37 protein-coding genes and 7 pseudogenes are annotated in these 40,461 nt (G+C 53.2%); 23 read left to right on the top strand and 21 right to left on the bottom strand.

Annotation, left to right across the window (positions count from 1 at the left end; translation table 11 throughout):
• Nucleotides 1-162: 162 nt before the first annotated feature.
• Both BM70_RS0126565 and BM70_RS33210 read left to right on the top strand, forming a co-directional pair.
• Nucleotides 163-1,005, top strand: a complete 843-nt coding sequence (locus BM70_RS0126565) for a hypothetical protein (RefSeq protein ID WP_155952202.1) — start codon at nt 163-165, stop codon at nt 1,003-1,005.
• Nucleotides 1,006-1,739: 734 nt separating this feature from the next.
• Complete coding sequence (locus BM70_RS33210) at nt 1,740-1,946, top strand: hypothetical protein (protein ID WP_155952203.1); 207 nt, start codon at nt 1,740-1,742, stop codon at nt 1,944-1,946.
• Between the two features lie 144 nt (nt 1,947-2,090).
• Here BM70_RS33210 and BM70_RS0126575 read toward each other — a convergent pair whose 3' ends face one another.
• Nucleotides 2,091-6,422: a hypothetical protein gene (locus BM70_RS0126575; protein WP_155952204.1), complete on the bottom strand. Its 4,332-nt coding sequence runs from the start codon at nt 6,420-6,422 to the stop codon at nt 2,091-2,093.
• Between the two features lie 360 nt (nt 6,423-6,782).
• Nucleotides 6,783-7,895 carry a hypothetical protein gene (locus BM70_RS0126580; RefSeq protein WP_155952205.1) on the bottom strand — a complete coding sequence of 371 codons (1,113 nt, stop codon included), beginning with the start codon at nt 7,893-7,895 and terminating at the stop codon, nt 6,783-6,785.
• Nucleotides 7,896-9,532: 1,637 nt separating this feature from the next.
• Here BM70_RS0126580 and BM70_RS0126595 point away from each other — a divergent pair.
• From BM70_RS0126595 to BM70_RS33415, 6 genes and pseudogenes are all read left to right on the top strand, one after another.
• Nucleotides 9,533-11,350 carry a Mu transposase C-terminal domain-containing protein gene (locus BM70_RS0126595; RefSeq protein ID WP_025858841.1) on the top strand — a complete coding sequence of 606 codons (1,818 nt, stop codon included), beginning with the start codon at nt 9,533-9,535 and terminating at the stop codon, nt 11,348-11,350.
• A gap of 336 nt (nt 11,351-11,686) precedes the next feature.
• Nucleotides 11,687-12,559, top strand: a complete 873-nt coding sequence (locus BM70_RS0126600) for a TniB family NTP-binding protein (protein WP_025858842.1) — start codon at nt 11,687-11,689, stop codon at nt 12,557-12,559.
• Nucleotides 12,556-14,556: a TniQ family protein gene (locus BM70_RS0126605; protein WP_025858843.1), complete on the top strand. Its 2,001-nt coding sequence runs from the start codon at nt 12,556-12,558 to the stop codon at nt 14,554-14,556. Before BM70_RS0126600 ends, BM70_RS0126605 begins: the two co-directional genes overlap by 4 nt.
• 934 nt (nt 14,557-15,490) lie before the next feature.
• Nucleotides 15,491-15,811: a hypothetical protein gene (locus BM70_RS0126610; RefSeq protein ID WP_025858844.1), complete on the top strand. Its 321-nt coding sequence runs from the start codon at nt 15,491-15,493 to the stop codon at nt 15,809-15,811.
• A gap of 101 nt (nt 15,812-15,912) precedes the next feature.
• Nucleotides 15,913-16,395, top strand: a complete 483-nt coding sequence (locus BM70_RS33710; RefSeq protein ID WP_025858845.1) for a DNA binding protein — start codon at nt 15,913-15,915, stop codon at nt 16,393-16,395.
• A gap of 29 nt (nt 16,396-16,424) precedes the next feature.
• A pseudogene (locus BM70_RS33415) lies at nt 16,425-16,578 on the top strand (transposase); the annotation flags it as partial.
• 42 nt (nt 16,579-16,620) lie between these two features.
• Here BM70_RS33415 and BM70_RS0126620 read toward each other — a convergent pair.
• Nucleotides 16,621-17,088 (bottom strand): helix-turn-helix domain-containing protein, encoded by a 468-nt coding sequence (locus BM70_RS0126620; RefSeq protein WP_025858846.1) that lies wholly within the window; start codon nt 17,086-17,088, stop codon nt 16,621-16,623.
• A gap of 1,354 nt (nt 17,089-18,442) precedes the next feature.
• On the opposite strand from BM70_RS0126620, the gene BM70_RS0126625 reads away from it, so the two are divergent.
• The 7 genes and pseudogenes from BM70_RS0126625 (at nt 18,443) to BM70_RS32725 (ending at nt 23,425) form a co-directional block, all read left to right on the top strand.
• A complete protein-coding gene (locus tag BM70_RS0126625) occupies nt 18,443-19,177 on the top strand; it encodes a metallophosphoesterase (protein ID WP_025858847.1) in 735 nt (244 codons plus the stop codon).
• Nucleotides 19,177-19,518, top strand: a complete 342-nt coding sequence (locus BM70_RS0126630; protein WP_025858848.1) for a hypothetical protein — start codon at nt 19,177-19,179, stop codon at nt 19,516-19,518. Before BM70_RS0126625 ends, BM70_RS0126630 begins: the two co-directional genes overlap by 1 nt.
• Nucleotides 19,519-19,824: 306 nt before the next feature.
• Nucleotides 19,825-20,229: a hypothetical protein gene (locus tag BM70_RS0126640; RefSeq protein WP_051556792.1), complete on the top strand. Its 405-nt coding sequence runs from the start codon at nt 19,825-19,827 to the stop codon at nt 20,227-20,229.
• 420 nt (nt 20,230-20,649) lie between these two features.
• Nucleotides 20,650-20,838, top strand: a complete 189-nt coding sequence (locus tag BM70_RS0126645; protein WP_025858851.1) for an MbcA/ParS/Xre antitoxin family protein — start codon at nt 20,650-20,652, stop codon at nt 20,836-20,838.
• A 24-nt stretch (nt 20,839-20,862) separates the two neighbouring features.
• Nucleotides 20,863-21,240: pseudogene (locus tag BM70_RS34050) on the top strand (hypothetical protein).
• A gap of 133 nt (nt 21,241-21,373) precedes the next feature.
• Nucleotides 21,374-22,864 (top strand): annotated as a pseudogene (locus tag BM70_RS31575) (IS66 family transposase).
• A 54-nt stretch (nt 22,865-22,918) separates the two neighbouring features.
• Nucleotides 22,919-23,425: a GNAT family N-acetyltransferase gene (locus tag BM70_RS32725; protein WP_081782130.1), complete on the top strand. Its 507-nt coding sequence runs from the start codon at nt 22,919-22,921 to the stop codon at nt 23,423-23,425.
• A gap of 213 nt (nt 23,426-23,638) precedes the next feature.
• On the opposite strand, the gene BM70_RS0126660 is transcribed toward BM70_RS32725, so the two are convergent.
• The 3 genes from BM70_RS0126660 to BM70_RS0126670 all read right to left on the bottom strand — a co-directional run bounded on the left by BM70_RS0126660 (nt 23,639) and on the right by BM70_RS0126670 (nt 26,419).
• Nucleotides 23,639-24,235, bottom strand: a complete 597-nt coding sequence (locus tag BM70_RS0126660; RefSeq protein ID WP_025858853.1) for an RsbRD N-terminal domain-containing protein — start codon at nt 24,233-24,235, stop codon at nt 23,639-23,641.
• Between the two features lie 485 nt (nt 24,236-24,720).
• Nucleotides 24,721-26,001: a translesion error-prone DNA polymerase V subunit UmuC gene (gene umuC / locus BM70_RS0126665; protein WP_025858854.1), complete on the bottom strand. Its 1,281-nt coding sequence runs from the start codon at nt 25,999-26,001 to the stop codon at nt 24,721-24,723.
• The gene (locus BM70_RS0126670; RefSeq protein ID WP_025858855.1) at nt 25,988-26,419 is read right to left on the bottom strand and encodes a LexA family transcriptional regulator; all 432 of its coding nucleotides are present in this window, start codon (nt 26,417-26,419) and stop codon (nt 25,988-25,990) included. The genes umuC and BM70_RS0126670 overlap by 14 nt, the downstream gene beginning before the upstream one ends.
• Nucleotides 26,420-26,517: 98 nt before the next feature.
• Here BM70_RS0126670 and BM70_RS0126675 point away from each other — a divergent pair, with 98 nt between their 5' ends.
• Nucleotides 26,518-27,228 carry an SOS response-associated peptidase family protein gene (locus BM70_RS0126675; protein ID WP_025858856.1) on the top strand — a complete coding sequence of 237 codons (711 nt, stop codon included), beginning with the start codon at nt 26,518-26,520 and terminating at the stop codon, nt 27,226-27,228.
• A 119-nt stretch (nt 27,229-27,347) separates the two neighbouring features.
• Nucleotides 27,348-27,647: a hypothetical protein gene (locus BM70_RS0126680; RefSeq protein ID WP_025858857.1), complete on the top strand. Its 300-nt coding sequence runs from the start codon at nt 27,348-27,350 to the stop codon at nt 27,645-27,647.
• Between the two features lie 269 nt (nt 27,648-27,916).
• On the opposite strand, the pseudogene BM70_RS32735 reads toward BM70_RS0126680, so the two are convergent.
• Both BM70_RS32735 and BM70_RS33715 read right to left on the bottom strand, forming a co-directional pair.
• Nucleotides 27,917-28,231, bottom strand: a pseudogene (locus BM70_RS32735) (hypothetical protein).
• A gap of 54 nt (nt 28,232-28,285) precedes the next feature.
• A complete protein-coding gene (locus BM70_RS33715) occupies nt 28,286-28,477 on the bottom strand; it encodes a hypothetical protein (protein ID WP_081782132.1) in 192 nt (63 codons plus the stop codon).
• A 164-nt stretch (nt 28,478-28,641) separates the two neighbouring features.
• Here BM70_RS33715 and BM70_RS0126685 point away from each other — a divergent pair, with 164 nt between their 5' ends.
• The gene (locus BM70_RS0126685) at nt 28,642-29,007 is read left to right on the top strand and encodes a histone-like nucleoid-structuring protein, MvaT/MvaU family (RefSeq protein ID WP_025858858.1); all 366 of its coding nucleotides are present in this window, start codon (nt 28,642-28,644) and stop codon (nt 29,005-29,007) included.
• 39 nt (nt 29,008-29,046) lie between these two features.
• Here BM70_RS0126685 and BM70_RS32745 read toward each other — a convergent pair whose 3' ends face one another.
• The 7 genes from BM70_RS32745 to BM70_RS0126710 all read right to left on the bottom strand — a co-directional run bounded on the left by BM70_RS32745 (nt 29,047) and on the right by BM70_RS0126710 (nt 34,068).
• Nucleotides 29,047-29,178 (bottom strand): DUF2256 domain-containing protein, encoded by a 132-nt coding sequence (locus tag BM70_RS32745; protein WP_081782133.1) that lies wholly within the window; start codon nt 29,176-29,178, stop codon nt 29,047-29,049.
• A gap of 59 nt (nt 29,179-29,237) precedes the next feature.
• A complete protein-coding gene (xth, locus tag BM70_RS0126690) occupies nt 29,238-30,086 on the bottom strand; it encodes an exodeoxyribonuclease III (protein WP_025858859.1) in 849 nt (282 codons plus the stop codon).
• 93 nt (nt 30,087-30,179) lie between these two features.
• Nucleotides 30,180-31,286: a Gfo/Idh/MocA family protein gene (locus tag BM70_RS0126695; RefSeq protein WP_025858860.1), complete on the bottom strand. Its 1,107-nt coding sequence runs from the start codon at nt 31,284-31,286 to the stop codon at nt 30,180-30,182.
• 130 nt (nt 31,287-31,416) lie between these two features.
• On the bottom strand, nt 31,417-32,205 hold the full coding sequence (locus BM70_RS0126700) for a nucleotidyltransferase domain-containing protein (RefSeq protein WP_025858861.1): 789 nt from the start codon (nt 32,203-32,205) through the stop codon (nt 31,417-31,419).
• Between the two features lie 253 nt (nt 32,206-32,458).
• The gene (locus BM70_RS34055; protein ID WP_081782134.1) at nt 32,459-32,626 is read right to left on the bottom strand and encodes a transposase; all 168 of its coding nucleotides are present in this window, start codon (nt 32,624-32,626) and stop codon (nt 32,459-32,461) included.
• Nucleotides 32,627-32,886: 260 nt separating this feature from the next.
• Nucleotides 32,887-33,663 (bottom strand): OBAP family protein, encoded by a 777-nt coding sequence (locus BM70_RS0126705; protein ID WP_025858862.1) that lies wholly within the window; start codon nt 33,661-33,663, stop codon nt 32,887-32,889.
• Between the two features lie 150 nt (nt 33,664-33,813).
• The gene (locus tag BM70_RS0126710; RefSeq protein ID WP_025858863.1) at nt 33,814-34,068 is read right to left on the bottom strand and encodes a DUF6555 family protein; all 255 of its coding nucleotides are present in this window, start codon (nt 34,066-34,068) and stop codon (nt 33,814-33,816) included.
• Nucleotides 34,069-34,294: 226 nt separating this feature from the next.
• Between BM70_RS0126710 and BM70_RS0126715 the strand changes: the two genes are divergently transcribed.
• Nucleotides 34,295-34,579: a DUF1652 domain-containing protein gene (locus BM70_RS0126715; protein WP_025858864.1), complete on the top strand. Its 285-nt coding sequence runs from the start codon at nt 34,295-34,297 to the stop codon at nt 34,577-34,579.
• Between the two features lie 125 nt (nt 34,580-34,704).
• Here the strand turns inward: BM70_RS0126715 and BM70_RS0126720 are convergent, their stop codons facing one another.
• Together BM70_RS0126720 and BM70_RS32755 are read right to left on the bottom strand one after the other, a co-directional pair.
• The gene (locus BM70_RS0126720; protein ID WP_025858865.1) at nt 34,705-35,115 is read right to left on the bottom strand and encodes a response regulator; all 411 of its coding nucleotides are present in this window, start codon (nt 35,113-35,115) and stop codon (nt 34,705-34,707) included.
• A gap of 156 nt (nt 35,116-35,271) precedes the next feature.
• Nucleotides 35,272-35,808, bottom strand: coding sequence for a cupin domain-containing protein (locus tag BM70_RS32755; RefSeq protein ID WP_081782135.1), 537 nt, complete (start codon nt 35,806-35,808; stop codon nt 35,272-35,274).
• Nucleotides 35,809-36,012: 204 nt separating this feature from the next.
• Here BM70_RS32755 and BM70_RS0126725 point away from each other — a divergent pair, with 204 nt between their 5' ends.
• Complete coding sequence (locus BM70_RS0126725; protein WP_025858866.1) at nt 36,013-36,723, top strand: glycosyltransferase family 2 protein; 711 nt, start codon at nt 36,013-36,015, stop codon at nt 36,721-36,723.
• A gap of 259 nt (nt 36,724-36,982) precedes the next feature.
• On the opposite strand, the gene BM70_RS31580 is transcribed toward BM70_RS0126725, so the two are convergent.
• Nucleotides 36,983-37,219, bottom strand: a complete 237-nt coding sequence (locus BM70_RS31580; RefSeq protein WP_043274379.1) for a hypothetical protein — start codon at nt 37,217-37,219, stop codon at nt 36,983-36,985.
• 213 nt (nt 37,220-37,432) lie between these two features.
• Here BM70_RS31580 and BM70_RS0126735 point away from each other — a divergent pair, with 213 nt between their 5' ends.
• Together BM70_RS0126735 and BM70_RS0126740 are read left to right on the top strand one after the other, a co-directional pair.
• Nucleotides 37,433-38,278, top strand: a complete 846-nt coding sequence (locus BM70_RS0126735; protein ID WP_025858867.1) for an SDR family oxidoreductase — start codon at nt 37,433-37,435, stop codon at nt 38,276-38,278.
• A 196-nt stretch (nt 38,279-38,474) separates the two neighbouring features.
• Nucleotides 38,475-38,892 (top strand): annotated as a pseudogene (locus BM70_RS0126740) (alcohol dehydrogenase catalytic domain-containing protein); the annotation flags it as partial.
• Here the strand turns inward: BM70_RS0126740 and BM70_RS33420 are convergent.
• From BM70_RS33420 to BM70_RS34060, 3 genes and pseudogenes are all read right to left on the bottom strand, one after another.
• Nucleotides 38,874-39,047 carry a hypothetical protein gene (locus tag BM70_RS33420; protein ID WP_177326591.1) on the bottom strand — a complete coding sequence of 58 codons (174 nt, stop codon included), beginning with the start codon at nt 39,045-39,047 and terminating at the stop codon, nt 38,874-38,876. The pseudogene BM70_RS0126740 and the gene BM70_RS33420 overlap by 19 nt on opposite strands.
• A 34-nt stretch (nt 39,048-39,081) precedes the next feature.
• Entirely contained in the window at nt 39,082-39,324 is a 243-nt protein-coding gene (locus BM70_RS0126750) for a hypothetical protein (RefSeq protein WP_025858869.1), read from the bottom strand.
• 608 nt (nt 39,325-39,932) lie between these two features.
• Nucleotides 39,933-40,100: pseudogene (locus BM70_RS34060) on the bottom strand (alcohol dehydrogenase catalytic domain-containing protein); the annotation flags it as partial.
• Between BM70_RS34060 and BM70_RS32765 the strand changes: the two are divergent.
• Nucleotides 40,069-40,299: pseudogene (locus BM70_RS32765) on the top strand (helix-turn-helix domain-containing protein); the annotation flags it as partial. The pseudogenes BM70_RS34060 and BM70_RS32765 sit on opposite strands and share 32 nt — an antisense overlap.
• Between the last annotated feature and the right edge of the window lie 162 nt (nt 40,300-40,461).

A 40,461-nucleotide genomic window follows, 5' to 3' on the forward strand; every position in this document is an offset into this window, starting at 1 on the left:
CTTACTGTAAAACACGGTTTTTAGTTAATCCAAAATATAACCGGCCAGATCAATCCGACTCCATCCCGGAATTTGAGATGGTAAGGCTTGGTCTCTTCTGGGGGAGGTCACTCCTGCTGTCGCTACCATCATCATTCACGAGTCAAATAAGGTTAGAGAGCGTTGAGCATTTCCTACACCAACCCTTCAGATGAAACTAAAGCTAAAGAGTCCGCAGTCCGTGCCTTATTCGGTGTGAGCCTAGTGATCTGCGTTATGTTTGCCATCGCAATCGCATGTAATAACGGTACTGATCCAGAACCCGACAAATTCGCCATTTATATGTGCGGCGTCGTGCTGGGCTCGATTTATGTGTTTTTGGGCTTGGTTGAAGTAACCCTAATGAATCGCCTCATCAATCTGAAGTCTAGTTTGTTGTTATGGGCTTTCTTTGTTGCATGCCTAGGTTACGTCGCCAGGGCAAAGGCATCAGTGGATATCAACACTATATTCCACATGGAAGCCAGTGCTTTTCCGATGACCTTGATGGCGAGCACTCTGTTGCACATGATCAATTTCCTGTTTTTATTTTTCGTCGCCTCAGGCATAGCGTGCTTCGTCTTGGCAGGCCTTTCGGTGATGCAAGGACACCATCATGGTAAAGGGTTCATGCTTATATTCTGCCAAGTTGTAACAGGGCTCGCATTTATAATCATAACCCTATTTTCGCATTTCAGGATTGACAAAGATATTCAGAGGCTTCAAATGATCTACAGGATCGCTCAGTCTGTAGATTTTAATGCGCACTCTCCTTGCGCGAATATCGATAGCTCCACAACAACCATGGTATTTCTGGACGCCGATAAACGCTTGGCCCTTGTTGCTCCAACCCTAGATGAGTTTGCAGGGTTCGAGTGGAGAAAAGTGTCTTATCTGCGCTCGGTGGCTATCCCAGAAGGCTTCAAGACCGTTACGTGTGAATATTCGGCCTTAAGCGAAAACCCGACATCAGTTTGGGTTCAATGAATGGCATCAGTCGAGTACTTTTTTTGACTTAAGCCTGGCCGGTCACTGCATCCACGTCCGGCCAAGCCCTAGAGCTTCAGCTCGCTGCAAGCCGGCGGGGGGTAGCCTACCCCCACTTTTTCATCAGGGGCTCTTGTTGTACCCCTATCAAGGAAAGATTGGAGTAGGGCACATCTGCCTGGCAGACAACGTTGACCTACCTTCTAGACCGCTGAGCAAAGCACCTGCCTTGCCCAATCCATAGTTCTCCAGCCTGGTTTCAAAAGCAGGCAAAAAAATTGAGCCTCCATCAAAGAATCAACCCCAGGCGGCGCTGCAAGAAGCGCAGACCCTTGGCCGTGCTCATTGTTTTTTTCAATTTATGATTCAACCGTAAAATATTAGCGCTATCACACCATTCAGGCCCTTAGAGATACAACCGCTCAATAGGAATTAAGTACACTTAGTCGACTAATTCTTGTGATGCTTGCCGACTGCTCAGTAATGCATTGATTCCGCAGGAGGATTTAGGGCAATCTATCAAGTATACTTAGTATACCATTGAAGCAATTAACAATATATTGTCTAAGCCTTAGCTTTGAAAAGTTCCATGCTGCGTTTTTAATTGAGATCACTACCCACTGACGAACGATGAAGAACCACCTTGACAAGCTTAGCCGACGTCCTACTCTCAATCCCACGACGCCAATGAGCAGGTTTGCTACATGGCTTCAATAAAGCGGGGAGAAGATCAGATGAAAAATGACCCCAGAGTTGTGCAGGTGGACTACACGGTCATAGATTGTCTGTTCGCCGACGAAGCCCCCTCTGCAGTAGAGCAGAAATACAAACTGGTTACTTATCGAGACTCCAAAGCTGGCGTCCTCCTTAATTATAACCTGGAGCCTATTAGTCCAGACGACCTGAGCGAAACGGATGAGGATGGGCAGCTGCCCAAATAGCTGCTCAAGTATCCCGTTACTCACCATATGTGACCTTATCTAACCCTGGAGAGCCGTTCCCGGTTGAAACATCAATCTGGAACGGCTTTGGCTGGATGAAAATCGGCGACCAGTGAGATCTACGACCAGCGCACCGAGGGCAGATCATGCACCACGCCCTTCAGTTTGCTGCCCATCCGAACCAAGTGCAGGTACCTCACTTCCGGTCTTTACCTCGGTGGCAGTCAACATGGACGGAGCTACTTCTGACCAGAATGGGACTACGAAGGCGTAGGTGATCTCCGCATTCAGCTTCACCAGCTTGCATGGACGCTCCGCTCGCTGTTCAGCCGCTTGCAGGCTTTGCTCAATGGCTCGACGAGCCGCGGGACTGATTCTGTAGCTGCGGAATTTGAAGAAGACCTGCTCAATGGCCAGCTGGCGGAAGCCTTCTGGACAGTGAGGGTGTCTGAACAACGGCTCGAAGCAGAACTCAATCAATTGGAGCATCACACCTAGGTTGCAGCGGTGCTGCATGAACATTACGCACACAAAATCTACGAGCACGGGTACTGCAGTGGCGAATGCAAGGTGCTCTTCAGCCAGATAGCTACGCAGGCGATTGATGCCGAAATTTGCAAACGCTTCACCCTGATTCATCATGACGATGAGATCCACCGCCCGAACCGAAACAAAGCTACGCCTGGTCATGATGAGTCGCATTACGGCTCGGGAATACTCCTCCTGCGTTAGTCCGTCTGCCCGTAGAGACTCCCTCAGCAACATTTGAGTGGACGCTCCAACGATACCCAGCATGCTGGCAAGATCGCGTAACCGCGCATCTATCGACAACAGCCCTGCACCATACTCTTGGCAAGCGAGCAGAGCTGCATGGTCTTCATCGCCCAGGATGTCCTCAAGCATCTGCAACTGCTCGGACGCCTCTGCTGGCCCATATGCCGGCACCACCTGGCAGAACGCTTCGATAGCCGTCTCGATCGATTCGAGATACTCCCGATCCTTGCGCCAAGCGTCTTCAGTAAGCTCCTGCATGCCAAGTTGGCCATCGTGGGAAAAGAGCGTACCGCTCTTTCGATAGTGGGCCGATTTCTCTAACTTTACGTCCAACAGCTGCTTGGTGGCAGCTGTCACGTACAAACGAGGGAAAAGCTCCAGGACATCGAGTAAACCGAGGGCTGCAAGCTCCACCAGCATAGACAGGTCAATCAGCCATGCCTGATCGTGGGATGTGTAATTCGGAAAGACATCGTGGGTGCCTAACCCCGTCGATACTTGGAGAAGTGCCCCTTCATCAGGCCAACCCCTCACCAGTTCAATGACGTCCGTACCCAGCAGGCGTGCGAGCAGGCCTATGGTGGCGTGATGCTGACCGTACAGGCTGATGGTATTGAGGCTCTGAGATTTTTTTTGCTCTAGCTGATCGACGAAGAAAGTCGTATCGATCTCGCCGTTATCCCGGGTTGGAATACTCATCGCTACGACTGTCTTGCTCGGGACGACCGAATTGGACACGCGCTCGTAGGAAAGGTCGATCAGGCGTCGATGGAGGGTGATGATCCGTTTCACCGTGAGCGTCTGCTCACCGATCACACTGCTGACGGTTGTGGTATCACCAACTTTCAAACCGAGCAGTTGGGCGGCCCGTGACGAGTCTGCGGCAACGAATTCACCCGCAGGTGCCAGTGGCGGCTCAGAGGCGAAATCGATTGAGACATATCCAGTCCTGCCGGTGCTGTCTTCAAGCTCGACAGCGGTGCCTTCCTCAACCGCAGAGGGAAGGGCATGAACGACCTCAATCTCCTTCGATGCTAGGAACATGAGAGAGATGTGGCCAGCTGCTGCTTCAACATCCTCCCCATTCAACCGCATCGCACGGTAGATACGGTCAAGGCCACGTTCCTGCAGACCTCTACTGAGCTCCGCGTTGGCCAGCTTTAACTGTTCTTGAGCGGAGCCGCTCAGTTCTGCAGGTAACCGGGCAAGAGCCTCATCCATCCTACCTTGGCTTTCGTTCGCCAAAACTTGAATGAGCAGTAACCAGCCTGCGGCCACACCAGGACTTTCAGCGACGAGCAACTCAGCCATCTCGCGCATTTTTGGCCAGTCACAGGCCTCGCCGTAAACACTCAATGCCACCTGGCGGGCGTCTGCTGAGTGTCGCCATTCTCCCGGAAGTGATTCCAATAGGCCTCGAACTTTGGATCTTTGACCACTGAGCGCGTAGCAGTGCAGTAAATCAACATGCAGGGGACTGAATGAGTCTCTTGGTAGGAGGCGTTCAAGCATCGCAATGGCGTCACCGTAACGCCGCACATGAAGCATCCATTGCGATGCCATGGAAAGATCCAGTAGATCAGTGCTCTGCGGTGCGAGCTCAGCAACGCGATCTCCGAAGGCCTGACGCATCTCCTCGTTGCCCGCATACGCCCGGGCAGCAAACACACCATCACAGATACTGCTGTTTTGCGGCGTGATACCCAGATGGGCGAGCTCATTCCGCACGGCCTCGTGCTGATTTTCGCGTAACAGCAGCTCCCAGTGCATATGCCTCAGCATACGAGTCGCTCGCAGAGAGACATCCGTATCAGGCTGACTGAGCTGGGCGCTGTAAGCCGCGGCAAGCATTTCCGGATTGTTAGCAATCAGGCACGCCTGTCCAAAAACCACACGCGCTTCATCAGAGAGCTGTTCAACACGATCAGCGCAGCAAGCAACAGCATCGCTGTGACGCTGGAGATCGCAGAGCGCCTCCAACTCCACCCTAACCGTAAATTCGTCCTCGGGAACACCACGCTGCCTGCCAGCTTCGATCATGCCCAACGCTTCAGCTGGCTCACCCAGCAAAAGATGCGCATAAGCTAGGTGAAAGACAATTTCGGTTTTTGTCCTGGGGCTCTGCTCAGCCCATAACACACCCTCGCGGTCATCGAACTTCGACATGGCGTCGAGGATCAGCACACGCCGATCTTGGGGCTGCGATCGCGTGTTCACGTGGAAGGGGTTGGCAGTGGCCAATCGAAGGACAAACCGGAGATAATTTTCGAGTATGAAAATGGAGCTGTCAGACTGCTCCATTGCCGTCCGGATGGCACCCACCGCGCCTTCATCATCCCCGGCCCCAGCCATTGAGCTGGCCAGCATCTGCCAAGCTCCCGACTTGTCGCAGAACGCCCCAGGTATTTCTTCGGCCGTCAGCTGTTCTCTGTTTAAGAGCCTCGCATTGGTCAGTGCCACCCAGACTGAGTACGAATCCGGGAAGCGCGCGATGGCATCCTGTCCAACCTGGATCGCAGTCTGTACGTCATTCTTGAGCATCCACGCCCGGACAAAGCCTGCCGCAATACGCTCATCGTCCTGGTAAAGGCTGGCAGCCATTTCGAGGTCTGCCGCGGCTTTAACGTCATCAGCCAAATGCCAGAAACACATCCCACGGAGGAAATACCATCGGGCCTGTTGGTGCGCATCGAATGTGTCAAGACCGTCTTCGACCACCTCCAGCTGAGCAAGCGCATCGCGGTAACGGTGGTCGTTGTGCAGTTGACTGATGCGATCGAGCTGGCGAGAGGCGAGGGTGTTATCTGATGTCGGGTTCGCTGGCGGCAGCTCATCCGCGAGAAAGCTACTCGTGGCAGGACGGCTACCTGAAAGAAGAGGTGCTAGGTATTCCGCGAGAGGGGCAAGCTGAGTTTGCCGCTCTTGGCTAACAACTACAGTGCCCAAGCTCAGGTCTTTGATGGCTTCACGCATGAGCCGCGCCCTGTGAAAATCTTGAGCTAGTCCTTCCAAGTGCAAGTGCAAGTGGAGTGAGGTCAGGTCGACCTCTGCGCCACTGCCATTCAGCTCAGCACAAATACCGACCAGCTTCGCCCACACAGCGCCACTGTCCTTATGGGGCAACGTGTGCTGGATCAGTTGCTTCTGCAATCCAACGTCGTGGCTACGATCTGAATCCAGATCATGGGGGAAAAACTTGAGGTGGAGCGCAAACTGCCGCAAATCTTCGTCCGCGATAGGCGCTTCGTTGTAGTGCTCTGCAGCAGCTCTAATAGCCGCGTACGCAGCCCTGTTTCGTTCATTGCTCCCTTCAGCATGAACGCGGGCGTACCAGGTGTCGTGCGACAGTGAGCCGAGCGCAAGTCTCACAACCTCGACAGCGCTTTCCATGTGCGACGAGCTTGCTACGTGATAAACGATCAGGTTGTCGTCGACGCCTCGTTGGAATGCCGGCGATATGAAGTCGAGCCAGGCGAGACCCAAGGACTCTTTGAAAGCTTCGTTGCTAGCAATCGCCCGAGGCGACCGCTTCATCTGCATTCTGATACTAGCTTTCTGGCCGGAGCCAGGAGATACAGCATGGATCACAAGGTCGTCGGTGTTATGGCCGAACGTCCTGCCTTGGAACAGCAGGGTCTCGATGACAAAGCCCTCACGCAACCCTGCACAGTGGTCGCCAAGGCACATAGCGAGTAGGCGCACTGCCTGGACACGATGTTCGAATGCAACACCTCGTCCACCCGTAGAGATAGGGCTTGCGACCTGTTTCTGCCGGCTTTTCGATTTAGAAGCGGGAGCTTTTGCTGCCTTAGTCCGTGGAGGCCGTGCCATACCTGGTTCGCGCAAATGAGATGCTGGCCATCTTATCACCTGAGCCATGATGGTGTGGTAAGGCAGTCGATGATGCCGTATTTGACCGCCATTTCAGGGATGTCGAAGGGCCGATCGCCAAATTCTTGTGATGGGAGAGGGTAGTGGGATCAATGTCAGGCAATGGAGGTAACGATCAAAACCTGACCACCCGAGGGCAAGCGTACGGTTCAGACGACGATCAATATTCAGTTAAAGAGTCGAATTACGCCTGATCATAGTCAAATTTATCCTCCTGAATTTGAATTCGCTCCTCGAAATCAGAGGGTCGGGACTCTGGTTTGCCGCATCCCCGAGGAACGTCCTGAACCCAGCGAGATGCTTGGCCAAACTGAAGGCGGACAATCCTGCGGAGCGTCTTCTCCGCTGCGGAAATAAAGGATGCTGAGGTAGCGGTTCAGAAGCGTCAATGCCTAGATAAAGCAGATAATCCTCAAAACAATGGTCAAATTTCGGGCTGAGCTCCACGCTCGGGGATGAAGAGCCAGGCCTACGCCATTCCCAGCGGCCAAGCCCATTCTTGACGAAGTAAGCAAGACAACCAGGCGCTTGAGGAGTCTCTGTTACCTCATTAATTGAAATCTTCGTATACCTCGCGAAAGCCATGTGCATCAGGACTTCCCGTGGGTTTAGCCCCTTGAGCCCAGCTTCAGCCACACGGTTAAAAACCCACTGCATTTCATGATCGCTGAGGGCGTCTTTACCCAAGACCGAAGTCATCGAGGCGGCGACTTCCCCCACAGTGAAACTTTTGCCCTTTGGAGTGCACGTCCATAAATGAGCATTGCAAAAATGGAAGAAGCCAGCGGCCCAATTATAATTTCGCCGAATCATATGCAGGACACTGGCCTGAGTAACGCCCTCGATGCTTTTCAGCTTGAGCTGGTACGGCCTCCATCTCTGATTTGGCTCCCATTCGCTGAAGGGCAATAACGAACTTTCGACAAAGCGTGGACAGGCCTTTGCACCGATCCAGTTCGCCGGTGGATGGAGTCTGAAGCGGAGATAGTCGATAAATTGCTCGTCAGTCCAATCACGCAAAGATATGCCTTGGAGGAAGCTCCAGTTGAGCATAGACTCAAGATGATGAGTCGCAACATTAAAGTCCTTCTGGGGATTATTCCAGGAAGGCGCGATGGCGCGTATATACCAGGAGCCAAGGCGAATCATAGAGAAAGGCTCGCAGTCGGCACCGAAACCTTTCAGATAAGCCAAGGCGTAACGGTTTTCAGGGAAACACTCCGTATACGGATCCCAGAGATGGTATGGCGGAAAAATTGGGCATGGGATAGCCGGTTCAGCCATGCAACCCTCGATGAGCTAAAGTGAGTGGCTAGGCGTGTGAGGCCGTCATCAAGGTTTAGCCCATTCTGCGGATGATTCAAATGCTGGCTGCTGGGAGATGTGCGAGGAGGCTCGTTTACACGACGTGAACAAGCATGACGGTAGGGTAAGCTCGGGATTTACAAAACCAGGCTTGATATCTAGGACGAGGATTGGGAGCTAATGCATTGATAGGGTTGAAGCCCTGGGTTTCTGAAAACGAAGCTATAGGTTGGTGGAGGCGGCTACGTGTCGGTAGTAACTAAAAACCGTACACCCCCAAACCCAGGATTTCCGGGGTTCTTCTCTCCTGCAGGATTAAAAACAAGAAATAACATTCGTTTTTTCTTGTTTTTAATTAATGTGTCATAAGTCAGCTTTACGGAGTCATGTTACTGATAAATATGATAAAATCTCTAATTAGAGCTAAAAACAAGAATCCCTAAGCTTGACGAGAGTTTTCCCGGTGCTAAACCTACGTTTAGGCAACGAGAATCTAGCATTGCCCTGTGTTGCGTTGGCTCACCCGAAAGCGATGCTGGGAGTCCAATGCGGTGCACACCGGGCTTTCTTGCTGCTTCCTTTCAGACATGAATCGAGGCATAAGGGTATGAACCAGACGATCCAACCGAGCCCGGAGAGCAGTGCCGGGAGGCCAGAAACTGCTACCCCAAAGGACATATCTCCCAAGCCAACCAGCGACGATGTCCTGAGCGAGCCACTCCCGTATCCGCGCTACCTCAACAGCCACGTAGGCGGCACAAGTGCTGATCTCATCATTGAGGCTGCCCTTGCCCAACTCGCTGCGGTGCAACCTAGCCTGCTTACGGTGTTCATTGACGTCGCTGACACTTGTCGAGTTCTTCACCTCCCGCCACCCACCCGCAGCTCCATAAATACTCGGAATGCTCAGTTAAAACACACATACCTCCTAGGGCAATCTGAATCAACCCCAGAAATACCCCCTGAAGTACCCGCTGAAAGTTTCTCGAAATTATCCACGGAAGAATGTACGGGGCAACTCGCCACTCCTCATATCAACAGCGATCACAACGTTAAATAATTGGGGTTACTATGAGTCCGAATATATGTAGCTACCGAAACAAGTTCTGGGTAGTAGTCGGGGTGGACGCTAAAACTAATAAGCTAATAATCGCACTACCAGATAGCGGGGAGGTGTTATTGGCTGATGCGATGGATGTGCGTTTCATGGGCGTCGAAGAAACGGTCGATTTAATTAATAATAATCTCAAGCCTTCGATTCACGATGATAGCCCGCGGAGGCTGGCTCCCCAAGATCCCGCTAGTGCCATTAAAAAGGATATTAGCCATAAGCGAATAGTAGATGCTTCGATGCGCTACCTCGCTATAACAATGGACATCGAAGGCCGCATTAGTCCTCAGGGCGCCGCTGAGATGTGCGATCTATCGCTCAGTCTCTATCACCAAATGAAGCGTTTGTACGACCCTCAGGTCGGCCTTCGTGCGTTAGTAAGTGAGCGAAGAGGTCGCAAGCCACAAACACTAAAACCACAACCTACAACCCAGCCACCAACCAAATCAACACCACACACAGCAGAAACACCAACAACTCCAACACGCAAGGGTAGGTAGGCGCCATGAACGCTCAAGCCTGTTTGTTTCAAAACCAGCTGTGGGTCGTTGACAGCGTCGACCAGAAAACCGGCAACCTGATCATCACGCTCTTAGGTAGCAGTCGCAAGGTCACCGTTGATGCCGCGGACGTCGATTTTGTGAATGCTCAGGAAGCCAGTTCTGTTCTTAAGGAGCAGGTCGATAAATGCAAGGCACTTGGCGACATCGATACCGACAATGTCAGCCAGAAGCGGATTGATGATGCCAAGATACGCTATGAGACCATCACAAAAGAACTAGAAGGCCAATTCGATGCCAAGACTGCGGCTGAGAAATGCGGGTTGTCGTTAAGCCGTTATCACGAGATCAAACGCCTCTACAACCCTGAGGTGGGCGTTCGGTCGTTACTGGGCCAGGCCCGCGGCCGGAAGGTCGGAACCAAGAAGATTTCCTCAGAGGTAGAGCAGGTAATCGTCGAGCAGTTCACCTTGTGGTTCAGGGGCGAGAGTGCGTCGAGAAGGAACGTCTGGAAAGGTGTGCAAGCCGCTTGCCACGAGAAGAATCTCCCCAAGCCTGCGTACGAAACCGTCTGCGATCGCATCGATGAATATTCGAAGCGCGACCTGGCTCGGGCGCAGCACGACGAGGGGTATGCCTCAGACCATTTCGATCTGCGTCCTGGGACAAGGAAGTTTCTGAGACCGCTTGAGCAAGCCCAGATGGATCACACTCTTGCCGACTGCTTCCTGGTGTCGGAGAAAAATCCCGATAAACCTATCGGCCGACCGTGGATTACCACCGTTATCTGTTCGAGAACGAAGGTGATCCTGGGGTTCTACGTCAGTTTTCGCTATCCATCCCTCGGCAGTGTTGCCCTCGCTCTGAAACACGCGGTGACAAGCAAGGAAGCATTCATGAAGCGGCTTGGACTATCCGGCCACCCATATCCCTACCGTGGGGTCATGGTGGAGCTGTTGATGGACAACGCGCGCGAATTCAAGTCCATGAACCTCTACAACGCTTGCGTGCTTGAGAACATCACCCCTCGCTACCGCAAGGAAAAGCAGGAGGGTGGGATCGGTGAGCGGTTTTTCGGTACGCAGAATATCGGCATGATTCACATCCTTCCAGGTGGGACAGCGGCGCGACCGCGCAAGGATCGAGGCTATGATCCCGCCAAGCATGCCCTGTTGACGCTAGAAAGGTTCATTCGCGAACTGACGCTAGGCATCTGCGAGTACCACGACACGCCTGGTGGGGAGGACAACAAAAGCCCTCGCCAGCGCTGGGAGGAGGATCACATGGATGAAGATGGTTTCCCTACCGCCCCGGCACCCGTCCAGAACCTGATGAAGTTTGTCCTCGAGATTCTTCCAGAAGTCCGCCCTAAGGTTTCGACTTCGGGCGTGCAGGTCAACACTTTTTTCTACAACACCCCGTTGCTCAGGGACTACGTCGGGAAAAAGCTGCGGGTCAAATACGACAATGCCAACCTCTCAACCGTAGCCATCTTCATTGCCGGCGAATGGGTCGAGGCTGGAGCCACGGGTTCTCCGCCCGAAACGCTCACCGAGCTTCACCTCCAGAATGCTCACCGGGCCAAGAAAGGGGAGCTTGGCGATCGTGGGGTCGCGGCACGTTTGGAGCGCACGGAGTCCCTCAAGGAGTTCGACGCACAGGCAGCTGCAATCGCAAAGGCCAAAGAGCTTGTCGAGCACGAGCGCCAATCCGGTACCCAGTTACTGACCAGGCAACCGCCGGCGCCACCGCGGCAAGTCATCGCTGATCGTCGCGACTTCACGGTCGTGGTCGGGGCCTATCCGGGCGAGGACGACCTATGACTAAGCCAACCAAGTCTAGCCGAGCCTGTCTAGGGCGTCGTAGTCCCGAACGCGTTGCTCTTGGGCCTCTAAACGCATCGGCAGGCGCACTGGCATTCGCATCGCCGTGCGCACCGCTGTGCCCGCTGGGAATCACGCTGGCATCCGCCGTGCGAAAGCGTCTGAGCGCATATCTGTCCAATTCACCATCTCGGTGTGGGTCAGTCGACGTTCACCAGCCATTGGGCCCCTAGGAGCGCCAAACAGTCAGTCGACTAGGCAATCTACTGTCTCCGGCCGAGGCGCCGTCCCAGGCGCCACTTAGGCCATCAGCTTTCATACGTTTCGGAGTGCGTCATGTACGATCATTTGTCGCCCAGAACAGCCGTTATCGCGCAGCTTTCAGACGAGGAGCGCATTGATTATTGCCGCAGAAACTTCTTCATCATGACCGGGTTCTCGAAGCGTGTGATTGACGATGTTCGAGGGATCATAAGAATGGAGCGGGGCGGTACCACTGTGTGCCGGGCTCTGGTAGGTCGTACAGGGATAGGCAAGTCCACGCTGATCAAGGCCATTGCTACGGCTTGTAACACGCCTGACAGCCGTCCTGTAGAGGTCATTGACCTATCACCCTATGGTCGCCATACCGACCTGCACGAGATCTTTGTATCGCTCCTCGGCTTTACTGGCGCTGCGAAGAAGCTTGCAAACCCGAACGGCTTGAAGCTGATCAAGGGCCGTGTGGCAGAGCGTGGTTTGAAGATGCTGATTTTCGATGAGGCCAATGCCTTGGTGTCGGCTACGCGCACCACGGAAGGCAACACCACGTTCTTACGGGGTATGTCAAACGAAGACATCGGCCTGAATTTGATGGTGGCTGGCACCAAAGACATCTCGAGTTTCCTGCGCAAGAATGATCAACTGCCCTCGCGCTTCGGGCGGCTTGAGATGCAGGACTGGGATGGCGAGTCCAAGAGCTTTTCGTTGTTCCTCAACGGTTACATGAGATACCTGCCACTTCGCAAAGCGTCAATGATCGACACGGCCGAAATGATCGCGAAGATCACCAGCCTGGCAGGTCATCTCACGCGCGACATTGCTCGTGTGCTGTCTGACGCGGCCATTTATGCCATTGTGCATGGCGAGGAATGCATCACGCTCAAGGTGCTCCAGGATAGCTACAACGAAGCGTTGGCGTTTTATGCACCGGACGGGGTAATGCCATGAGGCGCCGCTGGCTGAGTTCGGCCGGTACCCGGGAAGTGCTTGATGAGTGCGAGCGGATTTTGGACGAGCATGTCATAGCGAGCAGCACCCAAGATCCGCAAAATTCCCAAAGTCCCAAACAGGCCCAAGAGTCCCGAAAATCCCATCAGCCCCAGACCCATCAAGAGCGCAAGGCCGGCAAAGGCCAGTTGGTATTCATCCTGGGCGCGCCTCGTGCGGGGGCGTCTGCTGTGGCGAAAGAATTGGCACGTGTTGCCAAAAGAAAAGGAGTGAACTGCCTGGCGGTGGGGGAAGCCCCATGGGGCGGCAATATCTACCTACGCACTCACATCCTGAGGTCTCTTGGAGTCCCGCTGCTGCATGGGGACTTCCAGAACGGTGATCTTGCCTCCAAGCCTTATGAAGCTCTCCTCGCACAGAGGTCGTACCAGGCAATCATCGTTGATGACGGCCATGATTATTTCATAAGCCAGCATCATACGCGCATGAGCAATCTGAGCACCTTCATTCAGCTCACTGAGTCGCCCAGCCGTCGAGCGGTTTTCGTGTTCGGTATCAGCAACCTTCTCGCTCCCATTGCGCTGGCGGCGGAGGAGAGAGGGGCGCAGACCGTGCAGCTTTATCTGCCTGCCATGGCCAACGACGAACGCTATCAACAGTTTGTGCAGCGGGTTTTAGCCAGCCAACTCCAAAGGTGTGTTTCAGATTGGTCTAGCGGTGCAGAACTGCCAGCCATTGACGTCGACGCAGTCCACACTGTTACAAAGGGGAGCGTGGGTCGGACGGTCGATGTTATCTCTGATATTGCTTATGGCTCCCCGTGGGTCGAAACTTTGTTAGCCCCAGGGGAGATGCATGTTGAACGCTCTGTTGAGCAGAAGCCGCACCTGGTGCCGGTGGCTGCGGCGCGAGGTCAGGTGCTAGCCCGGCCGAAGGTTTCGCCAGGGCCGGGGGCAGGTAGCGCATTTGCGGGCATGGTGAAGCCTGTTGACGGCGAATCCCTATCTTCCTGGCTGTCCCGAAACGCCGCCAGCCCCCACGTTCCCCATGTGCACAGCGAGTTTCTGAGTACCTGTGCCGGCATTGCCAAAGCTCATGCAAAAGGGGATCTGGATAGGCTCTATGAGCACGAAGCGTTCTTGCAGCTGTTCCCAGAGTCCGATCGACATCGGCTCGTCAAAACCTTCACACTCCCTCCAGATATCTGCAGCTTTGAAACGAGTCTCAAGTACTGCCCACAGTGCTTGCTGAAGGATGTCGACGCAATGCGTGCTCCTTCCTTGCGCATTGAGTGGCGCCTTAAAAACAAGTGCCTGTGCGAGCGTCACGGGCGGCTGATCCTGCTTCAGGAATTGACGACTCGCAGTAAGGAGCATTTCCACAGGGCCTGGCTCGGCTTCAGCCAGCATGCTAGTACTGGGAGTTACATTTTGGGTAATCACTTCGTTCAGCGGCTTTTTTCGCTGGACGATTCGAGTCCCATGGAGCAACGGCTGTGCAGAGTGGTGCGCAGGGTCGCTGGGTGGGTGGATGCGTCACCTGATTTCCCTACATACGGTCGTCCTAGCAAGCACTGCATACAGTTTTTGATGGGCTTCTTCTTATACCGGCCGTTCGACCGCTCCAAGGGTGGATTGGGCCGATGGTTTCTAGGGACACAACGCAATCGAGTCGTCTCTAAAGACTTCAGGCCACCTAGCTTGTCGGAGCTCAATATGGGTATCGAGTCGGCATCTCCTCGAGACCTTGCGCTTACATATCTACTGATTGGCAGTACTTTTGAGTTGCTGACTCGTGACGAGATCGATTTGGTGAGGAGGTCAATGTACTTCACCGATACCTTGTTCCCTGAAAGTCTGGCTGCTCTCCATGCATTGTCGAAATGTTTTCTTGAGTACAATATGGAGCAATTCAGACGCTCCGCTCGCAGGAATCTCGCAGCAGGGGATTTAGCTCATCTGGATTGGCTGTTCCCTAAGGGCTCACGCAAGAAATAGCGGTTGTCGATCTGTAAAAAATGCGTGCGCAAACATCGGGCACTATCAACGATAAAAAACAAGCCAGTCACTGTGCTATCGGAGGACTGGTCACTATGGAGGCGGCCGTGAAGATATGTTCGCTGAACTTAATGTTCCTCCTTAACAGGCGCCTGCCATTATCAGCCTGACGACCCCTGTGTTTCCAGTCGGGCTGATTCCATGACGCCGTCGCGTTTCCTTTTCGCTGCGGGTTCGCAGAGGTCTCACTGCGACGTGGTGGCGTCGCCGCGAGTATGAACGCCACCGATGAAAGGGGCAGGCTCATGTAAATCCGCTCGCTTGAGCTCACCAGAAGCTCAGGCGATAGGCCAGGTCTATCGGCTAGCGTAGGGGTTCAATGGAACATTCAAACATGGCGGCCCCTTGAAGTCAGCAAGTTCCAGTTCCACGGTGGAATTACTATCCGTCTGATTTTACTGGAAAAAAAAGCTCACCGAGGCAAGAGCGCTTCCCGCCGAACCCCTTCCGTTACGCGCCCTTATGGTCGATTATGCTATATATTGAAAGCAGCGCAGTGGGCCTGTGCCGGGACAGCTATCGCTGTCCAGAGGTGGGAGTTTTGGTCGTACCTGGCAAGCATCAATCAGATTGATACTTGAGGTAGAACGTGAGCTTCGAGACCCTTAGCCCATATCGGTTTTGGTGATAAGCGGTGCCACCATTGTTGGTCGCAAACAACTGGTGCTACAACAGAATCCCCGCTGGGGCTTGATGGAAGGAGGGTACAGGTGAATACGGATGACAACTGCATGAGCAGCCGAATGATCATTACGGTCTCCCGCCCTGGTGTTTTCAGGGGGGGCTGGTCGTGCAGTCACTCGATGAGTATCCGAGTCTGTTCAGTTGTGGTCGCCAAGTTTCTGAGTGTCAATCATCTTGTTGGGAATTTATGATGAGCAGACCGCACACTTTAATAAAATTCAAACAAGCTCAGCACATTTTAGCGAAGGTGTTGACTGAGCTCAGAGTGAGCGAGGGAACTGATCCCAACTACAAGCTCGACCTTGAATTTGATGAGCAGCTCAATAATCTCCTGGAGCGTTATGGATATGATGCGTCTCAAGCCATGGCGTTGATTGCTCGATATGAGGCAATAGAGGCCAGCGTGCAACGGTATCCCGAAGGTGAATTGGCCAAAGTGTATTCGAGCAAAACGAATCTGACCCTAAAGACTGGCAAGCTTCATCAAACAAGGCCTAAAGAACTGAGTTAGAATCTTGGTAGTGAGTTATATGAGTGTTGCTATTGAGAGAAGGGCGGTGTTGGAAAGTTTGATTCTGTCAGGGCCTATCGTTTCCAAGAAGGCGCATTTTTATGTCAGGTGATGATCCATTGGCTATTGATCGTCTGGTTCGACTTCAGAACGAGATAGATGCAAAGCTAGCAGAGCTAACGCAGATTCAAGGCAACGAGGATTTTGTCCGGGAGGCTGCGTTCATTGCTGAATTCAAAGCACTTAAGCAAAAATATCAATTTTCAACCGATGACGCCTTTACCCTGCTGGATCCATCGCGCCTCTTCGCGCCGGGTCTCAACGTTGCAGATTTCTTCCAGCGGCTGCAAGCCGGTACCCCGTCCAAGGATCTAGCGCCATCTCACCCATCGCCGAGCACTCCCCATCCATCGCTTCAGCCATGCAGTCAACGAGCGAAGGCGGGGAAAGGCAGGCCATTGATGCGCTACAGAAACCCTCTCACTGGCGAAGTGCTAGAAACCAAGGGTACTAACCATAAGACGCTAAGAGGGTGGAAGGCTGCCCATGGGCAAGACCTGGTAGAGTCTTGGCGTGAGACCTAGCATCTTGAAGGTGATTGGCTGCTTACCTGTACTACCCCGGTGCTAGCGCGCATATTGATACCGATGATGAGTCAGGTCTGGTGCACAGCGCGGTGGTCGCTGCGCCCAACGTAGCGGATGTCACCCAGGTCAACCAACACACTGCTACACAGCGAGGAAATCGCACTCTGCGCCGACGCTGGCTAAATCCAGTGATAGGCGCAGCGACCCACTGAAGCGAATGGCTCATTCAGACTCGCGCCAATATCGACTGACAGTCATCTTGTTCACACCTAGATTTTGAGACGTCTGCGCCTGGCTCAAGCCCTGAGCTTTGCACTCCTGAATCGAGGCCTTCAGATCTCGATCAATCACCCGGCCGGCCGGCCGGCCGCGTAGCCCTTTGTCATCCAATTCTGCCCGCGCTGCCGCGAGTGCGCCGGCGGCATCCAAGTCGCGGATCTGTTCTGCGAATCTCTGCACAAGCGCATCAACAGTTATGCCTTCTTGGATCAGGGTAGCTGCGCCTACCAGCAACAGGGGAGACGCCCCGTAGGCTTCCGACAAGTCCTGCAGCTTGTCCAAGGTGGGGCTCGACTTGCCGTGCTCAAGCTGACTCAGGTACTGACGATTGCTCCCTTCGGGAATTGACTCCTGGGTCAATCCTTTGTGAGCTCGCAGCGCGCGAAGGATCGCGGCTAAAGGTACCTTCATCGACACAGGCATTCCTCAAAACCGAGGATGTAGCCATGTTGTGCCGTAACACTCTACCGTATATAGTGGTCGTACTGTTACAGCGCAAGCGCGTGGTTCGACCTACCGCCGCGTGGGTTCAGGCAGGCGGGTGAGGGCAGCGGCTCAGGGCGACATCTCTCTACCAAATATCAATTTAGCCCTAAACCGTCGATTGTGATTTTTATCCTCTAGCCCTAGGCAAGATGTAGAGTCCAGGTCAGCCGAGGTTACGTCCGGATGTTGGCGATCAACTGCAGAGGTGGCCTCGGAACTGGATGAAGAGCTCAAAGCGCGAAGTCGATAGCGGCGGTCTCCAGACTCGGTGTACAGCGGACAAAGCAGCGTGGCGTGCCGAGAGGCCTGGATTTATGCGAGGCGCTACCAGTGAGCAACACAGCATTGCCAGACCCTTCGGCATCCATGGTCAAAACCTTCGGTTCGACGATTAGAGACCTGACCTTCAACAGGCTACCTACGGTGATTTAAAAGGCGAAGGTGGCCATACCAGAGGATGATGTGGTCGGGTTTGTTCTATGCGCGCTACATCGACCGCCGCGGATGACCGGGTTGATCTCCTGTAACCAGGTGAGCCTCTTACCTCCAGGCCTGCCAGCTCAGACGCCGCCAGTTGTAAGGCGGTTTCACCGCAATGGTTACCTGGTGGTGGAGGCGGACACGGGCGGATTGTTCGTAGTAGCCCACCATTACTTCGAAAACGGTGCTATCACGCCTTTTTTCGAAGTGCATTAGACATAGGTCATCAACACAGGACATCACGCTGGGACAGATCGAGTGAATTGCCATGCCTACAGACTATGAATCCCTGAACAGCTTGCAGACCGCTGCGGAGGTCAAGCCAACCTCAATCCCCGCAAGCGTCGAGCGTGCTATGGACGTGCAGTTTGAATTTCCGGCCACCGCTTACATGTGCTGCGCGAGCGTGGATCACGAAATCAACTGCTTGGTAGGTGTGGTTTACAAGGAACAACGAGGGCGTTTTCGAGATGGGGCGACCGTTCGGACGTCCTCGCTACGGCGAAGGTTCGAGAGCCACGGATACCACGTCTTCGAAACAAGGAATGGCAGCTCATACGTTATTTGCGAGTGGGCGCCGGACGGAATGAGCCCACGATTTTCTGGCGTACGCCACTAGGCATTTGGGACAGGAATCCCGCAAGACAAGCCGTTAAAGGTCACATGAACTATCAAACGTATTCGGAAACAGCAAAGCTCATAACGGTGCCGGCGAGGTGGGCAAACAGGTGAGCAAATACTCACACCGTGCAACCTTTAAACCACCTTGAAACACAGCAAATTCCAAAGTGACCGACCGATGAAGCTACGAATCTACTCAGACCTGCATAACGAATTTCACCGCTTTGATCCGCCGGCCCTCGATCCAGACGTAGACCTAGTGATCCTCGCCGGGGACATCGATAAGAAAGCTCGCGGCGTAAAATGGGCGAATGAAACGTTCAGTTGCCCGACCGTCTACATCAGCGGCAACCACGAATTCTATGACGGCCATATCGATCGAACTCTTCAAAAAATGCGAGATGCCGCTGAGCCCCATGTCCATCTGCTCGAGAACCAAAGCATCATCATCAACGGCACCCGAATCTTGGGCACTGCAGCGTGGACGGATTTCTCCTCAACGGGCGACCAGGTAGCTGCCGCCTCTATAGCCAGAGCATCCATGAATGACTTCAAGTACATCCGGGCTGACGTGGGATACCGACGCCTCAGACCCGATGACCTCGTCACTCGCAACCACGCCGCCAAGGCCTGGCTGACCCAGCAGCTTGCCCAGCCTTTTGAAGGCAAAACGATTGTCATCACTCACCACGCCCCATCACCTGTAGTTGTAGGAACGACGCCTGACGGGCATCTGAATGCGGCTTACACCAACGACTGGCCCAGCCTCATCGATAAAGCGGATCTGTGGGTCTTTGGCCATACCCACCAAGCTGTAGACGTCGCGCTTGGCAGCTGCAGAGTCGTCTCCAATCCCCGGGGTTATCCCAACGAGCAGACAGGCTTTGATCGATTCTTTGAGATTTTGATTTGATGACCAATTTTGCCCAAAAGCGTGTCGCGAAGAAGGAAGCCGTCGAGCATCAGAGCCAAGAGGTTCCTGGTGCGGTCATCCGAGCACAATCCATGGATTGGGATGTGACCATTGATGCATACCTATACGATGCGGCAAGGGTAGGTCAGCGCTACGCTGCGATAGTGTATGGCGACAAATCCGGGGCGAGCCTTGACGGCATGACAGTTGCCACCCCGCCTTTGGAGCTTGTGAAAGCCCAGTCAGGATTTCAGCTGATGCGTACTCCCAGCGGGGATCATCACTTTCTCATCGTGAGTGAGCTCGGCGCCGAAGGACACGCTGATGACATCCAGCATTGAGGTTCCTAGTGAACTTGCTCAAGCTGCATCGTTGATCTTTAAATTTAGGATCAGAGGATTTCTATGGGGGGCGTTCCCTCACGGAGCGTGCCTGGCTGGTGAGATCCATGGGGATTTGAGCGAGCGCTTCTTGGAGGGTGGTCTGATACAGACCTCAGCCATCATGCAACTGACCAGGGAGCATGGGTATTTGCTCGCCCATACGTTTACGGGCAGCTGTTATGTGCTCATCCAGCCGGCCGGTAACGTGGAACAGAATTTTGGACACCTCTATACGCACGAGGTACCACAGGGATTGGAGGATTGATGCATCGACTACATATTGCGGAAGCCATCGCGCTCGACGGCGAGCCTCTGTCTGGGGCGTCCGAAGCGGAAAGCGTGCTCATCCAATCACGTGTCGCAGAAACGGGTAAAGCCTACTGTGCTGCGGTTGCTTGGGTCATTATTGATGTACTTGATGTGGATGCCGATCCGTTGACTGCAATAGGGCAGTTACCCATCGTCTTGTTTAGCCATAGCGTGCTGCTTCACAGCACCGGAGATTATCAGAACAACGAGCGCATCAAGACCGGCTACGCGACCAGCTACGATGGCCGGGGCATCTTTGAAACCAGTGACACGATCTTTGTGCTCGTTGGCAAGGGCTTCAGGAAGTCTCTCTCGATCGATCTTCTGAATCAGGTTCCCTCTAGATCTTGGGCACCCTGAACCGTCGTTGGAGGTCATCTAGCTCATGGAAGCTGCCTATCCGGGGCGATTCAATCCAATACAGAGCACTGGCCCGCTCAGGCCCTAGATTTTTGGAAAGTCGTCAGATTTTTACTTACAGTGTTCTCACTTGGCCAGCGGGCGGCTCAGGAAACTGTAGTCGTGCCTGTGGGAGAAATGGTGCTGCAACTCACTCGAACCTGGCAAGGCACGGGGTAGGCACAGATCTTCATTAGTGGTCACCGTGATCTCGCGTCCGTAGTGCGGTTCGCCAACCCGTCAAAAGGTGAGATTCGCTCTCACAGGTACAATCTACTCATGATAGGGCGGTGTTGGTGATCCGCATTTGCGGGCGCCTGCCCACATCGCAGAGGGCCGAACGTAATCATGCGTCGTGAGACGACTAGCGCGGGGTGGCGAATGCAAGATGTTGACGTGGTGTGGCAGAAGGCGGAGCAGGTGTTTGGTGACAAGGCCAAGGCAGTTGTGTGGCTGTCGACGCCCAAGCATCAATTCGGTGGCGTGGCGGCCATAGACTTTGTGACCGACCAGGAGAGCTTGGAGCGGGTAATGGAGGTGCTGGCCCAGATTGAGCATGGATATGCTTGAATACGCGGCCTAAAAACTAACCTATTGGCTCTCGACGGCGAGCCGCTGTCTGGGGCGTCTGAAGCGGAAGCCAAGGTCATCAAGACACGTGTCGCAGACACGGGCAAAGCATACTGTGCTGCGGTTGCCTGGGTCATTATTGATGTACTCGATGTGGATGCCGACCCGTTGGCCGCCATAGGGCGGTTACCCATCGTCTTGTTCACCCATAACGTGCCGATTCACAGCACCGAAGAATATGAGAACAACGAGCGGGTCAAAACTAGCTAGGCGACTAGGTACGCTGGCCGGGAAATTTTTGAAACCAGTGACACAATTTTTTTGCTGGTGGGCCAGGGCTTCAGAAAGTCTGTCTCGATTAAAGTTATGAATCAGGTTTCCTCAATATCTTGGGCACAATAAGCCGCCGTTGAAGGTTATGTAGTTCTTGTAAGCTGCCTAACCGTGGATTGGAGTGTCTCTCGCATGATCGTCGCTGCAGCTTCACAACTACTCCGTCCGGCCCCTCCTTTCGATAAGCAACTTATTCGACCAAATGCCCCCCGACCAACTGCGCGCCCTCGCTGCGCAGTTGATGTCGAAGGTCAACATCATGGGCAGGAAGATCCATCGCGATCAAACCATCATCGAACAGCTGACTCACGAGATCGCGATCCTCAAGCGGCACAGGTTTGCCAAGCGCAGCGAGCAGATCAGCCCTGAGCAAGGCAGCTTGCTCGACGATCTACTTAACACTGATCTTGAGGCTATCGACGCTGAGCTGCCGGCACTCCAGCCGGCTCCGGCTCCAGAAGAGGTGCGCCAAAAACCAAAGCGTGCACCGCTGCCGCCGCAGTTTCCACGTACCGTCATTCATCACGAACCAGAAAACACTCAGTGCACTTGTGGTTGCAAGCTTCAGCGCATCGGCGAGGACGTCAGCGGTGCACGCCAGGCGTGTTCACCGTCGAGCAACATGTACGTGGAAAAGGGGCCTGCCGTCAGTGCGAAACACTTATCCAGGCGCCGGTACCGGCCCAAGTGATCGACAAGGGCATTCCTACTGCAGGTCTGCTGGCTCATGTGATGGTGGCGAAGTTCGCTGATCATTTGCCACTGTATAGGCAGGAGAAAATCTTTGGGCGCGCCGGTTTAGCGATACCGCGCTCCACACTGGCTCAATGGGTTGGGCAAACCGGTGTACAGCTTCAGCCGCTGGTTGATGCCTTGCGAGAAGCTGTTCTGGCGCAGCAAGTTGTCCACGCCGATGAGACGCCGGTGCAGATGCTTGCGCCCGGACAGAAGAAAACGCACCGCGCTTATGTCTGGGCTTACTGCACCACACCGTTTTCGGCGCTCAAGGCTGTGGTCTATGACTTCAGTCCGAGCCGCGCCGGTGAGCATGCGCGTAACTTCCTCGGCTCGTGGAACGGCAAGCTGGTGTGCGATGACTTTGCTGGCTACAAAGCTGGCTTCGAAAAAGGCATGACCGAAATCGGCTGCATGGCTCACGCCCGTCGCAAGTTTTTCGATCTGCACATGGCAAATAAAAGCCAGCTGGCTGAACAGGCGCTGCACTCGATTGGCGGCTTGTACGAAGTTGAACGCCAAGCGCGAGACATGAGTGACGAGGATCGCTGGCGAATACGACAAGAAAAAGCAGCACCATTGGCGAAAGCACTGCACGAGTGGATGTTGACCCAGCGCGATCTTGTGCCCAACGGATCAGCGACGGCCCAAACCTTGGATTACAGCATTAAACGCTGGGTAGCGCTGACGCGCTACCTTGATGACGGAGCTGTGCCAATCGACAATAATCCGGTCGAGAATCAGATCCGGCCGTGGGCACTTGGTCGTTCGAACTGGTTGTTTGCGGGATCGCTACGCAGCGGCAAACGGGCGGCGGCGATCATGAGCTTGATCCAATCATGCGCGCATGAATGGGCATGATCCGTATGCGTATCTCAAAGATGTGCTGACGTGCCTGCCGACGCAACAGGCGAGCGAGATTGAGCTACTGCTGCCGCATCAGTGGGTCTCTGGCTGAGTTATGTGACGTAAGCGGAATACTCGTCCAGCGATCTTAATGGGAGAAAAAAGCATGCATAGCTACCAACTCCGGCTTAGTGGCATAGATGATGTGGCAGATTTATGCCGTATCTCGGCTCAAGCACGTCTGCGTTACAAGGCCATTCCAAATCTCGCCCATATTGCTGAAACACCCGCGCTGCCCCCAGCGAGATTTGAAGCCTGTCGGGTCGTAGTGGCGCTCGATAGCGAAAGCCAGAAAATAATGGGCTTTGCGGCAATGCGACCACTGGACGGGCTTTTATATTTAGACAATATTTCCGTCGACCCGGATGCTTCAGGGAGTGGGATTGGAGCAAAGCTTCTCACGGCAGTTATAGAGCATGCTGAAAGCAGTGGGGTTCAAGCAGTGACCTTAACAACTTTTCATGAGCCGCCTTGGAATGGCCCTTGGTTCCGCAAACATGGCTTCCGTACGATGCCCAGTGAACACATAGCTGAGGGCTTGAGACAGGTTATGGATCGTCAATGGCTGACCTTGGACGCCACAACTCGTGAAACATTGTGGCGTGTCCTATGATTGCTGGATCAACAAGACAATTGGGTATTACCACCTAACCTAGGGTGTCTTTGCCATTCGCTTACGGAGCACTTTCAGCGCCAGCGTCTGCTTCTACGGGAGGGATCATTCCATGCGCCATGCTTGGATATAGGATCCCCATTGTTCGAAGAACCGATGGCACGGCTTAGACCTCCGTGCCTGGCGAGAATGTATTTGTTTGATCCCAGGTTTTTAACTAGGTCGCCAAGAGATCTGCTTTGACAGCTTCACTTCCCTATCGCGCAGGTAGTCAGCGTTTTGCAGGAGCCCCCCTGCCATCATTACTGCTCCGAGTGGCGAACGCAGATCATGTCCTAACACTGCTAGAGTCGTTTTCCGAGTGTTCTCGACAGCCTGTCCATAAGCAGCAATCGACTCCACGAGCGCTTGATCTATAGCTTCGTTGAATCGAATCATGTCATGAACTTGGTAAGCCTCTCCTGCGAATCCATCAGCCAGCCAAAGTCGGAGAACGCTGGATCTCAATGCCCGATATTCCGAAACCATCTGATCCATGGTGAATCCTGCAACTAAACGAGTCATGGCGTGAGTGTGGGCAGGATTGGTGTCATCTCTTAAGGGCTCGCGGCCCTCGGATTTGTCTATCTGCTGCTGCTCAGTTTGAGAAAGCCGCATGTCTGCAGCGACGATCTTTAAAATCAACTCAGCATGATTTCTGAGTCCTATGACGTCCAAGTCTGGCATGGGGGTATTAATCGTCCGAGCGAAATCCTCCCATGCCTGGAGAATTGACTCTGTCTCAGTCAGTATAAAATCGGACAATCTCATAGTGATCCTTACTGGAATACTTGCACCCCTGCATACGACCACCAGAGAGCTATTTCGTCACCATGTTGGCTACCAAGGCAAGACTCCTATACTGCGATTTTGGTGTGAACGTATTCGAATGCGTAATGAGAGTAGCCGTGTTTGACCGGAGTTAAACGGTTTGTCGACCTATGACACCTCGTAATGACCACAGATCCTATGGAACGTGGATTGGCAAATTGCATATCCAACCCTTCCACTCCGCAATCCCGCGCGTCTGGACAACCATAGTCCAAGCTTTAGAAATGGCCATACTAGGCGCTTTACCGGGCACCTTTCTGCTCGCATATTCGGTTTCCATACATGCTGAGAGGAATCCTCACCCATCGCCACTCCAACGCGTTGGGCATGCTTTTAGGCCAAGGCCGAACGCCCGGAGGATTTATGATAGAACCGAACAAATCCACCACGTTATTCATATGCATAGCGTTGGATTGCAGCAACGTCTAGTTAGCTTTGACCGACCACAATTGATCTAGCTTCGTCGTGTAGCTCTGGCTCATTAAATCTCGGCGCATCGCCCAGCCAGGTGCGACAGGCACACTAGCAACCCGCAGCATTCCCTTTCCCCAGCGACCATTGATCTCGTCCAAAACGCTCATCACTTTGTCTGCCATCGTAGGCTGAGACTGAGCGAACAGATCGTCGCTGAACTCGCCAGGCTGGCGGAGATCCATCAGCAGAACCTCTGCTTTGCTGTACTTGAAGCCCGGTCGAAAGAGACGATTTACCGCTTCGGTAGCAGCCTTGGTCATGAGTCGAACATCGTTTGTCGGGTAGGGTAGTTCGACGAGTGCGCCATTCGCATATTTCGCTTCCTCGGGATTGAACATGCCGGTGCGAATGCTCACGCGGATCTTCTTGCACAGCGAGTTTTGCGCTCGGAGCTTTTCCGCTGCGCGCTGAGTGTAAGTAGCTACCGCCTCCTTGATTGGTTCAATGTCGGTGAGGCGTGTTCCGAACATCCGACTGCAGCAGATTTCCTGTTTGGGTGGGTCAGCCTCACCTAGTTCGAGACAGGGTGTACCAGCGAGCTCTCTAGCGGTCTTCTCAATAACAACACTGAATTTCTGGCGAAGCATCCAGGCATCGGCTTTCGCTAAATCCATTGCCGTCCTGATCCCCATCCCCTCCAGATGCAACTTCATTCGTTTGCCAACACCCCAAATCTCTCCAACGTCGGTATTACGTAGCGTCCAATCGCGCTTGAACGGATCGCAGAGATCGACCACACCCCCCGTGATATCCAGCAGTCTTTTGGCGGTATGGTTGGCGAGCTTGGCCAGAGTCTTGGTGTGGGCAATGCCTACCCCAACTGGAATTCCCGTGCGCTTGAGGAGGGTGGATCGCATGTGCCGTCCAAAAGTAGACATATCTCCTGGGACGCCAGTGAGATCAGCGAACGCCTCATCAATGCTATAGACCTCAAGCGCAGGCACCAACGACTCGATGATCGTCATGACGCGCTCGCTCATGTCGCCATAGAGCGCGTAATTACTGCTGAAGGCCACAATGCCATGCCGGCGTAGATGGTCTTTGATCTGGAAGTACGGCTGGCCCATTTTCACAAAGGGCTTGGCTTCGTAGCTGCGCGCAATCACACAGCCATCGTTGTTGGACAGCACCACAATGGGCGTTTTTGCCAGGTCGGGTCTGAACACTCGCTCGCAGCTCGCATAAAACGAGTTGCAGTCAATCAGGGCAAAGACGGGCTCACGTGTTGTCATGATCGCGCACGCTGTATTTCACCACTCCCCAGATCACAAGCTCGTCGCCTTCCATTACATGCCTTGCTGGATATTTTGGATTTTCAGACAGGAGGATCACGGCGTTGTCACGCAGCTGCAGGCGCTTGCAGAATGGCTCAGAGTTGAGAGCTGCGATGACGATATCTCCGCTGACCGGATCTACGCTTCGATCAACAACCACCAGATCTCCGGAATAGATGCCTGCGCCCTGCATACTGTCTCCGTCGATCCTCACCAAGTACACGTGCGGGGCTCGAATATCGAACAGCTCATCAAGGGAGATGTGCTTTTCGATGTGATCAGCCGCAGGGGAGGGGAAGCCTGCCGGCACCCTGGATGAATAGAGAGGAAGCTTTCTACCGCCAGACGCGAGAGGGCCCAGGATGGTGATGCTCATGATGCAAGCCTTAGGAGGTTAACTGTACATGCATACAGTTAACGATTTGGTTCGCTTGCGGTCAATCTCTTAGGTACGACAATTCGACGGGTGACACCATGTGCGGACGCTACTCGATCTACGAATCGATGGATCACTACCTCAAGGAGCTTGCGCCAGAGCAGTTGGTGATCAACGGCTACGATCTTTGGCCACTGGAGCGATACAACGTCGCACCCTCTACTCGCGTGGAGATTATTAGGGCAGTGGACGAGCAGCTCTGCATTGATAAGGTGAAGTGGGGGTGGTCGCCATTTTGGGCGAAAGGAAAGCGTCCTGACCCGATAAATGCCAGGGTTGAAACGGCCATGACTGGAAAATTCTTCACTCAGCTCTGGCCAAACGGTCGCGTCCTCGCACCGGCAAACGGGTGGTTTGAGTGGGTCAAAGATCCGGCTGATTCAAAGAAAAAGCAGCCTTACTTCATTGCCCTGAGGGAGCAGGCTCCGATGTTCTTCGCTGGCTTAGCTGAGGTTCACCAGGGGTTGGAGCCAGACCCACGCGACGGCTTCGTCATCATCACCGCCGCCAGTGATCAAGGGATGGTAGATATCCATGATCGGAAACCGCTGGTTTTGGCTCCTGAGCACGCCCGCGAATGGATCGCCTCAGATACTTCACCTGAACGTGCGCGGGAAATCGCGATGGAGCACTGCCGGCCTGCTACCGATTTTCATTGGTACAAGGTAAGCAAAGCTGTTGGTAATGTTCGCAACCAAGGGGCGCATTTAATTCAGCCCAGCTCACTGACCGAAGAGGGCGATGACTGAGTTCAGTCACGATCTTAGAGCCTGAGTCACCCCGAAGTGGCGGACTGGCCGGGGGAGGGAGGAACAACCCGCTATGCCTGTAAGTCTACCTGTATCTACTCACTCGTAAGGTGCGTGTAATGGATAAGACAATCACTGTAGATCTACTGGATACAACCGACCTTAGATCAATCAACGAGATATGGCTCGGCGGGACGCATACCCAGCTATGCCTATGGCGTGGCGAACAGGTCTTCACTCACGAGATGATGAGTGAGGGTACTCACGATCAGAATGTTCGACGCTTGTGCTTGCAGTTGGTTAACCCTGACGATCAAGCTGCAGTGGCGAGCGTTGAGGTAATTGTGCGCGAACGGCTGAAGAAGATGGGGAAGGAGGGCGAGTTTTATCCGGCGGAGGAGGCGGACACCTATCAGTAAGTGAAGGTGTAGCCGCGCGCATGGCTATGAGTTTATGGGTGTGGGGGCGTCTTACCTCGGCTTCATTCGTGCTGAGCCTTCTGATACACCCCTAGCTGACAACGTAGCCAAAGACGTCTGTTCGCTCTACGACACTAGCGATGAAGCCCTACAAGCACGCATCTCCGCAGTTGCACAGGCGATCTCCCGTCGAACGCGTCTTTGGCTGCGCTATGTGGAATGAAATTCTAGGCTCGGCCAGGCGCGCCTATGCAGGATCCTTATCTTGGTTACGTAATTATTAAAGATTCATGCCACTCGAAATAGGGTGTGTTTTTTACCTGATATTGGTTGAAGTCGGGTGAGCCGTCATCCCACCACACCGGCCCGCGCTCACCCAACTCGACTTTGACCCGTTGAACCTTCGCCCTTGCGCTTTTCAGCCTCTCATCATCTCCTGCCGCTTTAGCAGTTTTGATTTCACGACGAGCATCCATTAGCTCGTTTACCAAGCCCTACCGGACGTCTGCGGATAGTGAAGGGTTACTGCAACGCCAAAGCTTGCCCTTTACTACGAAGTAGCGACCATCGACCCGTTGTTGGATACATCGAATCGGCTCCAGAAGGGCTCGTTATGCGGTCATAGCACGGCACTGGTATCAGCCTGCTCTGTGACAGAATGGTAAGGTCTGCTTGGTAACTGATAGGTATTTCCAGCGAGTGGCAACTGCGTCGGTTTCCTGGACGAGTGAATGGTGTCGACGTGCGATACGTAATACCCCCCAAGTCATAGAGATGGCTATCGATATCCATGCGGCGATGATGCTGAAGATTGTCATTGCAAGGCTCATAAACTTTTCACGTTGCTTTGTCGTCTTCTATTATCACTAATAAGTGACCTCGGTTCCCTCTGAGGGATTCAATTTATTATCTAGGGCAGGCTCTGACAGACCTGTCAGCTCATCCACATAGCTTTTTTGGTGTAACGTACCAATTCATTTAGTAGAGGTTTCCAATGTCTAAACTCGCAGAATTCCGCCAACTTGAAAAACACCTTGCCGAGCAGCTGCAAGCACTCGAGACCCTCAAGGGCGATGCTGGCCTGAAGAAAGAAATTGAATTTGAAACCAAGCTGCGTGATTTGCTTGCAAAATATGGTTACAGCTTGAAGGACGTGATCAACCTGCTTGATCCACAAGCGGGTCGACGCGCTCCTGTAGCCGCGCCAAAAGCGGGTACGCGTAAGGCCCGCCAAGTAAAAGTCTACAAGAACCCGCACACCGGGGAGATTATCGAAACGAAGGGCGGGAATCACAAAGGTTTGAAAGAGTGGAAAGCTGAACATGGCGCTGACGCCGTCGAGTCCTGGCTGTCCAAATAATCTTGGGTTAACGCAAAAGGGCTGTTGTTGGCCCTTTTTTCAACTCTTATTGCGTCGGCAGCGCTCCGAGCAATAACGAACCTCCTCCCACGAGCGCGCCCATTTCTTCCTCCAGATGAAGGGAAGGCCGCACGTAAGGCAGGTTTTTACGGGAAGCTCACTCTTTTTCACAACGCTCTGCTCTCAATAATTTTTCTGGGTAGCAGATGATCGTGCTGCCAATGCAGCCGCTATTTGACCCTATTGAAGGGTTCCGGATCTGTTGTCTTCAGGCATCTTTTATTTTTTTTTGATTTCCGTGGCGCGATCTCAATCCAAGTTGGCGCATGGTCACTCGGATGATCTTTGTCACGAACCCATGCATCCACGCCAGCGTTTTTCAGGTGGGGAGCAAGCACTGGGTTCAGCAGAAGATGGTCGATGCGCAAACCGGAATTCTTCTGCCAATGCTGACGGAAGTAATCCCAGAACGTGTACACGCGCTTATCCGGGTAAAGATGCCTCACCGAGTCGATCCAACCCTGGCTCAACAGCCTTTGAAAGCATTCGCGGCTTTCTGGCTGAAGGAGCGCGTCCTTGAGCCATGAGCGGGTGTTGTAGATGTCAAAGTCGGTGGGTACAACATTGTAGTCACCTGCGAGAACAACGGGGTGTTCGCTGGCTTGTAGTGTTTGTGCATGCCCAATCAGATGCTCAAACCAACTGAGTTTGTAATCAAATTTTGGCCCCGGTTGCGGGTTTCCATTTGGTAGATACAGGCACCCGACGATCACACCATGGACAGCAGCTTCTAGGTATCGAGACTGCGTGTCGTCTTCAGCCCCGGGCAGGCCTTTGCGAATCAGAAGGGGTTCGGAATCGCGCGCAAGAATGGCCACTCCGTTCCATGCGGCTTGGCCATGGTGCAGTGAACCATAACCTGCCGCCTCAAGATCGCCTGCTGGGAAAACTTTGTCCTGCGCCTTCAGTTCCTGCAGACATACAATGTCCGGTCGCTCCTTCACAAGCCATTGCAGAAGGTTAGGTAAGCGCGCCCCTATACCGTTGACGTTGAATGTGGCGATCTTGAGGTTTTGCATTGCCCGAACTCCTCAGCTTATCTAATGATTCTTAGGGGTTCACACGTGCGCTGCTTTTTTGGACTGCCCACCCTGTACGTCATGGGTGTCTCCTCATTCAGTGGGCGATTCTGTTTCAATGTAATCGGGGACTTTGGCGAGCTCAAAGTGGCGCTTTTGGTCGGAGTTCGGCACTGCCTTATTAGGTAGGGGATCAAGCTTCTGAGTTTGGCCAGTCGCCAATGCTCGCTCCACTGCTAGCAGAACCCGAACGTCCCTAAAGCCTTCTTCACCACTTGGCTCTGGTGCTAAATTATTCAGGATGCAGTCGGAGAAGTAAGCTGTTTCTCCCGCGAACTGGTCTACCACTGGCTGCGAGTGCTTTTGGGTTTGATCGCCGACAGTGGCGCGGTAGGTAATACCTACACCCTCGCCGTAACCGAAACAGGGAGATGCTTGGATTTCGCCTTCAGTACCAATGAGCTGGAAACGTTCGCTGCTTGGAAGGGTGTAGCTGATGGTGAATTGCGCCATGCGCTCTTCGGAAAATCTAAGGCACACACTCACAGTATCGGGGGTTCCCAGTTTACTGCCGGGTGCGGTCGTACCGACCGCGCTGACCTCAATGGGCTCATCACCAAATAGCTGTCGCACCATATTCAGCGGGTACGGCCCCATATCCAGTACGGGGCCTGCTGCAAAGCCGTTCTGCATCCGATGATTCGTTGGTTTCACCGTCTGTGTGAATGTCGACGTGAACAGGCGAGGTCGTCCGAAGTCGCCGGCATGCACGCGCTCGATCATTTCAAGAGTGCCTGGCTCAGAGTGTAGGCGGTAAGCAATCATAAACTTTGCATTCGAGCGTTGCGCCGCTGCGAGCATCGCTTCGCAATCATCCTCGTTCGCGGCCATCGGCTTTTCCAACAGCACATGTATGCCTGCTTCCAAGGCGGGTACTACAAATTCACGGTGCAGGAAGTTGGGCGTAGCGACGTAGACGGCATCAATTTCACCGGATGCCAACAACTCGGGGTATTGCGAATAGCTGTAGCTTTTCAGGTCGTAGCGTTTGGCGAGCTTGTCTGCCTTGATTGGGTCACCCGTTACAAGGGCAGTCATGACGGAATTTTCTGTCTGTCCGATCCCTGGCATAAAGGCACCTTGGGAAATCGATCCGCCGCCGACCACTGCGTAACGAATTTTGCCGTTCAAATCGGGCATGTGAGCCTCCTTGTGTTTAGGCAATCAACGTGTCGCCTGCTAAATGTCGGTAAGCGTCCGGTGAAGGCACTGTTCAAATTAATGCTGCGTGTAGTGCCGATGGTGTCGGCCCAAGGTTGGATCGTTTTAGCTAGTTGGGGATGCCTCGGAGGGCTTGCTGTTCCTGCATCCAATCGGTGAAAAAATTGAGTGCTGCCGAAAACGTATCTGCCTCTGAGCTTGGCATTCTTGCATGGTTCAAAAAATAATCGATCTCAGGCTTCATCTTCGGTGCTATCTGAAGGAAAAGTTCTACATGATCCTCAAGTGTCAGAGGCCATGATTCGTCCTGCTCCATACGTAGAATGTTCGTCGATCTGATTAGTTTTCGGGATGCCTCTCGTTGTAGGCGACGTAGCTCAATGGCATCAGTTGTATGTTCAATCTTCTCGGCGTAATTTCCTAGTATTGATGCGAAGTCTCCGTTGACCGCCAATGCAATAGCTCGCGAGGGCTTGAAACGTTGCAGACTGGTAGTGACGTCTCTCCCCCAAACACATTTGCAATGATGCTTTAGCCAATAGCCCCAGCTTAAAAGGTTTTCAGGAGCCAGGGCTTCGGTTATAGACCCAATGTCGAAGTCAATCTTGGCTATCTCTGGGTGTCTTGTCTGTAACTCATTCTTTATAAGGTTTATCTGGTCAGCATAAAACTCAGGTTGACCATTGATCAGCAGCGTTACGTCTAGATCTGACTCACCCAGTTTGGCGGTACCCCCAGCAACACTGCCATACAGGTAAATGCTATCTACCACCTCGCCCAATATCCCTACCAAGGAGGAGCACATATCTTCAACAGTGCTTTTGAACTCGGGTTGGAGGTGCTTGCTAGGGATTCGCCTAATGAATCCTTCGGCATCTGTGCCGTGCCTTTTATCCATGTCTACTGCCCGATTGATTAGCCACGCTGTCTGTCATCTTATCAGCGGATACCCAGTTGTGAGGGAGGAGTGGCGAGCCAGATGGCATCGATGCGGATCACCGCAACAAGTCTCTAAGGAAGGCGGCGCAGGCAGCAGCGCTATCGGTTGGCCAGTTCACTTTGACGGTGCCGCGCGGGTGCGGAATCTCAACGCTGATATTCGGTGCAGATACTGGCGCCGTTGTTTGTAAAGGCAACCGGACGAATGCGGGTTAAAGCGCCATACTTTTCTGCGCTTGTACCCGAATCCATTTGTGGACGAGGTTTGCGTTGAGGCTATGGCCAAGGGCGACGCTGGCGATTGAGGCGCCGGGTTGAGCACATTCTTGAATGACCTGGGCTTTGAAGGATTTGGAATACGAACGGCGTGTCGGCTGCATGAAATACCCGCTTAAAAGGCTAGAACTGGTGCCCACCTAAATTTAAGTGCACACCATGTCCTGGCTTGTCGAGCTTGGGTAGATGACTTGGCCGGACGCATACAAATGTCGGCCATCGTAGAAGCCTGGAGTTCCATCTACGTGCAGATGGAAACCAGGTACCGATTCAAAATTGTCATTGCAGGCGACGTTTTTCGGGAGCCTACGCGCGAGCGCCGTCGTCAATGGCTGGAGCCATTACGCCAATACCAGTGATGAAATCAGTGTTGATGCGGTGCGTTCGTCGGATCCACTATCTGAAAAACCTCACCCTGACTCCACGCATCCGCGCCTGGCGCAACGACGGGCGTCGGTATGTCCGCTCGAGCTTTCTTCTTCTGCGCGCTATCCAACCTGAATCGACGATCCCGATCTGCAACCATCTGTGGATCCGCTTGCCCGTCTGCTGTAAAGCCCATCATGAGCTGAGGAACGCCAAGGGGCAGGTCTTTATTGAGGTCGGTATGCCAGGTATGCCACGTCTTGCCGTAGGTATGGACGAGTTTTTCCATCAATGCATGCTCGGCTACCTCAGGGATCCCAGGCGCTAAGAGCTGACCTGATTTCACTTCGTGAACATGACTGTGCCAAAGCGCTTGTTCGGCTTTGGGAAGACCTGCGAACAATTGTTCGCTGATGATGTACTCGACCCCCATCAGCTTGGCGTCCTTACGATTGCCATCGTAGATCACGCACTGGATAACTTCCTCATTGAGAATCGCGCAGTAATGGTGTGCTTCCATCTGGGCATCCATGTGCCCGTTATAAAAATGAAAGCCGTCCAGGTACGCATTCAATGCGTCTATTGGAGGGCGTGATTGAAGCAAGGCAGCGCCGGCATCAAGGGACTGAGTGGCGGGCGATTTAATATCGCCAGGAGCAATAACGTTGGAATCCGAGTTATCACCTGCGCATGCAGTAAGCAAAGTGATAAAACCTGCGAAAAGGATTGGGAAGACTGCTTTGGTGTTAGCCCGATATATTATGACGCTATTCATCAAGGATTCCTTTCTATCAATTGTTCCAAACGAGGCAGTTTCGAAGCTGTTTTTTTAAACTCTTAACTGGCCCGTTAGAGAGTGGGATCCACCCTGCGTTTCGTCTCTTGCTAATGACATGCAACAAGCTCTGCTGCACCCATCCTGGTTTCACGGTACAGCAATTTCAGTCCAATTAGGTGCCGCAGACTCCTTCCACCTTACGTCTGAAAGGCCATACTGCTCAGCCTGCGGTTTCGACACCAGCTTCAAAGGAGGTCGACCTGGCTTGGGAATTGGAGCGATACCGGCGTCGCAGCTTGCCCAGTGCCAGGCATCTGCGTTGCGCATCATCTTGGATCGAATGATGAATGACTTTCGCTCGCCGTGGAGCTGATATTCGATGATGTAGAGATCGGTATTCATAAGGCCCCCATAACGTTCATAAAGAATGAGTCGTAGCATCGGGAAAAATTCAATTCACATGATTGCCGTGTCCAATGCGAATGGATTGTCATGAGTGTGACGTCCCTGAAATTAATAGTTAAACGATTCACGTTGAAGAAAAAGGGCGCGCGTCAGCACTTTTCCGCCACACAGCTACTCTCTATTGAATCCAAATATTCAACATCAACTGAAAGGAGCCACTGCGATGATTTCCGCGCTTGAGCTTAGGCACATTATTGAATGCGGCTTTTTGCCGCTTTCCTGTCGATGCACAGTCAACCCTGACGGATCGTTGATGATCAAGGTGTTCGAGCCGGCCTCTGGCCGCATAGACCTTTTAGTCACGTCTGTGACGACCGACGGGCTTACCTCGAGTCGTGCAATTGCCAATTTGATCGGAGAGCTGCGTAGTGAAATGTCGGAACGATCTGTGAGTTTTTCTGAGGTGCGTATAGCTGGGAGCTGGAAGACAGAGTCTTTTTCAAAATAGAGAGGCAAAATGAATTCGGCTCCTGGGTGCGGTAGGAGGGGCCGGTGTCCTGACTGATATCGGGATTCAAGGCTGCTGTTTCCCGACAGCAGCAGCGACTTTGGTGTCTTAGATGTGGGAGAGATTTAAGTCTTCCTGAGGGGATGACCGGGCTGTAACAGCGCGGCGACTGAGATAACGAGCTCATCCAAAGACCAAGGTTTATGCAGATAAATAGTCGCGGCTGGGAGTGTGGATAGATCAAGGGCATACCCGGAAGTGAGAATCGCCTCAATAGAGGGCCATCTGCCTTTGACCATTTCAACAAATTCTGTGCCCTGAATCTGCCCAGGTACCCCGTGATCTGCAATCACCATACGACATTTTTCGTGATTCTGAAGAAGGTAAGTTAGAGCTCCGTCAGCCGAATCAAACTGCCGCACCGTTGCGCCAATTTCAGAGACGATGTCGACCATGAGCAGCCGTAACGTGGGATCGTCCTCTACGACGATTATTTCTCCCAGGATTGGTAGTAGCCCTTCCCAATTTACGTTCACTCTCAATACCCTCAGCCGGCGATTGCCAGCGTTTCCGAAGTCATTCTGAGTGTATTCTCAAATCCAAGTTCTGCCCCGGATCATTAAATTTTGAGGCAATAATGCTCCTCACTGCCCCCAGGCGACTGGCTTTGCTAGGGCATTTCGCCGGATAGCCTACTCAGGCTTTCCAATTCCCCAATACGTGATCAAACCACCAGCCTCCCCATAAACTGGGTCATATTCGGGAAATGGCAGTGCAGCGATATTCTTAAGCTGCGCTTTACTAGGAGCTTCACGTCGAATATCTGCGTGCTGGCCTGGTGGGTAGGCACCTACGACGAGAAAGTCTGCGCTAGATCCGAGATTGCAGTGACCCGTCCCAGCAGGAAGCAGAAGTACATCTCCTTTTTTCACCTCTACAACCTGCCCATCGGGCCCGCCCAACATTAAGCGTGCTTGGCCACTCACGACACCTAATACCTCATGTCCTTCGGTGTGGTAGTGATGGTAGTCGTAGACACCGTCTCGCCATTGGGGAGGCCAGCCATGAGCTGAAAATATCTTTTCAAAAAGTGCTGCCGGATCTTTACCGGTCACAGAGATCGCACTTTCGTAAATGATGACCGGGAGGCGGCGGTTATTGGGTACCCAGCCATTTGGTTTGAGCATAAGGGTCTTCAAGGTACTTACCACTTGGCGAGTATTTTTCATGGAGGCATCTCCCTCGTGGACAAACACATTGCTTGAAAGATATGAACGGAGGGCGGCATGTTCGTTCCTACTTGCGATTGGGCCGAATAGGATTTCATGCCTCACTGTAGAATTGGTCGAAGTCGCACATCCAGATACTTTAAACCTTCTGCATGAGCGCAGTGTCGATTGCTGGAGACACTGTGCCAGGCTGAGGGAATGTCAATGATAGGGATCGTGATACCTGCCCATAACGAAGAAAGTCTTATAGGCGATTGCCTGGACGCCGTGGTGCTTGCCGCTGAGCATCCTTCTCTTCAAGGGCAACCGGTCGAGATACTCGTCGTATTGGATCATTGCTCCGACAACACGAGAGCAGTGGTAACAGCGAAGGGGATTACGTCGGTAGATGTCTGCTTTCGAAACGTGGGTAAGGCAAGAGCCGTTGGGGCTGAGCAGTTACTTAAAGCAGGTGCTCGGTGGCTCGCATTCACGGATGCCGATACCGTTGTGCCGCCTGATTGGCTCGCGCGCCAGATTGAGTTTGGAGCAGACGCGGTGTGCGGAACGGTTGAGGTGGACAGCTGGAGTGGATATGGAGAGGCTGTTCGTACCAAGTACCTCGCGCTGTACCAGTTCATCGAGAATCATCGTCACATCCATGGGGCCAATCTTGGACTGAGTGCCGAGGCCTATCGGAACGCTGGCGGGTTCCAGCATTTGATTGCTCACGAGGACGTTCAGCTGGTTGCAGACCTCGAGAGGATTGGCGCGCAAATCGTCTGGACAGCCACCAACCCTGTGATCACCAGTGCGCGCCGGGACTATAAGTGTAGTGGTGGATTTGGCGACTATCTGGCTTCCCTTATGCCTCCCAATACGCACCTTGGAGCCGAGCCTTCCATAAGTCCTGATTCAAGCCTCGGAGCGGGGTGACCTTTGGACTTGATAGATTGGGTGCAATGGCCTGCTATGGTCGTGACCGTCATTTCGGCTTGGTTTATCGGATCTCAACAACCCCGCCGACGCATGATTGCCTTTTGGGGCTTCGTCCTCAGCAATGCGTTATGGATTGTATGGGGATGGCACACAAATGCTTTTGGATTAATCGTGCTCGAGTGCATTCTGCTAGGCACGAACGTACGCGGGTTCAGGAAAAATCAACGCGGAAGGCAGACCTCAGGATGAATCCCCATTACTGGTTCTGAAAGTTCTTTTTAAAGCCGCGCAGGTTCATCGAACAGAGGCAGACCTGCAGTACGATCAATGCGTAGGCCCCAGCGTAAGCACCCCAAATGACCCAAAGAACATTACTCAAAATGAAACAGAAGAACCCCGCCATTCTCCTCGCGGGGCGTTGAGAGCCGATAAGCCACGCGGCGATAATTGTCACTGCCATAGCTGGCCACTGCACCCAATCCAAATAACTCAAGATCACTCCTTCTACCTCTTGGCGGTTTAAAAGAGAGAGGAGCAAATTGGCGAATGATTCAGATTTTTTGCAGGGCGGGATTCGTCACCATTCGTCAGACCAGGAGCCTAAAAATTTGAACGCGCGTGCCTCACTCCCGGACAGATACCTCATGTGCAAACGAAGTGTCCTTCGTCCAGCCGCGTGTTTGATATCACTCTCCAGGAGAAAATTATGGCCGTTCTAATTACAGGTGCAGGTACGGGATTCGGTTTCGAAGTAGCCCTCAGACTGGCCAAGCAAGGTCTGGACGTTATCGCTGGTGTGGAGATCGTGGCGCAGGTACACGTCCTTGAGCAGGAAGCCAGGAAGCGTGGTGTTAGCCTCCGAATAGAGAAGCTGGATGTCTCTCACGAAGGCGATAGATTGAAAGCTGCTGAGTGGGACGTCGACGTATTGTTGAATAACGCGGGCATTTCGGAAGGCGGAGCGACTGTCGACATTCCTGCTGAAAATCTGCGCCGTCAGTATGAGGTTAATGTGATCGGGCCGTTGATGCTGACTCAGCTCATTGCGAAAAAAATGGCTGTGAAGAAGAAGGGCAAGATTATTTTCATGTCGTCGGTTGCAGGCCTCACCGCTGACCCCTTTGCCGGTGCTTATTCGTCATCCAAACACGCGGTGGAGGCTATCGCGGAGGCCATGAGTCTCGAGCTCAAGGAGTTCGGCATCGAGGTGGCTACGGTAAACCCAGGGCCCTTTCTTACCGGGTTCAATGACCGAATGTTCGAGACATGGAAGACTTGGCAGGACGACCCGACCCAGCGCCTTTTCGACTACAGCAAACTGGCGTTCCCTCACGAACAATATGATCCAGAGCCGGTCTTTGAAACGACCATCGGCGTGATAACCGGCACCATAGATACTTACCGAAATGTTGAGCCTAAAGAAATTATTGACCAGCAGCGCAAGCAGATGGATTCAGCTTGGACTCGTAAGAGTAATGAAGGATTGGGTAACCGCGCTGAATTGGTTCAGAAAGCGTATGACATAGAGCCTGGCACACCGGTCAAATCTTAAGTGTTGGGCAAGGACGCTCGCAATGCGCGTGCCCCCTTACCCAGGTGCCCCAATTTTTCAGATTGATTTGTTCTGTACTTTGATTAACCACTCGTCAGACTTGAGGGGGATTTCTTGAACATACGATTCGTTCTATCAGACAGATTAAATATGTGCTGACGAAAATTCCCTTTCGTCTTGCCTCTGGGAGAACGCAATGAAAGCCATCGTTTACAACGGCCCTCGTGACGTTAGTGTGCAAGATGTGCCGGATGCCAAAATCGAAAAACCTACCGACGTTCTGGTGCGAGTGACTGCCAAAAACATCTGCGGATCTGATCTGCACACGTACGAAGGCCGTGCTTCTTTTGAAACGGGCAGAGTGTTTGGCCATGAGAATCTGGGCGAGGTCATCGAAGTAGGCTCCGGCGTAGATCGGGTCAAGGTAGGAGATAGGGTATGCCTGCCATTCAACATCGGCTGCGGCTTTTGCGAAAACTGTAAAAAAGGCCTGACGGGGTTCTGCCTAACCGCTAACCCAGGCAGCGCGGGTGCGGCCTACGGGTTCGCTGACATGGGCCCTATCAGGGGGGCAGGCTGAACTACTTCGAGTGCCTTATGCAGACTTCAACTGTCGTGGCTTGAGCAACATGACGAGCTGGGCATCAGATTTTTTGGAGTTACTGTAAATTCGGAATGCGGGTACCTGGTCGGCGCCCTCGTGCGGTGTCTGGATGGAGGTGCAGCCGAATAGCGAGGCAAGCGCCACAAGGAAAATGAACTTCTTCATTCTGTTCCCTCATGTGATTTTTTACTGTCATCCCTTAGGACAAACCCAAAGTCAGTGCCTTGAGTCTTTTCTGAGTTGCGAGGTCAAAATACTCGTACAGCGCCTCGCCCTGGTCTGCGGTTATCCCTCCTGCACACACCAACCCCAGCACAAACCCGTTGGCTCGCGCTCCGCTTTTGACGGCCAGAATCATCGATCCCGCGCACTCAATATCGGAGATAATTTTCTTAACCTGCCGTCGGACGACCTCAGGCAAATCATTGGTACCGTCGTTCATAGTCGGCTCCGCTTGCTTTGCTACCGCACCCCGTTGGCGGTTTTAGTTTGAATGTCATGTGAAATACATGACCGGAGTCGCGGCTCAGAGGTTCAAAAACATAGCCAATGGCCCGACGCATTGAGATCATAAGGTAAGAAAGCGTATACCGAGCGAGGCATCTTTTCGCTTGAGGATGTGGAGAAATTTTCCCTGGTTCATCGAAATTAATTGGAACATTTCTGCGTGTAAACATCTGCATCCGAACCCATAGGCTGGAGATTTCTGCTAGGCGGAGTAATGAAGATGTCTGCCACTAGGTGGCGCAGCCATATGTTGATGAATGAGTGGTGCAGCCGACCATGCCAATACTGCGTCAGGTCATAAATGGGCAGCACTAGCTGCGCCTCCATAGAGCGGACTTTGGCCTCGTTCGCGTACAACCTGGCAGGTGTACTTATGCGCATCGCCGTCTTACCTTGCTTCAGCGCCACCGATTACACACCCCAGAGTCCTTCAAGACCACAGTACCCTGAGCTTTCAGCCTACCGGCAAGAGCTGGGCGTTCGAGAGCAAGGACGGCCCGATTTAGGATCCATCAATGCCAACGAAGCGCACCTTCTGTACACATGCGCATGCGGCAGGTCAATGGCACCTGCGTAGAACACTTTATCACCTAGTTGAAACAGCGTGACATCATCGCCCACTTTGCGAACGATACCAACTGCGTCCCACCCCAGTTCCTATGGCTGATCGCTGGTGCTTCGAGCGCGCACTTTGGTATTCACCGCCGAGACAGGCCAGTCACCTGCCAAAGCAATTGAAAGTCTGCGCTTGGAAGCGGCCCGCATGACAATAGAGCAGAGCCGTCATAGCTTGGATGGGGTTGCCAGGGATACTGGATTCGGAGACCGACGCCACTTGCGGGAAGTGTTTATTCGCGGATTTGGTGTCCCCCCGCAGGCGGTGCGCAGGGATGCCAGGTGGGTTGGCTGATTTAACACCGAGCTGAGGGCTGAGCGTCAAAATTCGAGTGACTTTGCTGAGTGGCCTTTCAGCGCCCTGAGGTGATCATGCCCCTCACATAGATTTGCTATCCAGCATAAGGGACATTGAGACGTAATCAACCAGTAACGGTTTCGCGAACAATGTCTATGA

Origin of the sequence: Pseudomonas sp. CHM02 (genome assembly GCF_000612585.1) — a bacterium.
Lineage (GTDB): Bacteria > Pseudomonadota > Gammaproteobacteria > Pseudomonadales > Pseudomonadaceae > Aquipseudomonas.

Coding starts and splice junctions, on each gene's coding strand:
- BM70_RS0126725 (WP_025858866.1), top strand. CDS start 36,013: ATGATAGGGATCGTGATACCTGCCCATAACGAAGAAAGTCTTATAGGC.
- BM70_RS32755 (WP_081782135.1), bottom strand. CDS start 35,808: ATGAAAAATACTCGCCAAGTGGTAAGTACCTTGAAGACCCTTATGCTC.
- BM70_RS0126680 (WP_025858857.1), top strand. CDS start 27,348: ATGGATAAGACAATCACTGTAGATCTACTGGATACAACCGACCTTAGA.
- BM70_RS33420 (WP_177326591.1), bottom strand. CDS start 39,047: ATGAAGAAGTTCATTTTCCTTGTGGCGCTTGCCTCGCTATTCGGCTGC.
- BM70_RS0126715 (WP_025858864.1), top strand. CDS start 34,295: ATGATTTCCGCGCTTGAGCTTAGGCACATTATTGAATGCGGCTTTTTG.
- BM70_RS0126600 (WP_025858842.1), top strand. CDS start 11,687: ATGTACGATCATTTGTCGCCCAGAACAGCCGTTATCGCGCAGCTTTCA.
- BM70_RS0126605 (WP_025858843.1), top strand. CDS start 12,556: ATGAGGCGCCGCTGGCTGAGTTCGGCCGGTACCCGGGAAGTGCTTGAT.
- BM70_RS0126625 (WP_025858847.1), top strand. CDS start 18,443: ATGAAGCTACGAATCTACTCAGACCTGCATAACGAATTTCACCGCTTT.
- BM70_RS0126580 (WP_155952205.1), bottom strand. CDS start 7,895: ATGGCTGAACCGGCTATCCCATGCCCAATTTTTCCGCCATACCATCTC.
- BM70_RS33715 (WP_081782132.1), bottom strand. CDS start 28,477: ATGAGCCTTGCAATGACAATCTTCAGCATCATCGCCGCATGGATATCG.
- BM70_RS33210 (WP_155952203.1), top strand. CDS start 1,740: ATGAAAAATGACCCCAGAGTTGTGCAGGTGGACTACACGGTCATAGAT.
- BM70_RS0126640 (WP_051556792.1), top strand. CDS start 19,825: ATGCATCGACTACATATTGCGGAAGCCATCGCGCTCGACGGCGAGCCT.
- BM70_RS0126670 (WP_025858855.1), bottom strand. CDS start 26,419: ATGAGCATCACCATCCTGGGCCCTCTCGCGTCTGGCGGTAGAAAGCTT.
- BM70_RS0126595 (WP_025858841.1), top strand. CDS start 9,533: ATGAACGCTCAAGCCTGTTTGTTTCAAAACCAGCTGTGGGTCGTTGAC.
- BM70_RS0126700 (WP_025858861.1), bottom strand. CDS start 32,205: ATGGATAAAAGGCACGGCACAGATGCCGAAGGATTCATTAGGCGAATC.
- BM70_RS0126645 (WP_025858851.1), top strand. CDS start 20,650: ATGCAAGATGTTGACGTGGTGTGGCAGAAGGCGGAGCAGGTGTTTGGT.
- BM70_RS0126630 (WP_025858848.1), top strand. CDS start 19,177: ATGACCAATTTTGCCCAAAAGCGTGTCGCGAAGAAGGAAGCCGTCGAG.
- BM70_RS0126695 (WP_025858860.1), bottom strand. CDS start 31,286: ATGCCCGATTTGAACGGCAAAATTCGTTACGCAGTGGTCGGCGGCGGA.
- BM70_RS0126735 (WP_025858867.1), top strand. CDS start 37,433: ATGGCCGTTCTAATTACAGGTGCAGGTACGGGATTCGGTTTCGAAGTA.
- BM70_RS0126675 (WP_025858856.1), top strand. CDS start 26,518: ATGTGCGGACGCTACTCGATCTACGAATCGATGGATCACTACCTCAAG.
- BM70_RS0126750 (WP_025858869.1), bottom strand. CDS start 39,324: ATGAACGACGGTACCAATGATTTGCCTGAGGTCGTCCGACGGCAGGTT.
- BM70_RS0126620 (WP_025858846.1), bottom strand. CDS start 17,088: ATGAAGGTACCTTTAGCCGCGATCCTTCGCGCGCTGCGAGCTCACAAA.
- umuC (WP_025858854.1), bottom strand. CDS start 26,001: ATGACAACACGTGAGCCCGTCTTTGCCCTGATTGACTGCAACTCGTTT.
- BM70_RS33710 (WP_025858845.1), top strand. CDS start 15,913: ATGTCAGGTGATGATCCATTGGCTATTGATCGTCTGGTTCGACTTCAG.
- BM70_RS0126685 (WP_025858858.1), top strand. CDS start 28,642: ATGTCTAAACTCGCAGAATTCCGCCAACTTGAAAAACACCTTGCCGAG.
- BM70_RS34055 (WP_081782134.1), bottom strand. CDS start 32,626: ATGCAGCCGACACGCCGTTCGTATTCCAAATCCTTCAAAGCCCAGGTC.
- BM70_RS0126660 (WP_025858853.1), bottom strand. CDS start 24,235: ATGAGATTGTCCGATTTTATACTGACTGAGACAGAGTCAATTCTCCAG.
- BM70_RS0126705 (WP_025858862.1), bottom strand. CDS start 33,663: ATGAATAGCGTCATAATATATCGGGCTAACACCAAAGCAGTCTTCCCA.
- BM70_RS0126710 (WP_025858863.1), bottom strand. CDS start 34,068: ATGAATACCGATCTCTACATCATCGAATATCAGCTCCACGGCGAGCGA.
- BM70_RS0126610 (WP_025858844.1), top strand. CDS start 15,491: ATGAGCAGACCGCACACTTTAATAAAATTCAAACAAGCTCAGCACATT.
- xth (WP_025858859.1), bottom strand. CDS start 30,086: ATGCAAAACCTCAAGATCGCCACATTCAACGTCAACGGTATAGGGGCG.
- BM70_RS32725 (WP_081782130.1), top strand. CDS start 22,919: ATGCATAGCTACCAACTCCGGCTTAGTGGCATAGATGATGTGGCAGAT.